The following is a 57,671-nucleotide window of genomic DNA, read 5'->3' as shown; positions in this document are numbered from 1 at the left end:
TATCTCCTTTTATAAAATAAAAATTATCAACATATCTAAGACCAATGTCATTAATATCAACAGACACTAGAACTCCTCTTTTAAGGTTTTTATAAGCATATTGAGAAAAGCTGCCAGGTGATGCGCCAATATCTAAAACATTGCCTGAAGAAAATAAAGAAAATTTTTCATTAATTTCTATCAACTTGTATACAGACCTTGCCAAATATCCTTCTCTTTTAGCCTTTCTAGAATATTCATCATCCAAGCGATACACATCAATCCCTTTAATACACTTTATTATACTTTTTCATTATAATTCTTATTATGCAAAATAAACTATTTTTAAAAAATATTGAAAAAAATATTAATAAAATCTTTTCAACAACTAATTTTCTAAATTTATTCAAAGACAATGATTTAAAATTTACTCTTAAAATAAAAAAGAACACCCTTGATTATATTAAAGCACCAGCAATTGAAATTATTAATAGGGGCGGAAAACGAATAAGACCAATGATAATGATTCTTTTAGCATATGCATTGGGTTTAAAAGAAAAAAATACTAAATTGATATATAAATTAAGCTTACTACTTGAACTTCCTCATTCTGGAAGCTTGATTATTGATGACATCGAAGACAATTCACCAAAAAGACGAGGTGCATCAGCAATACATTTAATCTATGGAATAGATACCAGTATAAATACTGGTAATTTAATTTATTTTTTACCTGCAAAATTAATAGAAAGATCAAATTTAAAAGAAAATCAAAAATTACTAATTTATGAAAATTTCTTTACAACTCTTTCAAATCTCCACCTAGGACAAGGAATTGATATTAAATTTCACAATGAATCATACATCCCAAGCATTAAAGAATACATTTCTTTAGTAGAATTAAAAACAGCCTCACTTTTTGGAATGGCTAGCTTTCTAGCTGCAATACTTACAAATAATGAAGACAAAGCTAAAAAAATTTACAGTACATTTTTAAAGCTTGGTGTTTATTTCCAAATAATAGACGATATTAAAAACATTAAAAATAAAATTAATGGTAAAGAATTTGGAGATGATTTGTTTGAAGGAAAAAAAAGTTTGCCAATAATTTATTTTTTACAAGAAAAAAAATTTGAACCAAAAATTATTTCAAAATTTAATCAAATAAAAAATACTAAAACTACTAAAGCAAAAAAAGAAATATTTAAACTAACAGAAATGATAAACTCATCAAAATCAATAAGAAACTCAACTATTGTTGCCTTAAAATATTTAAACGAGTTTAAAAAAGAACTTAATTTATACCCGCTAAAAAATAGATATAAAAATCTACTAATAGATACTATTGAACAAATAAAAGAAGGAATATAATGAAAAAACCAATCATAATGGCACTTTTCTATGGCTTGATAACAAATGTTTACCCTGCTACAATAACATCAACATTAAAACTTGATGAACAAGAAAGCAAATATATAATAGAAAAACTTTATCAAAAATCAATGTTGCTAAAAAATTCAAAAAAATATAACAAAGCAATAGCAAGTCTAAAAAAAATAATTAACATGGATCATAATCAAGTCGATGCTCATCTTTTACTCTCAGAATTAGAATATTTAAATAAAAACTGGAAAAAAGCAATTATTAAATCTCAAGACTACTTAAAAATAATAGACTTTAAAGATAAAAAGAATTTTTTAGATATCTCTTGGGCATACTTTTTAATAGGAGAAGTTGAAAATTCAATGGACTACATAATTAAATTTTTCCAAAATGGTACAGAATTGTTCAGAGAAAATATATTTATAGTAATTGATGCCCTTTTTAAAAAAAGTATTTATCATTTTATAAACAATGAAAATGCAGCATTTAATACAATACTATTCTCAACATTTCAATTAGCACTAAATGACGACACATTATTTATAATTTTTTTAAATAATTTAGAAATAATAAAACAAATACCCTTCTATTATTTTAATAGACAAAAATTAGAAGAATTATATCTACAAATCAGCACTCTAAAAACAATTCAAAACACAATGTGCAGAACTTAAATTAAGATCTATCTTTTTTCTTAATCAACGAAACTAATATATTTATTATTATTGCTACATAAAATTGAAAAGAAAGAGAAAAATAAGAATTTATATACTCTTGAGTACGAAAAAATTGATATTCAAAAAAAACTATCAAAAAAGAAATTGGGAAAATTAATAAAGGATTTGAAAATGCAATATAAAGAATGGAAATAGCAAGCCAACCATTGTTTAATCCTAAATTATAAGAGTAAGCATTAAGACTTACCGCAATAAATGAGCCAGCAAGACTTGCTGTGAAAATTGATACAAAAATTGTAAAAGATTTGAAAAGATTGCTTATTTTCTCACCCAAAATGTCTTCATAATTCCCCGAAGAGATAAATTCAAACACTGCTCTAATTCTTGAATAACTTATAATATAAACAGTGATAAATAAAAAAATAACAAAAATAACAATAAAAACAAAAATCTCAAAATTTCCAGATAAATTTAAAGTAAAACCAGGAATAAAATTAAAATTACTCTTCATTAAATAATCAACAAAAAAATAACAAAAAATATTAATGCCTATTCCTGCTATAAAAATATCATAATTTTTCTTTACTACAAAAGATAAAAAAAATCCAAACAAAAAGCTAATAAAAAGAGTGAAAATGGTTGATATAAAAATTCCATATCCCAAATAGATAAAAAAAGATGTTAAAAATATTGAAAGATACGAAATGCCCTCAATAGATACATTTAAAAATCCTATTTTCTCTGTATAAAGAACTCCAAGTGCTAAATACGAAAATACAATAGCCTGCTCAAAAATACTAAACATCATCTACTTTTTCCTAGATTTAATCAAAAACAGAGATAAAAAAATTGCAATTGATTGACAAAGCCCAATAAATTCGTACTTAAAGTCATAATTTATATTAAGAAAATTATTAAATTCAATTAATATTGAAAACAATAGACTAAAAAATAATACATAAATATAATTAAATCCTGAAATTACAGCAACAATTAGACTGCTCCAACCAAGTCCTGAGGTTAGCCCTAAAACCAAATACGGTTTAAAAAACACTACAAACATAGAACCTGCAAGACCATTTAAAAAAGCACTACCAAATACTGCAAAAAATTTATATTTAAATTCATTTATATTGAAAAAAATATCTATCTTTTTTTTATTGCTTAATATTTCAAGCTGAAGCCCATAAATAGTTTTTTTGTGCATAAAAACATAAAAAAGCCAAACTGACACACCAAATAAAACCAAGTAAATCAGTGATAAATCTAAAACAAATAAACTATTAATCCTTTTTGTCTGATTAGACAAACTACCTGTTTTTAACATATTTAAAATAAATCCATCTACCAATCTTTGATTTCCATAAGATATTAAAAGACCTGTTAGAGCGCTATTTAATCCGAAAAAAAAAGTAATAAAAAAGGGAATAAGCCCCAAAAGTCCTACAAAAAAAGAACTTAAAAATATCCAAAATATAAAATTAAAATGACTAAATCCAAAAAAACTTGATAATATATAAACGAAAAATGCCCCAAAATAAACCTGACCTTCATTACCAAGATTTAATGAATTACTCTTGGCACAGGTGGCAATGCCCGTAGCCATGATTAAGAATAAAATAAAACGCCAAGATATCATCTTAACATAAGAAAATTGGAAAAAATCACCAAAAAAATAACTAATACTTAATATCGAAAAAGAAAAAATTAATGCCATAAAGCTATTTCTAAACAGAGTCATAAAAATAGCAATTCCTTTAATTTTTCTTTACTAATCTCTTCTCTAGATACGTTCAACAAAACTTCTCCCATTTTCATTGCTAAAATGTTATCAGAAAGCAAAAGTAATTCATCTAAATTTGAAGTAATCAAAAGAACTGGCTTTTCTTTTGAATAATTACGAATAGCAACAGACATTTCATTATAAGCTTTGTGATCTAAATTGCTCAAAGGAGAAAAACAAATTAAAAAACTTTTTGCAATATACATCTCTCTGTAAAGAGCAAATTTTTTCAAAGTTCCTCCAGAAAATGCCAAAGATTTGGAGTAAAGAATTTTATATATTTTCTCTTCGCTATAAAATTCCATTTTTTTTTTAAAAAAATCTTTAATCTGATTAATATAAGATTGCCTGATAAAAATTTTATTTTCAAAATTCATAAATTTAGCCAAAAAATTATCTAATATGCTGCTATTATCGGGGAATAAATTGCCAATACCTAAAGGTAAAAATCCCGCTTTACACTCAAAAATATTTATTCGCTCATATCTAATGCCATCAATTTTTATGCACCCAACAAAAATAAGCTCCCCTAAGAATAATTTTTCCCAAGTTTTAATTACAGCTTCCTCTCCAATTATTCCTAAAACACCCCTTTTATTTAAAGAAAAACTAACATCATATTTCCAAAAATCTTCAAAAAACAAATTGAATTTAATAGAATCTTTCTCAAATTTATTAAAATTAATATTTACAAAAAACATTTTATCACTAGAAGATTCAAGCCTGTTCAAAATTGATTCTTTATTTATTGTTCTAAAGCACTTTCCATCTTTTAAAACAATAAACTCGTCGCTAAATTTTATAGCATCTGTAATTTCACTATGGGTAATAAAAAGAGAGGCAATTCCTGATTTCTTAAGCAATACAAGCAATTTTATAAAAGCTTGTGCTTCTTTTTGAGAAAAATAAGCAGCACTCTCATCAAAAATAATTATTTTTGCATTCTCTTTAAGAGAGGCAATAATAAGCAAAAAATAAATCTCTTTAATATTTAAATCTTTAATTTTTTTATTTAAATCAAAAGAAATATTGTAAAATTGCATAAGCCATTTATAATATTTATAGGTTTTAGATTTATTCATCGGCATGAAAAATGCATAACCAAACCAATATATACTCAAATATTCCCATACTCTTAAATTCATTTTCAAATTAGGGACTTGAGAAACAAGATAAATACCGTTATTCTTAGCTTTATCCACATTCCAAGTTTTTTGCTTAATGCCATTTACCAATATTTCGCCATCATCAAATCCAATAAGCCCAGCAATAATCTTGGCTAGAGTACTCTTCCCTTCTCCATTTTTACCAACTACTGTAAAAATTTTAACTTCCCCAATTTTTAAATTAATACTATCCAAAATGGGCTTATCAATATCTGGGAAATACTTAACTATGTTTTTAAACTCTACCATTAATTTTGTTCCAAATTAATTTTTATACCCTTTGCGCTAACCTCTTCTATTTTTTTTAAAAGAGCTTCTTTTAACTTTTGACTGGTTCGCTCTAAATAAAAAACATTCAAAGTATTAAACAAAACTCCTTTATGCTTTATGCCAAAAATATCAGAATTTCCATAGTTAATCTCTGACTTAAGAGCCTTATCTAAAATATATGAAACATAATATTTTTGATTTGTAATTCCTGAACCAATAATATTGTCTTTATTGTCCAAATAATCTTCGCTATCAAAAAGAACCGCAGAGACATTATTCTCTCTAACAGAAGAAAGCACTCCTTCAACAGCAGGCCCTACAATAGGAAGTATTACCAAAGCTCCCGAATCCTTAATTAAAGAGTCTGATAGCAATTTAGCTAAATTGCTATCATGCCAATTGCCCAAAACTCGATAATAAACTTCAGATTTCATTCCAGTATCAAAAATGCCTTTTTCAAAATAACGATAAATATAATCACTCATAATAGGATAATTTTGACCTGCAATCAAAGCAGCATTTCCAAAGTCAGATTTAGTAAATTCCTTTAAAAAAAGGCCCACATAATACCCTAAAATATACGCCTCTTCTGCAACATTATAAGAAACTGAATAAACCTGCTTGTTGGTATTCTTGACTAAAGAATCAAAAATGAGAAACTTGGTATGGGGATAATTACTTGAAACGCTATCAACAATGTCTTGCATAGCATTATTTGCAGTTATTAAAAAATCATATTTTCTTGAAGTTAATAATTTTTCAAGCATTTCTATCCAATCGCTTTGATTAAATCCAGCTTCTAAAACTTTAATTTCAAGATTTTCATGCTTTTTTTTAAATTCAAACAAAGAATCATACATTTCTTTATAAGATGGAGATCCTGAAATAATCCCAGGAATAAATAAGGCAATATTCGTTTTATTAGAAATATCAACCTTTCGCTTCTTAAAAAAAATTAAATAAACAAATAAATATAAATGGAATATCGTAAATAAAATCCAAAACCCTTTAAAAAACACGTTTTTACTCATAAAAATAAAACATCCTTTTATTAATTATTTATTAAATTTGCCTTAATGTCACAAAAGTCAAAGAAAAAATTATCAATAACAAGCCATAAAAAATAAAGCCCCCAAAACTAATTAAAAAATTAATTATCCGAACAACTGAAGAACACATTCCTCCCCCTTATTATAAAATTTTGGCAAAAAATTTCTGAACCCAAATTTAATAAAAAATAAAATATTAAGCAAATGCTGAATGTGAATTTTAAATTCCTTTGAATAATATAATAAAATTTGAAAATTTTTCATTTTTTTAAAAATGCTTGATATTAATAGTTTTAAATAGCTGCTAAAAACAAATATGTTAATTTCTTCTTCTATTTTAATTTTCAAAGAATATATCATGCCATCTAACAAATAACTTTAACATAAAGCTAAATATATAAAAATTAAAACTCTCTAGGACGCAATAAATACAATTCATTAGCATTTAAATTATTAGTAATATCATCATTTGAGCGTCTTAAATACATCTTTAAAGAATGGATTGTTTTAAAAAACTTATTTTTTAAAACATTTTTATTAGCTTTGTAATCTTTTAAAAACTTTGAAATGGGTCCGTGAACAGTTATTGAATTATCAAAAAAAGTAGAAAAATATTTCAAAATATCATCTACAAAATAAAATCTATTAGCCAAATCAACAAAATTATTAAAAAGTACTCCAATTCTACCCTTTAAATAATTAACATTTTTAATCATATCAACCCTATTCCCAAATTTATAATTTTTATCTTCCAGGCTCCATTTTGAATATATAGAATTAAATTTAAAATCTTTCATTAAATAATTATACATAAAGTCAAATCTAAAACTATCTTCAATATATTTTAAAATAAAAAAATATAAAAACCTTTCTTTTAAAGACATAAAATTATCTTTAGCCATCCTTATAAAATTTTGATTAACACCCTTTAGAGTACCCTCATTAACTTTGTGTAAAAAAGAATTTCCATTAAAAAACAAAAAACTAGTATTGGGAAAAATTAAATATTCGGCTTTATTAATGTGCTTAATTCTACCCTTGTAAACATTAATAAAAAAATTATTTAAATAATCACTATTGACATAAAATTTTGAAGCATTTTCAACTTTAAACAAATTATTATCTACTACAACAGAAAATGAGGATCCTTTAACAATGCTATAAATTATAGCATCAACACTTCCTCTAAATAAATATACTTTTGCATCTTGCAAATCCTTAAGAGAAGAATAAAACACAAAGCTATTTGTATTGGAATAAAAAATTAAATCTGCAGAAATACCATTTATTTCATATAAATTTATTTTAAGCTTTGAATTTTCTCCAACCTCAATAAAATCATACTCAAAAATTTCGTCATCTAAATCCAACTTAACAGGAAATGTATTTCGAACAACATTAACTTTACCTTCTATTTCTTTTACAACTGCCACTTGAGAAAATAAAGCCGTACTTGAAAGCAATATTAAAAGGATAAAATGATATATTCTAAAAATATAGTTCTCCTGATCTTTGAAAAACTCATAAATTTAATTATACCTTGTTTTACATAAATTTATTACACTTTGAACAATAGTAAAAAAGAAGTATAATTTAATTTAAGAATTAAAAAATATTAAGTTTTTATTAACATAATATAATTGCTATACTAATAAATAGTTAAAGTAAAAACTTTAATATTTAGAGGTTCTTACTTTTAAAGATAATAAAAGCCAAGTCATTAGAAGGGTGTATTTATGAATATAAAGAATAAATTAATATCGCTGCTGAGCATTGTAGTAGCAATCTCTTTTATCGCATGCAAAACGCCTCCAGAATCAAGAGAGAGTAAAAATGCTAAAATTGCACAACCAGATAATAAAAATTTTAAATTAAGAGATATAAAAGACATTAAAAATGAACTAATAAGAGAGCGGGGACATCTTTTTTATTCTAAGGAGTTTAATGAAGCTGAAAGATTAGAAGAAGCAATGAAACAAAGTTTTTCTAAAAAAAAATCAATAGAGGGAAATGAAATTGCACTAAAAGTACTTGAAAGATACAAAACAATAATAAAAGAAACGAGAGAAAAAAAAGAAAAAACAAATTACCTTAAAGAAAATATTGAAAAGTATCTAAACGATGCAGAAGCAAATGAGGCATACATATGGATTCCGTTAGAAATCGACGAAGTAAATAACTTATATTTTGAAGCAACAAGAAAATATAAAAATTACGATCTTGACAATGCCCTTGACATGTATAGCAAGGCATTCAACAGAGCGCAACAAGCAGCAAAAAATGCTAAAGAGGCCAAAGCTTTAAAAGAAACTGATGAGAGGATGTATAAACAATTAAAAGCGCTTGAAGCGGCTTCCAACTTACCAATTTATAGCAATAATAAGCTTATAAAGCCATCTCCATGGAATGGTAGAGCATTTATTAAAGAAAGAAACAGTCATTTAAACCTCTTAAATACTAATAAAAACGCTTATCTACTTGGAGAAGCAGAAACTTCAATTCCAATAGTACTTGCATACGAAGAAAAGGTAGAAATAGCAAAAAACTCTAAACCTCAAGAACAATTCAAAACACTAGAACTTATAGAACGATCTAGAACATTATGGGAAAAAGGGGTTGAAGCTAAACATGCAAAAAACTTTAGACTTGCCAATGAATTATTCTTAGAATCTGCAAGATACCTTGAAGCTTATCAAAGCAATGCAAGCAGTGAGCTTTATGTAATAAAAATAGGCAATACCCTATGGGGCATTTCTAAAAAATTATATAACGACCCTTACTTATGGCCAAAAATTTGGTTTGCCAACAGACAAAAAATACAAAATCCCGATCTAATTCATTCTAACTGGAAGATAATAATTCCTGCCAAATAAGCAAAAACGATCAGAAAGCAAGGCCCTTGGCCTTGCTTTCTTGTTTTATATCTAATAAAATTAAAAAATAAAAATATTCTAAAAGAGACAAAAAATGAAAAAGCTAATATTCCTAAACTTAATATTTATTTCCTGCTATACAATTAACCTAGAAAAATTAACAAAAGAAACTCCTTATGGCGTTTATCTCAGAGAAGCTCAAAAAGCTATCAATGTTAATGATTATAACTCTGCTTTAAAAGCATACGAAAAAATGATTCAAAATTTTGCTCACAATCCAAATATAGTTGCTACTGGTAAATATGAAATTGCATTCATATACTATACAATAAACAAAACAGAACAAGCGAAAAAAATCTTTCAAGAGTTAATAGAAAATAATATAGAAATGCCCAAATGGATTAAACCTTTAGCTAAAAAAATATTAAATAAAATAGAAAATGATAAAAAATAATAATTTTAAAAACAAAAATTTTTACTGAAATATTATTCCATAAATTGTAATATCCTTTTCCTTTGCAGAACTGATAACATCTTTATAAACAACAGACCCTCTTGGATACTCATGAGGAGGTGCATCTCCTATAACAATAATAAATCTTCTTTCTGCTCGCCAATCAAACTGCGTTACAGCAGCATCAATCCCCTCAAACACAGCTTCTGGATAATCTCCACCACCACCAACATTAACATATTTAAGAATATTATTTAAATAAGGAATAGTATTAAAATCAAAAGCTTTGGTTAAAAAATCTTCAAGATAGTCTTTATAAAAAACAAGACCTATTCTGTAGGATTTAAACTTTTTAAGTTGAGGTTCTATTATTGAAAACAAATGCTCTTTTAAAATATCAATATTGCTTTTCATACTGTCAGTAACATCGACAACAAGCACTAAATCTAAATCATAAACTGAATCTTCTGAGTTTTTTAAAATTTTGTTTATTTTATCAACAATATCAATACCATTATTAGCAATAACAACCTCATCTGAAAATTTTGTAAAAGTATCCTTTAACTCATTAAATTCCATTTTTCCATGTTTTTGGTTATCCTTGAAAAGCAATTCATAAGCATTGTCTTGATACCTACCCAAATAATCATTATATTTTTTCTCAAAAGATCTAATAGAAAACCAAAAGGGCTCTTTTTTGTTTTTTAATATTTCTAAGTCAATCTCACCACTTCTTGTTGAAAAATTTGGAAATCCATATTTTAATTTTTTTGGAATCAATATATGAAAAGCTTCTCCAAACTTTTTATTAGGAACAGGAGTAGAAGATGTCAATGATAAAAGTTCTTTATTCTTAATAACTCTTCCATTTAAAATCCTAATTTCATCTCCATTAACCTTATTATAACTTAATGTACGAAATGAATAAGTAGCCACATCTTTTTTTTTATCGGGAATTTCAAAAGACTCTGTCAATATTACTGATTTGATTGCAGGTTTTTTTCTAATAAAAAGATGAAATCCCTCTTCATGAGCCTCAACATAAACATCATCAATGCCTATTTTTAAAGAACCATCTTCAAATCCAAACAAATAAAAGCTAATAAAAAGAAATAAAAAAATTCTCTTCATAAGGAAACCGTCCTCATAAATAACTTAAAACCAATGAATAATATCTATAATTAAAGTTTTTCAGATAAATTTTCATAAAATAAAACATTTGACTTAGAAAAACTATTCTTAAAAATATTCCTGAGATTTAAACTAGCAAGATCTTTTTTAACACTTTTTACCATATCTTCATCTCTATTTAATATATCAAAAATCTTAGCTGATTCGCTTAAATTGCTAACTCCAGAATTAAAAAGTTTAGCATCTCTTATAGACGAAAAAGACGCCATTACTTCCACAACCCCAAGATTATTATAAGTTTCAATTTCTTTTAATAAAAGAGTTTTATGATAATCATTTTCCTTGGGATTAAAATTTAAAACATTGGCCTTCTCTAGTTCTAAATTTTGCATAACTCTTAAATAATAACTCCTAGAAGCTAAAAAATCACCTATCTTATAAAGGGTTAAGGCAATAGAATTTAAAACTTCGTTACTACTTGAAAACCCAGCCATGCTCTCTACTTTAAATAAATATTTCAATGCATCATCATAATTATTTTCCCTGTAACTAAGTAGTCCAACTTTATAGTAAACATCTGGATAATCAACACCCTCGTTTATTGCCAATTTATAAGAAGATATCGCAGACTTAAAGTCATTTAAAGACCTAAGAATATCACCTTGCTTTTCATAAATTGAAGAAACCTCTTTAGATCCTTTTATAAGATTGTGTTTTTTATAAAAAGAATAATCGCTCAAGGCCAAACCAATAATATTACTAGCCCTAAGAGAATCTCGAGATTTTTCATAAATGTCTGCTAAAATTTTATAAGCCAATATCTTATCCTCAGCATCTTCAATTGAGTTTATTTGCCTAAAGCTATTTAATGCTTTAAGCAAATAAACTTCGGCCTTCTTAAAATCCCCTATGTAATACGAATATCTTCCACTTTCAAAAAGCGCCTTGTCGTAATTGGGATTTTTATTTAATATTTTTCTGAGAATGTATTCAATCTCTGAATTCATATTAACATTATTGTCAAGCTTAAAAACAGTTCTGCCATCATTTCTTTTAAAACCAGAAAATTCCTTATTCAATAAATTTGTCTGCCCATTAAGATAATTTAAATTTATAGCAAGATTATTTGCTCTCCGATTATAAGTCACAAAAGAAATATACTTGTCTACAAGCTTTTTAACATATTTTGTATAAACAACCTCATCAATATCTAGAATTTCATTTGACTTAATAAAATTATTAACATTGTCAGATTCGGTATCTAAATTAGCTTCAATATAAGCATTGAAAAGTTTAAATAAAATTTCCTTTTTTTGTCCATATTTAGAAAGTACAACTGTATAGCTATTAATACTATCTTTATAGTAATTAGAATTTATCTTAGCCCATTTAAAATAATTATCTCCCTTTAATACTAAAGCATCATAATCGTAAAGATCATAAGATATGACCTCATCAAGTATTGAATTAGCCTCAGAGTGTTCTCCAAGATTAATTTTCATAGAAGCATACGCAATATATCCTTCCTTATTAAACTTTTTTCGCCTTCTGCTTGTAAAATTTTTAGAAAAAGGCTCAATCGTAAATAATTCCTCATACTTCTCTTCAGCACTATCAAAATCTCTAACGTCTTCAAACGCTTTAGCATAATTGACAAACCATTTATCATTAGGCCTAATATAATAAGCATCTCTAAAGATAGCTTTTGCAAGCTCTCTTTTATTTGCATATATAGATTCTATGCCCTCTTTATACTTGCTCTCAGAAGCAACATAAAAAAATACTACATCTACTATAAGGTACAAAAAAAATAAAACTAAAACAACAAAAAGAGAAGCTATTTTTATCAAAGGCAACAAAGCCCTTGAGACTCTATAGCTTAATTTTTGCTGAAGCTTGCTAAATTCTTCCGCCTTAAAATAAATTACGGGCAATTTAATAGATCGCCCAACAATATCCCCTACAAATTTAGCAATAAACTTCAACCTTTTTGTATTTTTTTCAACAAGATCAATTAGCGCTTCAAGTTTAAACCTTGAAACATTCTCCTTGGTTAAAGCCTCAGCAATTGCAATTCTTAAATTTCTGGGATAAGAATTTAAATGTTTTAAAAATAATGGATAATTAACTTTAAATTCAAAACGTTTAAAATTTGCATTTTGATCATACTCTAAAAATTTAAAATCATCTGCAACATTTTCAAAATCATCCTCATCGACACTTAAATTCAAACTATCCTCAGCAAACATCTCTGATTGTTCGTCTGTTTGGTTTTCACCATTTGCTGCATCACCAATATTGAATTCATTAGACTCATTAGATTGTAAAAAATTACTATCCTCCGAAACAGAAGAATCATTACCAGCTTTAAAAAAATTATTATTGCTTTGATTTTTAACCAATTCCTCAGAACTTAGTTCTGAGGAATTGGTTAAATCATCAAAATCAAACTTAGAAGCCATTTCTAAATCAATAGAATTATCATCAAAAGCTTTCTCAATATCATTCTCAAAAAAATCGCCAGAAGAAACATCAAAATCGTTATTCAAAGTTGAAAGCTCTGAATCTACATCAACCTTCAAGTCAGAACCACTTAAAGGTAAATTGTCATTAAAAATGTCAGAATAAGACAATTTATCCTCACTCTCAAGAGCATCAAGCATAAAATTTAAATCAAGCTCATCATTATTTTCCTCTAAAGCAAGATCCTCGCTTATCCAAGGAACAATTCTCTCTCCAGGCTCAGGAAGCTTAACATCCATACTCACACCAAAAGATTCTTTAGATAATCTTTCATTAGAAAGATTATCTAATATTTCTCTTTTAAACTGTATTATCTTATCTAAATCAGGCATATTGCAATCAAGTTCCTAGCTCATAAAAGGCTCTTTTTATAAAATTCAAACCCTTCTGCATGAAGAATATTAAAGCGATTTTCTAAATCTTTGGCAATTTTTAAACCCAAAACTTCCTTTTTAATCTCTGTCTGAGAATCTTTTAAAGTGTTTAAAATTTTATCCCTATACTCAACAATGCTTATAACCTTATCAGCATTATATATAAGAGAGTCTCTCTTAAAAACATCGTGAGACATATCTCCATCCTTAGAAACTTCTAAAACATTACCATTGACTCCAATCATCAAATAATAATCAAAAATTTTAAAATAATTGCCAATTTCTAAAATTATTTTTTTTGTTTCAGGCCTCCCTTTTCTATACCTAGTAGCAGTAGGAAAAATAAGTATGATGTACCCACTATTTTTCTTTTCATAAATATACTTCATAGAATTAGCATTAAAAACACGCCTTTGCCTCGCATGTTCTAAACCAACCCCAACAAATGCGTGCGGTGGATACACTAATATTGCATTGTATCCCAAAGAAAGAGTTTTAACAAATAAATTATCTCTGAAAAGCTTAACTCCAGCTATTGGGATAATATGATCTGCAATATCATGATAACCCATTTTGTAAAGCAAAAACTGAAAACAAGGAAAATCAAAATTACTATAATGCTCCATTAATATAATTGAAGACTTGCCAGATTTAGTCTTTTGGTAAAGTTCTAAAATATTTTGCATGCCAACAATGGTAGATCCACTCTCAAGAAGTCTCTCTATCATTCTATCTACTAATCTTCTACTATTAAAATCTGCATTTCGATAAGATTTATCCAAATAATTAACATTTTCAACAGACTTAAATTGACTTACAAAGTCACTTTCCATGTCTTTAAAATATTTATCAAAACTTTCATTTTGTACAAACATAAAACCAGCACCCTTTAAAGAATTCTATGTTGCCACTTAACCATTAGTTACATTATTTTATTTACTGCAAACAAAAAACTTATAAGACTAACAATAAATAACTAATATTAAACAAGCATACATTTTTGAAAACATTTCACACCATTATACCTTATTTGTTACACAAATTAAAGTAAAATTTTAGCTTGAAACAATAAACAAATAACACTAAAACTATTAAGGTTATTAGACTTTTTTTATTGTAAAAATTAAAGTAAAATTTTAACATAAGACAAATCAAAGTACTGGAGGCATATATATTTAAAATTAAAGCAAAATAAATATTCTTTATTAAAAAGATTAATAAAGAATGAGAACAGAAAATACATAAAATATTGAAAAAGGAAAATCCCATGAAATATACAAAAATAGCCTTAATGCTAATAATTTTCTCTTTAATAGCATGTATTAATAATACTAAAAAAGAAAAAATAGTTTTCAGAGTATCAAACTTAAGCGAGCCATCATCACTTGATCCTCAGCTCTCAACAGACCTTTACGGTAGCAATATTATTACAAACTTATTCTTAGGCCTAGCAGTAAAAGATTCTCAAACTGGAAAATATAAACCAGGACTTGCAAAAAGTTGGAATATTTCTGATGATGGAATTGTTTACACATTTAACCTAAGAGAAGATGTGGTTTGGAGCGATGGAATTGCCATTACTGCTGAGGAGATAAAAAAATCCTATCTAAGAATTTTAAATAAAAAAACAGCTGCAATGTATGCTAATTTACTAAAATCTACAATAAAAAACGCACAAGAATATTTTGATGAGACAGTACCTGAATCTGAGCTTGGCATAAAAGCTATTGACAGCAAAACCCTAGAGATAACATTGACATCTCCAAAGCCTTATTTTCCTGATATGCTAACAAACACAGCATACATACCAGTTCCAATGCATATTGTTGAAAAATATGGAGAAAATTGGACAAATCCTGAAAATATGGTTGTTAGTGGTGCATACAAACTTAAAGAAAGATCAATTAACGATAAAATCGTAATAGAAAAAAATGATAAATATTATAATGCAAACAATGTAGAAATTGATGAAGTAATATTTTACCCAACAGAAGGTAGTGTAGCTTACAATATGTACATAAACGGTGAAATCGATTTTCTACAAGGAGCAGAAAAAAATAATTTAGAAGAAATTAAAATAAGAGATGATTATTACTCCGGATTAAAAAACGGAATGGCATATATAGCATTCAATACAACAAAAAAACCATTGGACAATTTAAAAGTTAGACAAGCTATCTCCCTTGCTATTGACAGAGAAACTTTAACTAAAGTAGTTTTAAAAGGAAGCTCAGATCCAACAAGAAACCTAACTCCAAAATTTGATGATTATTCTTATGGAAAAAATTTAATACTATTTGATCCTGAGAATGCAAAAAAACTTTTAGCTGAAGCTGGATATCCGGATGGGAAAGGATTTCCCACATTAAAATATAAAATCTCAGGAGGAATGCCAACAACAGCAGAATTCTTACAAGAACAATTTAAAAAAATACTAAACATTAACTTAGAAATCGAAAATGAAGAATGGACAACATTTTTAGGAAGCAGAAGAACTGGAAATTACCAAATGTCAAGCGTGGGATGGATAGGAGACTATTTTGATCCTTTAACATTCTTAGACAGCTTATTTACAACAGAAAATCATTTTTTCGGAGCATACAAATATTCAAATAAAGAGTATGATGCTTTAATAAAAAAATCCAATTTTGAACTTGATCCAATAAAAAGACAAGACATTTTAAGACAAGCAGAAGAGATAATAGTAGAAAAAGATTTTCCTATGACACCCTTATATATACCCAAATCCCATTACCTTTTTAGAAATGATAAATGGACGGGGTGGGTACCAAATATTGCAGAAAGCTATTTATATGAAGATATTAAAACTAAAAAATAATAAAATCAAATAAAATAAGTAATTTTAAAATTAAGATTTAAAATTAATATCTATGAAAGGGTAATTATAAAATTAAATTTTAAAGCAAACTTTAAAATGGAGGTATAAAAATTTATGAAATTACAAAAGTCATTATTTTTAATAATATTTTTTCTAGCTTTTCTTTGTTGTAACAAGGAAAAAAAAGAAGGAGTATCATTTAAAATAAGCTTGGGATCAGAGCCAAGCAGTCTTGACCCTCAACTAGCAGACGATAATGTCGGATCAAAAATGATAGACACAATGTTTAAAGGACTTGTTACAGGAGATCCTGATACAGGAGGAAACAAACCTGGACTTGCAAAAAGCTGGGATATCTCTCCTGACGGAACAGTTTATACGTTTAACCTAAGAGAAAAAATCACTTGGAGTGACGGAGTTCCAATCACTGCAGAAGGAATTAGAAAATCTTATCTTAGAATTTTAAATAAAGAAACTGGCTCAAATTATGCTGAAATGGTTAAATCAGCAATTAAAAATGGTCAAAAATATTTTGATGGTGAGGTGCCTGACTCTGAACTTGGGATTAAGGCAATTAACGAAAAAACATTAGAAATAACACTAGATTCGCCAAAACCTTATTTTATTGATATGTTAGTACACCAATCATTTATTCCAATACCAATTCATATTACTGAAAAATACGGACAAGAATGGATAAGCCCTAAGAACATAGTTACAAGCGGTCCTTTTAAATTAAAAGAAAGAATTCCTAACGAAAAATATGTCTTTGAAAAAAACGATAAGTACTACAACTCAAATAAAGTAGAAGTAGAAGAAATTACATTTTATACAACAAATGACAGCTCAACAGCATATAAAATGTATGAAAATGAAGAACTAGATGCAATCTTTGGTTCCTTGCCACCTGATTTAATCAAAGATCTAAAATTAAGAAGCGATTATTACTCATCAGCTGTTAATGCCTTATACTTTTACGCATTCAATACACATATTAAACCACTTGACAACGTTAAAATTAGAAAAGCCTTAACTCTTGCTATTGACAGAGAAACGCTTACATATAAAGTTCTTGACAATGGAAGTACCCCTACAAGAAGAGCAACTCCTAACTTTAGTTCATATACTTACACAAAAAATTTAGAATTATTTAATCCTGAAATTTCAAAAACCCTTCTAGCTGAAGCTGGATATCCTAATGGTGATGGATTTCCAATTTTAAAATTGAAATATAATACAAGCGAAACTCATAAAAAAATTTGTGAATTTATTCAAGACCAATGGAAAAAAATTCTAAATATTAATGTGGAACTTGAAAACGAAGAATGGACAACATACTTAAACACTAAGGCAAGTGGAAATTATGAAATAGCAAGAGCAGGATGGATAGGCGATTATGCCGATCCTTTGACATTTTTAAGTATATTCACACAAGGATACACACAATTCTCATCTCACAATTACTCAAATCCAGAATACAACGAACTTATTAAAAAATCCGATCTTGAACTTGATCCAATAAAAAGACAAGACATCCTAAGACAAGCAGAAGAGATAATCATTGAAAAAGATTTTCCAATAGCCCCAATATACATATATGGAAATAGTTACCTTTTCAGAAATGACAAATGGACAGGCTGGAATACTAATATTTCAGAAAGATTTGATTTCTCTCAACTAAAATTAAAAAATAAATAATTAATATCTAATTTAATCAAATAAAAATCGTCTATTAATTTATTTCTTATAGACGATTTTTATTGACTTTTTTCTAAAAACAAGATAGCTTAAAACTTATAAATAATTTTCATTTGGGAAAAAGGTTAAAATGAACTTTAATAAAACTAAAAAAATCGGTAAAAAAATTAAAATAGTAACACTACTTATACTTTTAGTGTCTTTAATTGCATGCAATAATAATTCAGAAAAAGAAAAATTGGCATTTAAAGTGTATATAGGAGGAGCACCTTCATCGCTTGACCCGCATTTGGTAGATGAGACAATCGGAGCAAGAATACTAGAACAAATATTCACAGGGCTTTTAACATTAAATACCAAAACGGGAAAGCTAAAGCCAGGACTTGCTAAAAATTGGGAAGCCTCAAAAGATAAAAAAACATACCAATTTTATCTAAGAGATAACCTTGTTTGGAGCGATGGTGTTGAAATTACTGCTGAAGGGATAAGAAAATCTTTTTTAAGAATTTTAAATAAAACAACAGGATCTACGCATGTTGACATGCTTAAATCAATAATAAAAAATGGACAAGAGTATTTTGATGGAAAAGTATCTGATTCTGAACTTGGAATTAAGGCAATTGATAGCAAAACATTGGAAATAACACTTACATCTCCAAAGCCCTATTTTCTTGAATTACTTCTACATCACACATTCATGCCAGTACCTATTCACGTTATTGAAAAATATAAGGGAAATTGGACAAACCCTGAAAACATGGTTACTAGTGGTCCTTTTAAATTAAAAAAAAGATTACCTAATGAAAAAATTATATTTGAAAAAAACGAACGCTATTATAATGCAAAAGAAGTAGAGCTTGATGAGCTTGTCTACATTACATCTGACAATGATCTGACTGTATACAATATGTACAAAAACAACGAAATCGATGCTATTTTTAACAGCATCCCACCGGACATTGTAAATGAAATAAAACTACAAAATGACTATTATCAACACAAAAGTAATGCAATTTATTTATACTCATTTAATACAAAAATAAAACCCCTTGATGATGTTAGAGTTAGAGAAGCTTTAACGCTAGCTATTGACAGAGAAACTTTAACTTACAAGGTACTAAATGATGGTACAGTTCCTACAAGAGAAATAACCCCTGATCTTGAAAATTACAATTACGGTAAAAAATTAGCTTTATTTGATCCTGAAAAATCCAAAAGGCTTTTAGCAAAAGCTGGATATCCTAATGGAAAAGGATTTCCAATGCTAACACTAAAATATAATACAAACGAAACTCATAAAAAAATTGCCGCATTTATTCAAAACCAATGGAAAAAAATTCTAAATATAACTCTTATGCTTACTAACGAAAATTGGCCTGTTCTTACCAATAGCAGAAATACAGGCAATTTTGAAATAATAAGAATTGGCCGCATTGGGGAATATTTAGATCCACACACATACTTTACTATATTCACAAGCGAAAATTCACAACTTGCATCCTACGGATATTCAAACCTAGAATTTGACAAACTCATCAGAGAATCAGATTTTGAAAAAGATCCTATAAAAAGAAAACAATTACTCAGAAAAGCAGAATCAATAATAATTGAAAAAGATTTTCCTGCCGCACCAATATACATATATTCTGGACACTATCTTTTTAGAAACGATAAATGGACTGGATGGAGTCCTAATGTATCAGAGGTTTATTATCTTTCTGAACTAAAACCAATTAAAAATGCAAAACATAATTAATTTTTAAAAGGGCTTAATATATATAAAAACAATATTTAAGCCCAATATAAAAGCAAAGCCCAAATCCTAAGATAATAGCTTTGTTTAAAATAAAATACATAAATAATGTGCAAGATTCTATGATAATTTTACTTAGAATCTTGCACAAAAAAATTCTTCTCAAAACAAGATAATAAAATTTTAAATAAAAAATTAAAAATAAAAAAATACATTTTATTGAAAATTAAATTATTAATTTTAATACAAAAAGTCTCTTATTTTATCAAAAATTATCAACTACAGCTTGAAAAACAATAAAGACTATATGATATAATTGACTAATACATAATGTTGCCAATATCTATTCACAAAGGAGCAAAAATGTTAAAGTTTACTTTAAAAAAAATAATAGGAATGATACCAACTTTACTAGTAATAATTTTTCTATGCTTTTTTGTAATGAGAATGGCTCCTGGAAGTCCATTTGATTCTGAAAAACCCATTGATCCTCAAGTAAAAGCAAGACTGATGGAAAAATATCATCTTGACAAACCTTTTTATATTCAAGCTTTTCATTATATTTCAAATGCTCTCAAAGGAGATCTGGGACCTTCTTTAAAAAAGAAAGACCTTACAGTTAATCAATACATAAAATTAGGATTTCCAAAATCACTTACACTAGGAGTAATATCCCTTATTATATCACTATCAATAGGAATACCAATAGGCATATTAGCTGCTATTTATAAAAATACTTATGTGGATTACATAATAACATCAATAGCAATATTAGGGATTTCCATACCATTATTTGTAATAGGACCAATTTTACAATACTTTTTTGCAATTAAATGGGGTTTGCTTTACACCTCTGGATGGATTACAGAAAGAGGAGGATTTTCAAATTTAATTCTACCCATAATAACTCTTAGTATGCCCAATGTGGCTATTTTCGCAAGAATAATCAGAGGATCAATGCTAGAAATAATACAGAGTGACTTTATAAGAACTGCACGTGCAAAAGGGCTAAGCTTCAAAAAGATAGTTATAAAGCACATGTTAAGAGGAGCAATGCTGCCCGTAGTAAGCTATATAGGGCCAGCATTTGCTGCTATAATATCTGGAAGCGTAGTTATTGAAAAAATATTTAGAATTGCTGGAATGGGAATGTTTATAACAGAATCCGCACTAAACAGAGATTACCCAGTATTGATGGGAGGATTATTAGTATATTCAGTAATACTACTTATTTCTATATTAATATCAGACATTATATATAAAATGTTAGATCCAAGAGTATAAGGGGGAATCAAAATGAATAGCCTTGAAAAACAAAATGAGCAAAACAACTCTAAACTCGAAAGAAGAGCCTGGTCAAGATTTAAAGAAAATAAACTGGCATTTGGCAGTCTTTTTGTAATTGGATTTTATATCTTAATTGCCATTCTACAACCAATATTACCAATATATAAATACCATACTCAAATAGTAGAGCATTCCGATTTGCCACCATCTTTCCAGGCTGCTGGAGAACTCTGGTACAATAAAGAAAAAAAATTTATTGAAAAATTAGCAAAAAAAGAAAAAAGAGAAATAAATGAAGAAGAACTAAAAAAACTCGAAGACATAAAAAGAAAAATAGAAAATGAAGTTCAAATAATAGATAAAAAGAAAGTAAAAATACATAAAAGAGTATATTTGCTTGGTACAGACAATCTTGGAAGAGATTTGCTTGCAAGATTAATACAAGGCAGTCAAATTTCTCTTTCTGTAGGATTTATTGGGGCTTTTTTGTCTATGATAATAGGAACTATTCTAGGATCAATAGCAGGATTTTTTGGGGGATTGCCTGACAAAATAATAACTAAAACAATCGAAATTCTTTATGTATTACCCTATTTACTTATTGTAATAATACTAATGGCAATAATGGAAAGAAGTATAATAGGATTATTCATAGCACTTGCATTTGTATCGTGGTTAACGGTAGCTCGAGTTGTACGAGGCCAAGTACAATCACTATCAAGCTCAGAATTTATACAAGCAGCCAAAACCCTTGGCGCAACAAATCAAAGAATAATCTTAAAACACTTAATTCCCAATAGCATTGGAATGATAGTTATATTCACAACAATAAGGGTTCCAAGCTTTATTATGGCTGAAGCATTTTTATCCTTTTTGGGACTTGGAATTTCAGCCCCAATGACAAGCTGGGGAGAATTAGTTCAAAATGGAATCGCTACATTTATTGAATATCCATGGAAAGTTTTTATTCCAGCGATAGTTATGACAATATTTTTATTATTTATGAACTTTTTAGGTGATGGGCTAAGGGATGCTTTTGATCCAAAAGACAGTATCTAGGGAGAAATTGAATGGAAAAAGAAAATATATTGGAAATAAAAAATTTAACAATTGAATTTAGATTAAAACATACAACAATTCATCCCGTAAGCAATATCAACCTATCTGTAAAAAGAGGAGAAATTAGAGCTATTGTTGGAGAATCTGGAAGTGGAAAATCAGTAACAAGTATGGCTATTTTAAAATTATTACCAGAACTTACAACAGTATATAAAAGTGGAGAAATACTGTTTGAAAATCAAGATCTGCTAAAACTTAGCGAAAAAGAACTTTTAAAAATCAGAGGTAATAAAATATCAATGATATTCCAAGACCCAATGACTTCATTAAATCCATTTTTAAGAATATCAACTCAACTTGAAGAAACAATAATCTTGCACCAAGGATTAGGAAAAAAAGAAGCCAAAGAAAAAGCAATAGAAATGCTAAAAACTGTTGGTGTTGTAAACGCAGAAGAGAGAATAAAACATTTTCCGCATCAATTTTCCGGAGGAATGAGACAAAGAGTTATGATTGCCATGGCCCTTAGCTGTCATCCGTCCTTACTAATAGCAGATGAACCAACAACAGCCCTTGATGTTACAATCCAAGAGCAAATATTATTATTAATCAAAAACCTATCTAAAAAATTCAATACTTCTACCATATTTATAACTCATGATCTTGCAGTTGTTGCTGAAATTTGTGATACAGTATCTGTAATGTATCAAGGAAAAATTGTAGAAGAGGGAACAGTAGAGGAAATATTTAATAATCCTAAACACCCTTACACCATTGGACTTTTAAAATCAATTCTTACACTAGAACACGATCCAAATAAAAAGCTTTATTCAATAAAAGAAAACCCTATTAAGATCACAAAAACCAGTGCTGAGGAGTTTTAAAAATGAGCAGTAAAAAAGAAATAATTCTTAAAGTAGAAAACTTAATGCAAACATTCACAACAGGAGAAGATTTTTTATTTTGGAAAAACAAACAAAAAGTAAATGCAGTAAACAATGTTAGCTTTGAAGTTGAAAAAAATAAAACTTTAGGACTCGTAGGAGAATCTGGCTGCGGCAAATCTACTACTCTTCGATCAATAATGCAGCTTTATACCCCAACTTCTGGAAATATTTACTTTAACGAAAAAAACATAACTAAACTTTCAAAAAAAGAACTCTTAAAAACAAAAAAAGATATGCAAATGGTATTTCAAGATCCTCATACTTCGCTTGATCCAAGAATGACAATAAAGGAAATAATAGCAGAACCACTAGAAATATACAATGAAAACAAAATCCTTCCAAAAACAAAGCAAGAAATAGAACAAAGGGTAAACGAACTAACAGATATTGTCGGATTACATAAAAGTATGTTAACCAGATATCCTCATGAATTTTCAGGAGGACAAAGACAAAGAATAGGAATTGCTAGAGCACTAGCTTTAAATCCCAAACTTTTACTTTTAGACGAAGCCGTTTCTGCACTTGATGTATCAATTAGAGCTCAAATTTTAAATCTGCTAAAAACTCTGCAAAAAGAATTCAATTTGTCTTATTTATTTATTTCTCATGACCTTGCTGTAGTAAAATATATGAGTGATAAAATTGCTGTAATGTACCTTGGAGTTATCCTAGAACTTGCACCCAGAGAAACGCTATTTTCAAACCCAATTCATCCATATACTAAAATGCTTATAGCATCAATTCCTGAAATCAACCCTGAAAAAAGAAAAAATAAAAATATAAAACTGGACGAACAAACTCTAGCAAACATTAGGAAAATTCATTTATCAACACAAGTACACCCAAAACTTGAAGAAGTAGAAAAAGATCACTTTGTATCTAAATACCTTTTTGATGAGATGAATAATTAAATAATTTAAAAGTTACTTATGGTCAAAGTAGGAAACTTCAAAATCAATTTTATTATCAATTCCCTCAACAAAGTATAAGTTAATTCTATTAACATTATTTTTATCTATTACTTTGTTACCAGAATCAACAAAATAATAGTAAATTCTATCTTTGGGTAAATTTTTAAGCTTAATAGTATAAATTCCCTTATTGTCTTCTTTCTCAATAAGCCTATTTAAAAAAGGATTAAAATTATTAAAACTACCAGCTATTGTAACTATTTGTCCGGGACGACCTATATAAAAAATTTCAATTTCATTGCTATCATATGATTGTATTGGATTTCTCAAAGAAATATAACTGGACTTCTCCTTAGCAACCTCAATTTTAGAAAATGGGATTAAATCCTCATTATAAACTACATTTTTATTATACTCATCATTAGTCCAAACACCGTCTACAATAAGCCTATATTTTATATTACTTGTACCATGAGGAATCTTGACTTTAACAAAAAAAACTCCATGCTCATTTTTTTTGTATAAATATTTCTTAGAATACTGATCAAAGTCAAAGGCAGCAAAAATTTTTCTAATTTCCTTATTGGAAGGATAAAATAATAATATACGATTGGAATCAACCATAGGCTCAAGATTGTCTTTTCTTGTTGAAACTTCTAGAAATTCATTTAAACTTAAATCAAAATCATAAATTAAATAATCATCTGAAAAAAGATTGTTAACACACAAAGCTACAAAAACCAATAAATACAAACACCTTTCTTTCATCGATTATACGCAATACTCACAATAATAATTCTTTTGGCAAAATACTACACATTTAAACTCTTTAACATTATACTAAAAACATACATTAAAGTAAATAATACGAGGAGTATAAAAAATGGGTTTTCACATTTATGAGATCAAAGCCAGACAAATTATTGATTCTAGAGGGAATCCAACAGTTGAAGCTGATGTCATTTTAGAAGATGGAACTTACGGAAGAGCTGCTGTACCATCAGGTGCATCAACAGGGATTAACGAAGCTGTTGAGCTTAGAGATGGAGATAAGTCAGTATATATGGGAAAAGGGGTTTTAAAAGCAATTGAAAATATAAAAAACATAATTGCCCCAGAACTTGAGGGTATGAGCGCCTTAAATCAGGTTGCAATCGACAGAAAAATGCTTGAACTTGATGGCACCCCTACAAAAGAAAAACTTGGTGCTAATGCAATATTAGCAGTTTCAATGGCTACAGCCAAAGCTGCTGCAAAGTACCTTGGACTCAAGCCTTATCAATATCTTGGAGCGTACAAAGCCAACATTTTGCCTACACCTATGTGTAATATTATTAATGGTGGTGCTCACTCTGATAACTCTGTTGACTTTCAGGAGTTCATGATAATGCCAGTAGGAGCAAAAACTTTTAGTGAAGCAATAAAGATGGCAGCAGAGGTTTTTCATACGCTAAAGGGCATTCTAAGTAGCAAAGGATATGCAACTTCTGTTGGAGATGAAGGAGGATTTGCTCCAAATTTAAAATCAAATGAAGAAGCTTGTGAAGTGATTATAGAGGCAATAAAGAAAGCGGGATATGAGCCTGAAAAAGACATTGCAATAGCTCTTGATCCAGCAACATCTGAGCTTTATGATCCACAAACAAAAAAATATGTACTTAAATGGTCAACAAAAGAAGAGCTTACTTCCGAACAAATGGTTGAATATTGGTCAAAGTGGATAGAAAAATATCCAATTATTTCAATTGAAGATGGCATGGCCGAAGAAGATTGGGATGGATGGAAAAAACTTACAGACAAAATTGGAAACAAAATACAACTTGTTGGAGATGATTTGTTTGTAACAAATACCTCGTTTCTTAAAAAAGGAATTGAAATGGGAGTTGCTAATTCAATCCTTATTAAGGTCAATCAAATTGGGACACTAACAGAAACATTTGAAGCTGTGGAAATGGCCAAAAAAGCAGGTTATACAGCAATAGTCTCCCACAGATCAGGAGAAACAGAAGATACAACAATAGCTGATCTTGTAGTAGCTCTTGGAACAGGACAAATCAAAACTGGCTCACTCTCAAGAACAGACAGAATAGCAAAATACAATCAACTCATAAGAATAGAGGAAGAATTGGAAACAACTGCTGAATACCACGGTAAAAACGTCTTTTATTCTATAAAACAAAAATAAATTAAATCCCTGTAAAGGGATTTTTTTTAATTAAATAAAAATGTAAAATATCTAAAAAAATAAAATTATCTTTTGGAAAATTGAAAACTTTTTCGTGCTTTTTTCTGCCCAAACTTTTTACGTTCAACCTTCCTTGAATCCCTTGTTAAAAACCCATTAGATCTCAAAATCATCTTATTAGATTCATCAAGTTCAAAAAGAGCCCTTGAAATACCATGCCTTATTGCCCCCGATTGACCTGAAATCCCTCCCCCATAAACATTAATATAAAGATCATATTTTCCAAGTGTATTTGTCAAAACCAAAGGCGATAGTGCCATTGTTCTTAAATTTTCAAGCTGAATGTAAGAGTCAAAGTCTCTATTATTTACTTTGATATTGCCACTACCCTCTCTAATGTAAACTCTAGCAACAGAAGATTTCCTCCTACCAGTTCCCATTGATAAATTAACATTGCTAAAATTTGATTTTTTCATTTTACCTCTCTAAATTAGCTTCCAAGCTTTATAGGATTTTGAGATTTAAGAGTATGCTCTGAACCAGGAAAGACTTTTAAATTTCTAAAAAGATCGCGCCCCAAAGGACCTTTTGGCAACATGCCCTTAATAGCAATCTCAAGAGGTGCACAAGGCTTTCTCTCTGACAATGTTCTAAAAGTATCAGAATAAAGACCTCCCGGATATCTTGAATGCCTATAATAAAGTTTTTGTTGATATTTTTTCCCCGTAAGCCTAACCTTAGAAGCATTAATAATAATAACATTGTCACCTAAATCTTGATGAGGAGTATAATAGGCTTTATGTTTGCCTCTTAAAATTTTAACAACATCCACAGCAACCTTACCTAAAATTCTATCTGCTGCATCAATTACATACCATTTTTTTTCAACAGTCTTTGGCTTAATCCAAATCGTAACATTATTGGTTATTTTATTCATAATAGCACATTACCCTTACTATAATTTTATGCATAAATCTCATTCATTGTATTATTTGTAAGGACCACTGTCAAGTCCATCAATAAACTTATTTTTAAGAGCAAAACAAACTTTTTTAAAATTATCCAGATCTCCTTTAGAAAACTTCAAAGGAACAATAGATGGAATGCTAAAATTTGGACTAATTAAATACCCAAATTTGAGAAATTCATTAAAAATTTCAGCATGATAACAAGCATCATAAAGAGGAAACATATACCTATCAGTTACTCTAAACAAAGGTGTGGCAAAAGAATTAAAATCAAAATCGATATTTTTCCTATAAAATAAAAGCTTGCTTAATGTATGCCTGGCTAAAGATAAAGTCACAGCATCAAAATTATCTTTAAATTCTATTTTTCTAGAAAGGTTGTCCATAACAACAATGCTAACAGACATAAACTCAGGCAAAGGAATATTGAAAATCATAGGATACTTAATATTCTCAAATCCTACTCTAAACTCATATATTTCCTCTTCTTTTTCCCAAGGCATAAAAAATTTATCCTTACCGGTTAAAGATAATAAAAATTCTTTTGCATCTTTTTCTAGCTTAAAAATATAAACAGACCCTGCCTCTTTAAAAAAAGTAAATACCAAATTGACAAACTGATTTTTAAAAACAGAAGGATAAGGAGATATCAAACCCCTTGACATAGTTTGTTTAAAAAGGCGATTTAAACCTTGAACCCTATAACCTAAAAAATTTTTTCCACCATTTAAATATAAATCCAAATATCTCTTACCATAAATATCATAAAGATAAAAAAATCTTGCCCTTTTTATCACTGGCAAATTGTCTACTAAAGGCATATTATACATTTGATAAACTTTCTAAAAGAATTTCATTTGCAAGTATAGGATTAATCTTTCCTGAAGATTTTTTCATTATTTGCCCCATCATAAATTTGATAGCATGATCTTTACCCTTTTTGTAAAGTTCAATTGATTTAGGATTTTCATCTAAAACTTCAAGCACAATCTGTTTAATGACAAACTTATCACTTACTTGCTCTAATTGATTTTCACTTATAACAACAGAAGCAGAAACTCCTCTAGTCATCATCTCTAAAAACACCCTTTTTGCCATTTTGCCACTTATTTTGCCAGCAACAATAAATTCAACAAGCTCTGTAATATGGCTTGGAAGCAAATTAAATTCAAGAACACTAATTCCTTTGTCATTAAGAACGCTTAAAACTTCAGACAATATCCAATTAACTACTTTTTTAGGCTCACTTGCATTAATAACAGCCTCTTCAAAATATTTAAGCAGGTGCTTATCTGCTGTTAAAGTAATAACATCAAAATCACTAAGCCCATATTGGGCTTTAAGTCTAGCTCTTGCATTAAATGGAAGTTCAATTAACTTTGAATTTTTAATATTATCAATATAAGAATCATCAATCTCTATTAAAGGTAGATCGGGTTCTTGAAAATATCGATAATCAGATACTGTCTCTTTATTTCTTTGAATAATTGTTGCTCCACTCTTATCATCAAATCCTCTAGTGTGCTTACCGCAAATATCAAGAGTTTTCCTAAATTGAACCCACTCCTGTTGCTGCCTTAATTCTTCATATTCAATGGCAGCTTTAATAGATTTAAAAGAATTTAAATTCTTTATTTCAGCTATAGGAGTTTTATGCTCAAAACCATCCTCTTTAACAATTAAATTAACATTCACATCACATCTAAAAGAACCATTCTCCATATTACATTCAGACAAATCAAGATACCTAAAAATTTCTCTTAAAGAACTTAGAAAAGCAACTGCCTCGTCCCCGCTGCTAATATCTGGGGCAGAAACAATCTCAAGCAAAGGAGCGCCCGAACGATTAAAATCAAGATAACTTTGATTTTCACTATCCAACAAATGCAGGCTCTTGCCAGAATCTTCTTCCATATGAATTCTAACAATGTTAATCTTTTTGGGCCCAGAAGGGGATTCAATTAATAAGCTTCCCCCCTCACAAATTGGCTTATCATTTTGCGAGATTTGATATCCTTTTGGCAAATCTGGATAATAGTAATGCTTTCTATCAAATTTAACAATATTTCTAATCTTTGAATTTGTGGCATGCCCTGCTAAAATTGCACTATTAATAAGCTCTACATTCACACTTGGCAATGAGCCAGGAAGCCCAAGGCAAATTGGACAAACACGAGAGTTAGGAACTCCTCCAAACTCATTCTTACATCCACAAAAAGCCTTTGTTTTTAACCCTAACTGAATATGAATTTCTAATCCAATAACTAATTTATATTCCATTCAATCCTAATTCCCTAATCACATTTTTTGAAAAACTTAAAAGTTCAAAATCCTTCTTGCTACGCCCAATAATTTGCATTCCAATTGACAATCCTTCCTCATCCTTAGAATAAGGAAGCGAAATAGCCGGAGCTCCAATAAGATTTGCAATTACAGTACAAATATCTGAATAATACATTTTAACAGGATCATCAAAATCCAAACCGATTCTAAAAGGCCTAACAAAGCTTGTTGGGGTAATAATAAAATCACAGCTTTCAAAAAGCTTGCTAAATTTAGGAATAATCAAATTTTGAAGAATTTCACAAGCTTTTGCATAATATTTGACATCGTACCCTTCTGACAATAAATAATTTCCAAGAACAATACGCCTTTTAACCTCTTCTGATAAAAAATTGCTCCTGTGTTTAAAATAAAAATCATTAAGACTCAAGCTTTCAGGGATTCTTTTGCCATAACAAAGCGCAGTATAACGAGAAAGATTGGAGGATGCTTCAACAGGAGAAATTGTATAATAAATTGATAAAATAAAATTAATCTCTTCTATTGAAACTTCTTTTATATTAATACCTTTTGACAAAAGGTCTAATTTAAATTTGGCAAAACTACTTGCAACATTTTTATCCATTAAATCTTCGCCAAGTTCTTTGATTACAACTAAATTTTTACCTTGCAACGACTCAATTTTTAAAGGATAAAAATCATCAAAAATGTCTACGCTAGTAGCATCCATTTTATCAGATCCACAAGTATGCCTTAAAATCAAAGCAATATCTTCAATAGAATGAGAAAAAAATCCTATTTGGTCAAAAGACGAAGCATAAGATGCAAGCCCATAGCGAGAAAGACCTCCATAAGAAGGCTTAAACCCCAAAATTCCTGAAAAAGATGCGGGAAGTCTGACAGAACCCCCAGTATCACTACCAAGCGAAAAAGGTGCCTGAAAAGCTGCAACTACAGCTGCAGAGCCCCCAGAGCTACCGCCTATAACATATTCTCTATTTAAAGGATTTAAAGTTGCACCATAATAAGAAAATTCACAAGTAGATCCCATAGCAAATTCATCCATATTGGTTCTGCCAATTAAAATTGCTCCTTTCTTCTTAAGCCTTTTAATTACAGTCGCATCATAAGGAGAAATATAGCCTTTTAAAATTTCAGAAGCGCAAGTTAAAGATTTATCTTGAATTGAAATATTATCTTTAACTGCAATAAGCATACCAATTAAAGGCAAATCTTTTAATTCACAATTTTTTAAACAATCGTCATACTTTTTTGCAATCTCTAAAGAATCATCAAAAAATTCAATATATCCATTGATATCTTTATTTAATTCATAATTATTTTTATAAGCAAGTAAAATATCATAAATTTTATATTTTCTAGTTAAAACTAATTCTTGAATTTTGGTTAAAGTTAAATTACTTAAATCCAATACCTTATCCCTATTCTAATATTTTAGGAGATGAAAAATATCCATCTAAAAACGAATTACTAAACTTTTTAATTGATTCAATAGGAAGAGAAAATCTTACTTTATCCTCGCGCAACGTAGAAATCTTTTTCTTATTAGCATCAAAATTAATTTGAACCTCAAAATTTGCAATTTCATTAACTAACCTAATAACTTTCTCAAATTTTGAAATAAACTTATCTTCACTTTCTTTACTAAGTGTCACTAAGCTTAATTTTAAGCTATTTGCTAAATGTATATCTTTCAAAATAAACCCCTAAATTTTGATAATTTTTTTAATATACTCAGGACTCAAAATAGCTTTCTTACCATTTCTCAAACTAATTTTAACAAACTGTAAGTTGCTTTGGTACCAGCTATCAACAACTATTCCCTTTTCTCCATTATAAATTATATAATCCCCAATATTAAATCTAATATCCCTCTTATTATCAATAAAAAAATTATTAAAATTCTCTTTTAAATACTCAGGAATAAAGATAATGTCATAAGAGTTTTTATCAATATCTTGGAAAAAAACGGAAGGCAAAGTGCCTTTATAAGAACCTCTAAAAGCTCGCCTTAAATTTAAGGTAACAATAAGCTCTGATTTAGCTCTTGTGATTGCAACATAAAAAAGCCTTCTTTCCTCTTCAAGCCTATCTTCCGTTAATTCTTCAATTTCAGCAGGCAAAAGACCTTTCTCAAGCCCAGAAATCACAACTCTATCAAATTCCAACCCCTTAACACCGTGAATTGAAGACAAAAGTATATTGGACTTAAAATCTCCAGAAATTAAAGGAGAAAGTGAAGAATTTTCTAAAAATATAGCAAGACCTTCAAATGTGCCTGAATATTCAATTCCACTATTAATAAGTTCATCAATATTTCTTAACTTTTCGTCCTTATCAAATTTTTTATAATAATCTAAAAGACCAAACTTAATTACAACATCCTCAATAAAAGTAGATAAATTAATGTAATTATCTTCAAAAAGTTTTTTATCTAGCTCATCATAAACATTTAAAAACAATAAAAGAGACTCTTTGGCTCTATTTTTAAGCAAACTTAAAGTCTTTTTACTTGCACAAAACAAATTAAAATTAACATCTTCATCGTTTAAAGCACTAATTATTTTGTCTAGAGTAGTTTTTCCAATTCCTCTAGAAGGCTTGTTTATCATTCTCAAGAAAGATATTTTATCCCTCTTGTTTATAAAAAACCTAAGCAAACAAATAATATCTTTTATTTCCTCTCTATCATAAAATTTAATTGATCCTAAAACCTTGTACGGGATATTCTTCTTTAAAAAAGATGTTTCAAAATGAAAAGATTGAGAATTAAATCTATAAAGTATTGCTGTCTGAATATCATTGGAAATAAGCAAATTAGAAAAATATTCAGCTTCATCTGAAGTGCTTTGAAAAACTAAAAATTTCATCCTTTTGCCAGAACTATTTTGAGTTGTTATTTCTTTCTCATATCTATTTTTATTTTTTGAAATAACCTGATTTGCAATGCTCACTATATTTGAATTTGAGCGATAATTTTGCACTAAATAAAATTTAATAACATTACAGAAAGTTTTTTCAAATTCAAGAATATTTTCAATTCTAGCTCCCCTAAAAGAATATATCGACTGATCTTCATCTCCTACGACCATAAAATACATACCATCCAAATAAAGTTCTTTTAGAAATAAAAACTGTGAATAATTTGTATCTTGATACTCATCTACAAAAATAACTTTAAATCTGGATTGAATAGATTCTTTTAGGGATTTAGACTGCCTCAGCATTAAAATAGGCTTAATAATAAGATCTGAGAAATCAAAAGCATTATTTTTGGCTTTCTCTTCCTCATAAATTTTAATATACTCATATTCCTTTTCTGTAAATTCAATAAATTTTTCTAAGAAAAAATTTTCCTTGTCTTTTAAAATCAAAGCTGCAATATGTTTTGCTAGTTCAAGATTTGGAGCAAGATCAATTTGTTTGACAAATTTAACAACATCATTGGTATCCCAAATTGTAAAATTTGAATCATAATTTTTGTCAAAATCCTTATAGTAAACTCTCAAAAGCCAAGCCCCAAAAGAATGAAAAGTTTGAATATGAAGCTTTTTGTCAAATTTAAAAAGATCATTTATCCTATCATTCATTTCATTTGCAGCTTTATTAGTAAAAGTTAAAGCTAAAATTTCATTAGGATCTATATTCATATGTTTGATTAAATACACAATTTTTGCAATTATAACTCTTGTTTTACCACTTCCAGGCCCTGCTAAAACAAGCATTGGATTTTTACTTTTACTAAAAACAATTTTTTCCTGAGAAGTATTCAAGCTAGAAAAAAATTTTTTTATTTTATCCATTATTAATAAACTTCAGAAACCTTAAGATCAAACCCCGAGGGGGTCTTTACCCAAAAGAATTGGACAGCAAAAATTTCTTTTCCCTGCTCCTTCAAAAAAGAAGTAATATCTCTGTCATTAAGAATAATATTAACATCAGAAAGTCTTGAAAAGAATAGTATCAAAGATTTTTCAAAAGCTAAATTAATAGGAATGCCTTTGGATGCAAAAAGAGACTTGCCATAAAGATTGTTTTCATCAGCATATCTAAAAAATGTATCATTTAAAAAATCGATTTTCAAATCAACATTTGAAAGTTTTTGAGAAGAATATAGGGTAAGATAATTGCTACTTGGTAATTTTTCAGTTCCTTTAACATCAAACTCCCAATTTAAAATATTAAATCTACTGTCAATATTAGTTTCAGATACATATTTAACATTTAAAGCAAAAGACTCTAAACTTATATGAGCTATTTTCAACTTATCATAATAATAATTCTCATAAATAATTTTGACTCTAATATTATCATCAAGATTTATCTCTTTAAATTCTCCTAAATTTAAAATATTTTTACTTTTTTTAGACTCATCAACAATAACTAAATCATCGCTAATAAACATTGTTCTATATTTTGTAGTATCATCACCATATGTTAAAGATAAAAAATCCCCCTCTTTAAGAGAAACATTCCAAAAATTCTTTTTATCAAAAGACACTTCATGAATATTTGAAATTATCTTTTCATCCTGACTAAGCTTGAAAAATTTTTTAAAATAAACTTCCACTTCTTTAAAATAAAAGAATACAAATAATAACAAAAGAACACCAACAATACCTAAAAAGATTTTCAAAATACTTAAAGATTCTAAACTAAAAAAACCCAATTTTTTGTCTAAAACTTTATTATTACCTAAAAATCCTAAATTTGAAATTTTATCTTCAGATCTAATCCCAATATAACTATTATTAAGTCTACTTTTATAATCTTTAAAAAGTGTTGATATTAATCTAGAATCAATATCTAAATATTCGCTATAAGTTCTTAAAAATCCTACAGCCAAAACTTCGTTTGGAAAAATTTCAGTATTAGAATCTTCAAGAGCTTTAAGATACTTAACAGAAATTTTAATATCATCGGCTACCATTTCAAGAGTCAGATTTTTACCATTTCTAACTTTTCTCAAATAACTCCCAAATTTAATAAAATCATTTTCTTCCATAGATTTAAACCTTAATTTTTTTTAATATCATATAAAAAATTATCTACTTTATTTGAAGATTTTGGAGGATCATATTTAAATTTACTATCAAGAATTCCAACATTAAACTTCACAGCAGTTAAATCAATAACTATTTCTCGCCCACCACTAGTAGGAAAAGCAGTAATTCTTCTAATCATTCCATCCGGAGTAAAAGCAATAATAAAAGAATTAATAGTAGCAGCACCCTTGTAAAGCTTTCTAGAAAAGGTTAGTTTAATATATTTTCCAGGCTCAGATGAATCTAGATCTTCTAGATTTGGAGAATTGGTATAAGATACGCTGTACTCACTACTTAAAACTTTCATAAGACCTCCTCCGCTACTACCCTTTACTAATTGCTGATTAAAAGATGTCCCAAGAGATGGAACATAAACTGTCAAAAATTCACCATCGCTTACAAAAACTTGATTATTTGAATCTAGATTAATAATAAACTTGTCTGGAAACTTATAAAGCAAAACACCTGTTTGCTTTAACCCCTTTAAAGTAAAATTAATTGTTGCTTGCATATCCTCTATATTTTGATATTTAGCATAAATTCCTTCAAAATATTGATTTGCAGATATTTGAGAAAACGCAACAACAGGATACAAAACTAATAAAAGTATTGTTTTTATCATTCTATAAACTCTTATTATTAAGCTTAAGCTATTAACAAAACTACATTTAAACTATTTATTGCCAATAAACTTTATTTCCATAATACTACATATAATGGAAATAAACTATTAATAATAGTAATAGTTTAATACATAAAATAAAAATTTAAAGCTTAGGTATAAACACCTTAAAAGAATTGGAATTTAATAACAATGTCTTTGAATTAAGCTGAAATAAATATCTTTAATTAAAAAAATTCCTTTCACAAACTCTTTAATAATAAAAATAATACAACCAGATTACAAAAGTTTGATTTTAGAAATTTACAATAAGATTGAAAATAAAAAATTTAAAATACTAATCTCTTTAAATCAAAACACTACAAGATTCCATATAACAAAAAAAATTCAAAAAAATGCTTTAAAATTAAAATTTTCTGACTTCTTAAAATCAAAAATTCACAATGGGAAAATTATAAAAGCTTTCCAAATGAAAAATGAAAGAATCATTTCTCTTGAAATTTTAAAAAAGGACACAATCATCTTATTTATTAAATTGTGGCATCCTCTTCAAATATAATAGCTACAAACTCAAACTTCAAAAAACTAGATGCATATTACATAGGACCACAAATAAAAGAAACAGAGGGCGAAATCTTTTTAAAAGCTAAAGAAATACATGAAAGCAAAAAATACCATACAAAAAATTATGAACTTGAAAGAAGACTACAATAATACCAGCTATACATCTTATTCTGAATTTCTTGAAAATTACTACGAATCACTTAGCAATCAAATTAAAAAAACCAATGCAAAAGAATTACTTATTGAAAAATATAAAAAGAGTTAATTGTTTTGGGAAAAGAATAGACTCTTTAAAACAACAAATTAAACTGATTGAAAACATTGGAAACGAAAAGGAAAAAGCGAGTTGATTTTATTAAATAAAAACAAAATACAAAAAGAGATTAAAGAAATAAACCTTTTAAATTATAAAGAAGAAAAAATAAAAATATCCTTAAACCAATCATTATCACCAAAAGAAAATGCCTTGCAATTTAAGCACATAAAAAGGACAAAAATTCTTTTAAAGCCATACAAAATCAATTAAAAAATAATCTAGATAAATTTAATTTAATTCAATCAAAAATAACAATGTTAAAAGTCGAAAATTTCATCCCAGAAGAAAAATATATTCAAGAAAAAACTGCCATCAAAGAAAAAGAAAAAGAAAAAGCACCAAAAATAGTCTTGCATTTTATCCATTGTGAATTTGAAATTCTTATTGGAAGAAATGTAAAAGAAAACGATAAACTTAAGACATTGCGCTAGAGAAAATGAATATTGGCTTCACACAAGAGATTATCCTGAAACTTATGTTTTTATTCAAAATAAAAACAATAAAACTTCTTGCCTTGATGTTCTTTTGGCTACTGGTAATTTATGCGTATTTTACACAAAATTAGCAAAAACCTTGGGAAAAACGGATCTTTACTACACTCAAGTTAAAAATTTAATAATAGTTAAAAGCAAAAGCTGGGGCCTTATAATTCCAAAAGCAGAAAAAATTTACATATTAAGCTAGATGAAAATCTAATAAAAAAATTAAAAAATCAAACCCAAACACCACTAATAGCAAAGTAAAGTTTTGAATTTTTTACAAAATATTGTTATTCAAAGACAAAAAGCATAAAATTTATAAAAATGGAGGAAGAACTTTATGATTTCAAAGTTAACAAAAATTGTAGCAACAATATCTGATCTTAGATGCGAACCAGAACATATAAAAGATTTATACGATGCAGGGGTAAATGTTATAAGGCTAAATACTGCTCATCAATCACACGAAGATACAATAAAAGTAATCGACAATGTTAGAAAAATTTCAAATAAAATAGCTCTAATGATTGATACAAAAGGACCAGAAGTTAGAACAGCAAATATTGAAAATCCCATTATTGTAAAAACTGGAGACAAAGTAATCATTTCAACTTCGCCTATTAATGAGCCTAACAGCTTTCAAACCAATTATGATGGATTTGTTAAAGAAGTACCCCAAGGATCTAAAGTGCTAATTGATGACGGTGAGCTTGAAATGACTGTTGTTACCAAATTGCCTGACCGATTAATTTGTGAAATTAAAAACGACGGCCAAATTAAAAATAAAAAATCAATCAACACTCCTGGAATTTCTCTTAAGCTACAATCAGTAACCGAAAAAGACAAAGGATTCATTGAGCTTGCGGCAAAATATAATGTTGATTTTATTGCCCATTCGTTTGTAAGACATTCCAAAGACGTTCAAGATGTTCAAGAAATTTTAAATGCTGCTGGAAATCCTGATGTGAAAATCATATCCAAAATCGAAAATCAAGAAGGAATTGACAACATTGAAGAAATTGTAAAAGCCTCTTACGGAATAATGGTTGCAAGAGGAGATATGGGGGTTGAAATTCCTGCAGAAGATGTGCCCATTGCTCAACTTAAAATAACACAAACCTGCGTAAAATATGGAATACCCGTGATTACAGCAACTCAAATGCTTCATACAATGATTGAAAATCCAAGACCTACCAGAGCAGAAGTATCTGACATAGCTAACGCTATTTTAAACGGCACAGACGCAATTATGTTATCCGGAGAAACCGCCTACGGAAAATACCCAATTGAAGCTGTAAAAATGATGACAAGTATTGCTAAAAAAGTTGAAAAACACAGAAAAATGACCTTATATAAGGATGAACTTTTTTACGATAAAAACATTACAAGAAACTATATTATCAAATGTGCAATTGATGCCACAAAACTTATGGACGTAAAAGCAATCATTGTAGATTCTCTAAAAGGCAAAACCGCAAGAATAATGGCAACTTACAGAGCAAGTGCTCCATTATTTATTACAACAAATAGCGAGAGACTGGCAAGAGAATTAGCATTATCTTATGGAGTTTATTCTAATCTTGTAGACAATAATTTTAAAAGAACTACCGAATTTGTAGTAACTTCTCTTAAAATGTTAAAAGAACAAAGCATTGTTAATGACAAAGATACTGTAATAATTATTTCTGGCAACCCAAATAGAAATATTGAAAAAGGAACAGAATTTATGGAAATAAACACAGTAGAAGATGCAATTAAAGGACGAAATATATAAAGCAAGTTAGAAAATCCCTGGTTGAAAACATATTTTATTCAAATAAGGCAAATAGCTTGCCGTTTAAGTTGGAAGAAAAAAAAACTCACAAAGCCATCCTAACAGGTTATGGAAATTATGAGTTTTTTTTAAAAAATGAATATTTGTTTAAAAAAATAATATCAAATCAAACTAATAATGTATTTATAATCTCTGAGGCAAAAAGCAATTCTTTAATTAATATATCCAATCACCATGTGTGGAAAATTTTTAATAAAAACATTAAAGTAAACCTAAAGATATTAAAATTATTAAAAAATTTAAATTTTACTAATATAGACGATAAATTAATCGAAAATGATCATAAAATTGAAATTACATTGAATTTTATTAGCAATATAAAGGAAAATATAAAAATAATTCCAATAATTTTTGGAAAAACTTGCAATAAGCACTTACTAAAATTTTGTGAGTTTTTAAAACCTTTTATAAGCAGAGAAGAAAATTCATTTATTTTGTTATCTTGCTTTATTTCAAAATCTACAAATATAAAAAAAGCCTTAAAGCTTGAGGAACATTTAAAGCATCTACTCCTTGAAGAAAAATTGCCTAATCTCAATCTAATATTAGAAAACTATAAATCAAAAAAAATATTTCCGGAAAACATAAATGCAATCATGGCTATTTCAAGCCTTTTTAAAAATTTCGAATTTACAGACTCAAAAATAACATTTAACTCCCCAGAATATTTGATATCAAGCAGTATTCTAATAAGATAAAATTGTCAAAATTAAAATTTATAAAAAGTTTTCTATTCTTTTGCAGTTTTTCTTTAAAAAAGCATCAAGCCCTATCTTTGAAATACTTCTTAATGCATTAGCAGAAACCTTAATGTTAACACTTCTTCTAAGATTTGGAATAAAAAATTTTTTATTTATTAAATTAACCTTAAAGGTTCTTTTGGTTTTTACTCCAATATGTTGCCCAGCACCACCTTTTTTCTTAGCAAGACCCTTCCTTGGAACATTGTTTCCAAACATGGTTTTTTTCCCTGTTATCTCACACTTCCTAGCCATTCTAGCACTCCTTCAAATTATGATTTTTTCTCCAAATATAAATCCATTAACCTTAAAAATAAAGCCAAACTACCTAAAATATTTTTCATTATAATTCCAAAGTTTAAATTGTTTCCATAGCTTTTAGCAAGATCTATATCAAGCTCTTTCCAATTATAAATCAACTCTCTTTCCAAAGAAACCTTTGAATAGTCTGAAAGACAATCTTGCAAACGCTGCTCAATAGAATAAATTTTGGAATAATATTCGCTTGATATAATAAAAGCCTTTTTATTAACATCTCCTATTATATTTAACAATAATTTCTCCGAAGATTTATCCCCCAAAGAGGCTCTATGCAACAATGCATTTATTCTATTCCCGTAACCACCTTGCTCTCCTAAATTAGAATCAAAATCAATAAGACTTGAATAAATATTAATCAAAGCATGCATGTCATTAGACATTTCTCTTGAAAGCTCTATAAGCTTCCATTGTCCTTTAATAATAAGTAAATTAATAATATCATTAAGATCTTTTTTAACAAAATAAATAGTATATGTTCTCAAATAAACTAAAAGTTCACAATAAACATAGCCTGTAGTGCTCATAATTTTAGATACGATCTTTTCATTCATTTTTTCATTATAATTATCCAAATTTAAAAAAGATATTCCTGGAAAAAGCTGTTCGGCTAATATTTTAGATTTGCTATTTTTTTGCAAAACCTTAACCTTCTCAATTTCAGTGGCAACATGCTTGGTAAGATCATTAAAAAATATTCTTGCTATTGGATTAGGTTTTTGCCCAGCAGAAATAGGAAAATAATCTGGATCCCCACTAACATATCTTATTAGATATAAAATTTCTTTACTCTTATTTATATCCAAAATAGAAGAAATAATCTTAATCCAAACATTTGATTTAATAGGAAAATCTTCTTTGTTTCCATAAATTTCTAAAATAATGTCGTAAAGGTTTTTCCAAATAGAAATATTCTTAATGCAAGAAACGCATTCTAACAAATCTTTAAGATCGTCTATAATAACTCCACAACCTATAGAGCTGAATCTAGGTCTATACACAAAGTCATCTTCTGGAAGCAAGTTGTCAAAATTTTTAAGAACCAAATGATATTGATATAAGACTAAATCAAAAAAATTATGCAAAGCTGCATAAGTTTCATCTATCAACTTAATTTGTTCTTGAGTTATGTTTTTAAACAAGTAAGATAAATTGTTATGTAAATTTTTAGGAAGATCTGTCGCAAAATTTATGTTATCGCCTGCAGAAAAAGAATAAATATAATCTAAAGACTTCTTCTGACTTTCATTTAAATATTTTTCAACAACAAAATGAACAATTTTATTAGAATTTTTATATCTTTGCGCAAATGGCCTTAAGGGAGAAAAAATTTTATAAAAATTATAAAGAAATCTAGAAAATTGAGGTAACGCCTGAATTTTTGAAGCATTAAAAAAATTACTTACCCTGCTTAAACTAACTTTAACTTCTTTTAGCCTTTTTTGCTTTATTTGCTCAGAAGTAAGCTCTTTATTAATACTAAACATAGAAAGTATAAAATCAAATAAACCCAAATTCATCATCCCCCTAAAAACTCTTCAACTACCTTACTCTATTTTCCAATTAAACATGGAAATTAATATAACTATAAAAATTATACATAATTTATTGTAAAATAAAAGAAAAAACTTGAATAATTTTATGAGAATAAAAAATTTAATACTAACAGCAATTTTATTAATTAGCCCCAGCTGTTCAACAAATAAGAATATACTTGTACTAACTGACAACAAAACAATACCATTTTATATAAATCAATTTAATATAGAAAATAAACTAAATTTTATAATTAAGTTTAGGAATAACATTGATCTGCAAACAATAGAAAAAGAAAATGCACAAATAATTATTTCTAAAAACATTGGTAACACAAATATTTCCAACCATTTTAAATCTATAAAAATCAATTATAATCCAGATTATCCCATCTTAAAACATATTTTTAAGCAATTTAACCAAAAAATTATTCCATTAAGCTTTGACATTCCTATTTTAATCTATAAAAATACACATCAAATTAAAAAACGCATAAACACTAAATATTTAAAAGAAGAATACGAAAATTACATTAAAGACGGAAAATTTTTTATATCACCTTATGTTTCTGAAAATTTATTTTATGTAATTTCTCAAATAAATAATGTAAGATTTTCTTTTGAAAAGAATAAATTAAATTATAATGAGAATCAAATTTTAAAAATGTTAGAATACTTCTCATCATTTTTAAATACGAAACAAATGGATTTGCAAAAAGATTTCTTTAATAAATACGGCTACCTAAAGCTAAACAAAATATTACTTAATAAAAAATCTCTTTTAATAGCGGGATTAAGCGATATAACCTTCTACAATAGTCTAAGCGAACAAGAGAAAGCACAAATAAAATTTTCATATTTAATAAACAATAACAATGAAATTGTTATCTCAACCCCAAATTTTATTGGTATTTTAGAAACATCTATTTTAACTAAAAAATTTATCAACTGGATCTTGGATAAAAACACCCAAATAAGCCTAATTAGATTTAACAATCACTTCCAATCAAATATATGTTTTGGATTTGCCAATGGTTTTACTCCTTACAAAGAATTAAATTTAAAAATAAAACATTCAATTGATGGAATATCTCCTTTTATTATTGACGAAACTCAAATCAATAGCCATTCTTATATATTAAGCAAAAAAACAATTGAAAAAGAAAACTTACTAATAAATGACTGGTTTTTCTCTAAAATTAATAATCTAAAAAACAATAATAATTAAATATGCCTTTCCCTATAATTTAAAATAATTATTTTAAAAATAATAAAACACAATAACGCAGAAAGAATAGCTAAAGATACATACACACTATTAAAAGCATATATAAGAAGAGAGGTAAAAACAATTAGAAAATAATTTACAAAAAGACAAGTAATCCCTGAAAAAATAGCTATCATTAATGAAACTAGAAAAATCATAACTTTGGAATTGAAATTAAATTCTATTTTAGAAAACAAGGAGATAAAAAACGCTCCCATTAAAACTAGCAAAATAGGAGAAATCAGCAAAAGCATACTTAAGGAAAAAATATTAATTAATTTCAAATTTAATATAGCAACCCTATGAAAAGCGCTTGACAAATTTTGAATTTTTAAAAAAAATCCAAACTCAGTAAACTTTGAAAATAAGGCTAAATTTTCTACATTTTCATTAATTTTAACAACCTCCAAAACATTTGTATCAAAACTATTATCAGACACAAAGACTTTGGTAAGAGTAATTTCGCTCTGCTCATTGTCTTTATCTAAAACATTTTGATACACAGAATTACCCTTCAAAGTAGCAAATGGAATTTTAATATGCAATACAACATTTCCTGTCTTATTAAATCTAATAAGTTCAAAATTTTTTATTATTTTAGAATGATTATTAAAAGCGACAACTTTTTGCATATAAATATAATCATAAAAACCCCTCTTAGAATCTAGTTGCAATAGAAATACATCGTTTATTCCGTAATATTCAAAATATTTTTCAATCTCATCAAAAAAAAGATATCTTTTCCTAAGCTTTTCAAGAGATTTATTTTTATAATTTAAAATTTCATTATCACTGGGCAATAGCTTATGAAGATTCAAAAACCCATAATAAGCTAATTTAAATTTTTCAGTATTAAGATATAAAAAATTTTTTTGTTTTTCTTCAGAAATCAACTGCATTTTTTCTTTTTCAAAATTCCTGTTTTCATTAATAAACTTTAAAGTCAAATTTAAAAGCGCAACAAAATTATCGTCTTTTGTTGCAACATACGCAATATAAGCAAAGTAATTGGCTGTATAATAATCATTTTGAGAAATAAATTCATTGACAATATTGAAAAAATCTTGCTTTTTAAGATTTTGCAAAGGATATTGTGAAAAAGTTTTTTTAACCTTTTCTAAATCAATATCATAACTTGGAATTTTACTATATTCAGATTTCACTAAATAATAATTTGTTAAAAGCTCTTCATTATTTACATAAATAATTCGCATTTTATCATATATTTTAATCAAATTTTCAAGGTGCTTTCTTTTTTGTTTCATTGAATCTGTTAAATCAGAAGATAAAAAAAATCTATTTGCAGACAAACTTATATCTATATTTTTAATTTTAAGAGATATTTCATTTGCTTCACTTTCAAGAAGATTATATCTGTCATAACTAAACTTGTACTCATTCCTCTGAGCAATTATATGGGGCAAAATTAAATTAAATATAAAAATAAAAAAGAGTCCTATAATAAAAAATAATATTAAAAATGCAGAAAGCCTAGAAAATAAATATCCATTATACGATTTCAAATAAATCTTTATTTCTTGCTGAACAAAAAAAGCAAAGTAAATGCAAACAATAAAAATAAAAAATCCATAAAAATACTTATAAAAAAGCAAAATAGAATCAAAAAAAGTTGCTATTAATCTATGCTTTTCTAAAAAATTTTCTCCAAAAAAATATAAATAACTAAAAAGCAAGCCTAGAAAAAAACACAGAAAAATAATAAAATTATTCAAAAATGCATATATTTCTCTTTTCATAAGCTTTAAGAATTAACTACCCTTATATAAATTATTATCTAAATCTTTGCTGATTTTAATATATTCTGAAACAAAGCCAAATAAATAGGTAGAAAAAAAAGTTAAAACACAAAAAACAAAAGGAATAAAATCAGAGATCATGCTCTTTCCTATTATTACATTGTAAATCTTAGGAAACTCAATCGAATAGACATTATAAATTTTTAAAAAAAGTATAATAAAAATGGGATAAAGAAACATTGCAAAACTATTTGAAAAAATAAGATTAAACACATAAGAAAACGCAAATAACAATAAAGAAATTCCCAATATATTAAAAATTAAATTTAAATAATTGAGTGAGAGTAGAAAATCATTCAAAATTTTTAAATCTCCAAAAAGAAAATCAACAAAATTATTATAAATCTTTTGCTCTAAAAAATTATTCTCAACAAAATCAATCTTATTAGAATCAGAAAGATTTGATTGGTGGTAAAAAAAACCTTTACCCTTTTTATCATTATCTGAAACGATTAAAACTCCACTAAAACCATAAAATCTAGGCCTATTGCTAGAAAATATTATTTCATCATTTAAAAAATGCACAACTTCATCTTTAAGGATAAAAGCATCATTTCTACTGCTATCAATATAGTAAGAATGAAAACTATGACTAACCAAAAATCCTAAATAAGAAAACAACAAAATAAGAACAAAGATAATACAATAAAAATAGGAAATTTCCTTAGATGACTTTAAAACTATTCCATAAAAGGGACAAGATATTCTCATAAAAGTAACAACAAGAGACAAAGGAAAAGAATAAATATAGGCATTGTAATAAAGAGTATAGCTAAAAATAGAAAAATTAAAATACAAAAACTTATATTTTAAATAAAATGTACATATAAACATTAAAGAAAAAAGGCAAAATATTAAGATAAACCTACAAATTATTAAAAAGATCAATCTTAAAGAATCAAACACAGCAAATCCTCCCCCCTCTAAAATTGAAAAACTTTAAGCCTTTTTGTTATCGACCAAAATATTTTTAATCTTCTTCTTAGCCTCTTCAAAGCTAATTTGCAAAGCTAAGCTAATCTCGTGCTCCAATATTAACTCAAAATCATTCAAAATCCTTTTTTCGTAAAAGGGTAGTTCCTTTTGAGTAGATTTTTTATATAAAAATTTATATAACTTTGCTGTATCTAAAATATCGCTTTTTTTGTAAAATTCATGACCACCATCTTTTATTTTTTTTGAATCTATTTGACCTTCAAACTCTTTAATAACATCAAAAACTTCTTCCACCTTTTCTCTGCTAACCAAAGCTCTAATTCCAAAATCGTCAACTTTAGCAACAGGAACCATAAAAATCATATCATTAAATGGAAAATATATTTCATAATAATCAATAATCTCACCATTAAACTCTTTAGCACTAATATCCTTAATCGTACCTACTCCATGCATTGGATAAACTACTGATTGATTTAGCAAAAATGCCATACATACCTCATAAAATATAGATAGTTATAATTTAAAAGCTCATAAAAAAACGCTTAAATTGGTTCTAATATTAAATTTATTTTCATAAAATAAATTTTCAAGATATCTATCATTACAAAAGCTTATTATCACACTAGGAGTAAGTTTATTAATATTTGCAAAAAACATTTCTTTATTTCTCTTTACAGCTTTTAAATCATAATACCCAATAAAACTAATTTCTTTATGAGATTCTTTCAATCTTAAAAACTTTTTCTTTGAAATTACTTTATCCTTGTCAATAATATAGCATGTTTTATGGGCATTTTCTAGTATTTCCATTAAAATTAGAAGAACTGTATTTGAATCATAACAGTTAATATTAACTCTTTTAAAAATCCTAAAAAAAAATCTTACAAGCTTAGAATTTAAAAAAACAAGAGAAGAATTTTTAATGTGATTTCTAAACTTTTTAAAAATCAAAGCCTTTAGAAAAGCTTTAAGCCCAATAAAAATTACTATTGAATGATAAGGATGCCCTGAAAGGTAAGCAAATCTGCTTATAAGCTTACTTCGATTATCAAAAACATCTATAGGCACACCTAAAAAATAAAATCTGTCTGGTTTTGAATATATGTCTTTTAAATTAGCCATTATAATCCCCTAACAATGCCTTAAAATAAGCAAGCGAATAAACAATAGCCGTATCTGCTCGTAAAATTGGAGTGTTAAACCTTACAAAATTAAAGCTCTTCTCCTTAAAAAAGACAATTTCTGAATCCGAAAAGCATCCTTCAGGACCTATTATAATTCCAATTTTGCTAAAATTGTTAAAACTTTCATTCTTGCTTAAAATCATTCCGCTTGGATGAGCAACATAATATCTAGTAGTACAAAAAGAATAAGGGAAATAAAAAAAATTATTATAAAAATTAATTTTAGGAACAATTTTATTACCACTTTGCTTTAAAGCCTCATCTATTATTTTTGAAAATCTTAAAATTTTGGCAGATGGACTGCATATATCTATTTTCGATACAGAACGATCTGCATTAATAATATTAATTTCTGAAACTCCAATCTCAACAACCTGTCTTAACACTAAGTCTATTTTTTTACCCTTTAAACTAGAAATAAATATACTTATCTCAAAATTATTTTTTTCAATTTTATCTATTTTATTGGTAGTAAACTTAATAAAATTACTACCAATCTTTACTATTTCTGAAGCCCTTAATTCCCTATCTTTAAAAAGAATGTTAAGCTTATCACCCTTTTTAAAGCGTCTTACATTAACAAGATGATGATAAATTCTTGTATCTTTAACAATAATAAAATCGCCTGCCAAACAACTCTCATCTAAAACAATTTGCTTCACAATTTAATTACCTAATTTAGACAAATATTCACAAGCTGTTTTTAAAGCTTTGTCATAATGTAAATTATAAATTGGCAATTCTTTATTATTGTCTTGATAGTAATTAAAAAACACATACTTGCCTAAAAATTCTTTATCAATTTTATATTTTGGATTTTCTTTGACAAGATTCTCAACAAAAAAATCAATCTCTTGTTCTGTAATAGATTTTTTACCCTTCAAAAAGCCTTCTATTAGCTTTTTATCAAAAATTTCTTTATATATTAGTGCTTCCTCCTCAGAAAAATCTGGAGATTTTATTTCCAAATCAGGCGCAATTCCAACCTTATGGATACTCTTTCCAGACGGAGTATAATATTTTGAGCTTGTAATTTTAAATCCACCAGTATAAAAAGGAACCACATGCTGAATAAGTCCCTTGCCATAAGACTTTTCCCCTATAATATAGGCTCTCTTATTATCTTTTAAGGCTCCTACAAAAACCTCTGATGCTGAGGCTGATGATCTGTCTATTAAAGCAACAATTTTTATATCTGAAGGCAAAACTTGCTTTGAGCTTGCCTTATAATCAATAGGCTTGCTAGAATTTCTTGATTTTGTGGAAACAATGGTTCCTTTAGATAAAATATCATCCGCCATTTTTATAGCTGACTGAAAATATCCACCGGTATTAAGTCTTAAATCTAAAATTAAAGATTTAATATTTTTATTCTTAAGATTGTCTAAGGCTTTTCTAAAATCTACAGAGGTGTGCGGATTAAAGCTTACTATTCTTATATAACCAATATCTGAATTAATAACATCATACTTGATTGTTTGTATTTCTATCTTCTCTCTTGTAAGTTCAAAATCTAATGTTAAATTTTTTCCCCTAAGAATAGATACTTTAACTTTTGTACCCTCTTTGCCTTTTAAAAGATCAACAACTTTATCTACTTCCATGGAATAAACGCTCTTACCATCAACAGAGGTAATACAATCTCCAGATTTAATTCCAGCCTTATACGCTGGACCTCCTTCAAAAGGCGTAACAATAGAAACGCAAGCGTCATTAGGATCAAGATTTTTTGCATCATCTTGCTTATCTTGGAAATGCATTTTTTTTATTATAGAAATTCCAATGCCGACATAATCTCCTACTGTTGTTTTTGAAATTTCTTCTAAATCCTTTTTTGTTAAATATTGAGAATAAGGATCGCCTAGAGCTTGAAATATTCCTTTTAAAGCACCTTCAAAAATTACTTCATCGTTTACAGGATCAACATAATTTTCTTTTACAAATTCAAAAGCTTGAATCATCATCTGTTCATAATTTGATCTTGATAACTTATTATTAGATTCATCAAAAGCAAAAATAGATTCAACAATTACTAAAGAGCTTATACCTAAAGTCAATAAAAAATATACACATATTAAAAATTTATTTTTCATTTATTCATTCCTAACGCAAAAATTAAAACTTGATTTTATTTCCATAATATAATATTTTAAAACTATGTTAAACTCACATCCTAAAAAAACACAAAGCCTTTACAGAACAGGACTTGTTGTTTTACAAATTCTTGAAAGCCTTTTGATTTTAGCCTTATTATACCAAGCAATTAATAAATTAATTTTCATTAATAATTACTCCATAAAGTTTATGCTAACATTTATCTTATACTCACCTGAATTTTTCATGGCCAATTTAATAATCTATTACTTTATCTACGAAAAATTTAAAATTCTCCACAGCATTATAGTAATAACCAAATTATTTCAAATAATATTAACATTATTATTATTTATTTTAGGATTTGTTTTTAAAATATACGTCTATCAAACCTCTCTGGCCATACTTTTAGGAATTACAGTAGTTTACCTAGCATTTAATGTAACAATATTAGTGCTAATTAAAGCAAAAATAAAAAACCTGGAGTAAAGCTTGATTATTATTCCTGTAGCCAGTGGTAAGGGGGGAGTTGGCAAATCCCTTTTCTCAACAAACATAGCAATTTGCCTGGCAAACGAAGGAAAAAGCGTATTACTTGCTGATCTTGACCTTGGAGCATCAAATTTGCATTCAATGTTAAACATTTCGCCCAAAAAAAGTATAGGAACATTTTTAAAAACAAAGATTAATTTCTCAGACATTATCATTCAATCTGGAATTAAAAATCTAAACTTCATTGCAGGAGATTCTGACATTCCAGAGCTTGCTAATATAGCTGCTTCTCAAAAAAAAACCATAATAAAAAATTTAAAATCTTTGAAATATGATTACTTAGTGATTGATCTTGGAGCAGGAACAGCTTTTAATATTATAGACTTTTTTTTAATGTCAAAAAGAGGAGTAATAGTAACAACACCAACAGTAACAGCCACAATGAATGCATATTTATTTCTTAAAAATATAATATTTAGACTATTATCAAGCATATTTAAAAGAGGTACAAAAGGAAATGAAATTCTCAGAACAATAAAACAAAATTCAATCGATCTTCAAAGGATTTATATACCTAATTTACTATTAAAACTTGAAAGCGAAGATCCTGAAAATTATTTTAAATTTAACAAATTGTTCAAAACAATTAGTCCTTTTATGATATTTAATATGCTCAAATCTCCCAAAGACATTGAAAAAACCGAAAAAATAATAAAATCGGCAAAAAACTATTTAAACATAAATTTACAAAGTATTGGAGCAATCTATAAAGATGAAATGGTTGATCAAGCTTTAAATAGTAAAATACCCATCACTATATACAAACCCACAAGCTCAACCTCTAAAAGTATAAAAAAAATTGCAAAAAAATTAATCGAAATTGAAAATTTAACAAATGATGCTGAGCTTTTAAACGAAGAAGATTTAAATGAAAGTTATGATTTTGTGCTAAGAGAAGCTCAAGAAGAATACATTGAAAAAATTGAATACCTTGAATCGTTGATAAAAAACAAAACAATAGAAAGTAGTGAAATTATTGATATAATAAAATCTCAGAAAAGAGAAATAGAAACCTTAAGAAAGCAAAATATGTTATTTAAAAAAAAGCTTTTTGAAAAGCTTGAAAAGGCTAAGGAGGTTTAATGCCAAATTACATAAATTACCCAAGTTGGTTACATCCTGAAGTGATTCAAGGTATACCAATTACATGGTATAGCCTATCTTATATTTTAATCATACTAATCTCTTATAAGTTTATTTGGTATCAAATACAATCAGACAAAGTTGATATCAAAAAAGAAGATTATGAAACATTTATGTTCTCACTTGTACTTGGAGCAATTTTAGGAGGCAGATTGGCATCTACCTTGGTTTACGATAAATCGGGAATTTATTATTCTAATCCTTGGTTAATCCTTTTGCCATTCGACCAACATTGGAATTTTACAGGCTTTAGAGGTATGGCAATCCATGGTGGTTTTTTGGGGGCAATAATTGCTCCTCTAATCATAATAAATACAAAGCTTAAAAATACAAATGTTCAAAAATATTTTCTAAAACTAACAGACTATGGATCAATAGCTTTTTCTTCTGGCTACATACTTGGAAGACTTGCTAATTTTGCAAATGCAGAACTTTATGGAAGAGTAATGAAAGGAGGGATAATATTCCCCAATGCAGAACCATTTGACACAAATATACCGGGCGTAAAAGAATTTGCATCATCAGTAGGGCTTGAAATCTCGCCTCATAACCTGCTAATCAACCTCCCAAGAATACCTTCTCAACTTATTGAAGGATTTTTCGAAGGGCCTGTAACTTTTCTGTTGCTATGGTTTTTATTTAGAAAAATTAAAAAATATGATGGATTTGTTTTTGGTGTATATGTAATGCTTTATGCTTTTTTCAGATTCTTTATCGAATATTTAAGAGAACCGGACAAAGAACTTGGATTTATAATAAACTACAAGCCAATTAAAAGTTTGTCTGAATTTTCTTTTTTAAACATATCAATGGGACAAATTCTCTCGCTAGCACTAATGATCTCGGGATTAATCTGGATAATAGTCACTAAAAAAATTGCAAGTAAAAAAATAAAAAATAATACTAATTTGGCATACAAAAATTAAAATAAGATAAAGCCAATAAAATGAACGAGGTTAATAATAATTATCAAAATATAAATTCAGTTATAATCTCTAAAAAAGAAATTGATGTTAGAGATCTTATAAAGCTTAAATCCATTTTCAACTTAATTCAAATCGTAAAATCTGAAAAAGCTTTATACAGCGAATATGTAAAGCAAAATAATATTAAATTCGCTATTATTTATAATTATGAAAAACCAATAGATTTTTCAATAAACATTGCAAATGAATTAAAAAATGCAAACAAAATCCATTCTATTATAATTAGTAATGAAAAATTTGATGAAAAATATTTAAAACTTAATCACATAGAAATAATAAAAGATATAAGCGAATTAGAATATAAACAAAGCTTAATACATCAAAAAAAACTATTTTGCGACAATAAAAACACAACTCTGGATTTCTTTTTAAATTTATCAGAGCTCATAAAAGAAATAGTAATCATCACAAACACCAAAAATGAAATTATTTATATCAATGAAAAAGGTAGTAAAAATCTTAATCTTCCAATGAAAACCTCTGGGAATATAATAAAAGTAACCGACATAGATATCAGAGATTGGGAAAAATTGGAAAAAATAGATTTAAGTTACCGCACAAATTCTATTCCTGAATTTAAAAATATATTAATAACCGATTGTCTTTTAACTTTAAAAAATAACAAAAAACTTCATGTAGATATATTTATTAGCACAATCGCTCAAAACAATATCGATAAATTAATAACAATTAAAGAAATACCAAACTCTAATGAAATAGAAAACTATAAATATCTAGAAATTATTGATTCGCAAGACGAGATTCAAAATGCCAAAGAAATTGAAAAATTACTAGTAAACCATATGGATATTTACAAAAAAAAAAGAATATATTTGCTTAATCTAGATGTATCCCTAACAGCAGAATATGAATACAAAGGGAATCAAGAAAAGCTTAATATAAAAATACTTAAAATAATGTATTCAAAAATAATGTCATTATACTCTGAATATATTTTTAAGCTAAAACACAACAATTTAATAGTAATCGTATGCACAAGTGGTGGTGAAAAGAAAATAATCTCAATTGCCAAAAAAATAAAAAAAACAATTGCCCTGGCATTTAAAAAAGAAGATATTATTATATTTAAATTCAATATTGGAATAATAGAGGTAAATTTAAAAGAAAACTTAGAATTAAAAATCCCTAAATTAATGATGGCTACAAAAATATCATCGGAATACAAAGAATCTAATCCCACTATATACAAAGAAGAACTGCCAGAAGCAGTGATTTTAAAAAATCAAAACAAAATCTTTCAATATATACTCAAGGCAATAAAAAATGATTTTTTTACTCTTTATTATCAAAAAATAAATCCTCTTAAAAAGAACTTAAAGCCTAAAATAGAAATCTTGACAAGACTTTTTGATCACATGGGCAGACCAATTCCAAACAATCAAATTTTTAACTTAATAGACAAATATAATTTAACTGTTGAGGTTGATACATTGGTGGTTAAAAAGGCTTTAAGAGAATACAAAAGCTTTGTATCAAAAAATGGAATTCACATTTTCTCAATTAATATATCTCCTTATTCATTAAAATCCCAAAACTTTAGAATCTTTTTAAGAGATACTTTATTGAAAAGCCAAATCCCGCTTCAAAATATATGCTTAGAAATAACAGAAACTGGAATTCTTGAAAACTTTGAGATCATAAATAAATATTTTAAAGAATTAAAAAGTTTTGGAATCAAGCTAGCACTTGATGACTTTGGAAGCGGACATACATCACTCTCATATATTAAAACACTACCAATAGACTTACTTAAAATAGACGGATCTTTCATAAAAGCAATAAACTCTAGTGAAATAGATTTTGTAATAATAAAATCTATTAAAAAAATAGCAGATACAAAAAATATAAAAATTATTGCCGAATTTGTGTATAATGAGGAGATACTAAAAAAAATAAATGAACTAGGAATAGACTACGGACAAGGATTTTTATGGCACAAACCAGAACCAATATAAATTCTAAAAAAATTGAAATCTAAAAATATATTTATGACTAAATTTTATTAAATTTCAACAAAAATTATTTTATATTAGAAAAGGAAGAAAATTAATGAAAAAAAAAAATAGCATTAATTGCACATGATAAAAAAAAGGAAGATTTGGTAAATTTTGTCAAACAAAACTATCTCTTCTTATCCAAATTCAAGCTTATTGCAACAGGAACAACAGGGTCTAAAATCCAACAAGCTACCGATCTTGAGATTATTAAATATAAATCGGGTCCTATGGGGGGAGATCAGCAAATTGGGGCTGAAGTAGCTGAAGGAAATATCTTGGCTATATTTTTCTTTAGAGATCCCCTAACAAGCCAGCCTCACGAACCAGATGTGTCAGCCCTTATTAGACTCTGCGATGTACATAAAATACCACTTGCAACCAATATAAAAACAGCAGAAATTTTAATAAAAGGACTTGAGAGCTTGACTTTAAAATAGGCTTTAATTTAGATTAAAGCCTAAAAAATCAAAAACATAAATTAATTCGTTAGCATAGGCGAAATTTTTTCAACACCATCGATAATATAATTAACAGATTCAAGGAAAGTCTTGGCATCTAAATTATTCTCATCAACTGTAATTTCCAATTTTGAATTTTTAATATTAAGATCTTTAAAAGTGCCGATAAGATCACTTCGAGCACCATGTAAATTACTATTTATAATCTTTTTAAAGTCAGAGGTAATCCCAACAAAAATAAACGCTTCTTTTCCTGAGATATTAATTGGAGCTTCTCCTGCATAGATATTATCATAAAAATAAACTATTAACTTTGCACCCTCTTTTGAAGGTATTGTTTGAAAGTGTCCATCTTCTTCAGAAAAATAAAAAACCTTTATATTTTTCCCCAAACTTTTTCGATCGTTTTTTGAATGAACTACTCCCATAGCATGAAAAACATGCCCAATAGTATGTTCATCTATTTTAGAATCATCAAGCTTAGAAGAGTTATCCGCTTCTTGATCCTCAACATATTCATTTGAGCTGTCTTTTGAAGTACAAGCAATTATTAAAAATAGTAAAAGCAATAGCAAATAGTTTTTTAAAAAACCATTTTTACACATAAAAATTCTCCCTTATAATTTATTAATTGTATTAAAATTAAAAGTAAGTTTACAATAAATAATTTATTTTGTACACACTTTAAAAACAATTAAAATGTTAAAATGAAGCAGGAGGTCTTATTAATATGAAAAAACAAAATCCATGGATATATTTAAATGAAGAAGAAAAAAATCAAATTTTCAATTTTTCTGAAGGTTACAAAAAATTTATAAGTAAATTTAAAACAGAAAGAGAAGTTACAGCCTATGCTCTAAATAAAGCAAAAAAAGTGGGGTTTGTAAACGCTGAAGAGAAAAAAATTTTAATGCCAGGTGATAAAATTTTTTATACCTGTAGAGAAAAATCTGTTGCTTTTGCTATTATTGGCAAAAATTCTATTGAAGATGGAATGAATTTCATTGTTTCTCACACAGATTCCCCAAGACTTGATGCAAAACCTTCACCAATCTCTGAAGAAAACGAACTTACATTTATTAAAACCAACTATTATGGAGGAATAAAAAAGTATCAGTGGTTATCTACACCTCTTTCAATAAGAGGCGTGGTATTTTTAAAAAACGGAGAAAAGGTTGAAATCAACATTGGAGACAATGAAAATGATCCTGTATTTGTAATTCCCGACATTTTGCCCCATCTTGATAGAAAAATACAAAGAAATAAAAAATCAGATGAAATTATTGAAGGAGAAAATCTAAAAATTTTAATTGGAAGCCTACCAATTGAAACAAAAGAAAAAAATAAGGTCAAGCTGGCAACTTTGCAACTAATAAAAGAAAAATACAAAATAGAAGAAGAAGATTTCGTATCATCAGAAATTGAAATAGTGCCTGCAGGAACAGCAAAAGACGTTGGATTTGACAAAGCTTTAATTGGCGCTTACGGGCAAGATGACAAAATATGCGTTTACACTTCACTAGAATCCATATTTGATCTTGAAGAGACTCCAAACAAAACAGCCATTTGCTTTCTTGTGGACAAAGAAGAAATTGGTTCAACGGGTTCAACCGGACTAGACTCAAGATATCTTGAATATTTTGTTTCTGACATGATTTTTAAAATTAAAAAATCAGAATACAACAATCTTCACGTCCAAAAAGCTTTGTGGAATTCAAAAAGCATTTCTGCTGATGTTTGCGCAGCAATAAACCCAATATTTAATTCAGTTCATGACGAACAAAATGCTCCTCAACTTGGCTATGGAATACCCATAATGAAATATACAGGACATGGCGGAAAAAGTATGGCCAGCGATGCCGATGCTGAACTTGTTTCTTATATTAGACAATTATTAAATAAAAACAATATAGCCTGGCAGGTAGCAACACTTGGGAAAGTAGAAGAAGGAGGAGGAGGAACTGTTGCTAAATTCTTAGCCAGCTATGGAATAAGAACAATAGACATGGGCCCTGCCGTTATAAGTATGCATTCTCCAATGGAAATAACTTCTAAATTTGATTTATACAATGCTTACTTGGCATATAAAGCTTTCTACAAGGAATAAAATTACTATGGTAGATTTAGAAAAAACAAATAAAATCAAAGTAGCAGAGCATATTGTAGAATGCTTTGGAGGAATTAAAAATATTAAAAACATACACAAAGACCTAACAAGAATAAAAATTTTAGTAGACAGCAATTCTTTAGTCAAAAGAGACGATTTAACACAAAATGACAACATAATAGGAACCATTAAATCTAATGAGCTTACAGAAGTTGTAATGAATTTTGAAATAATCGAAGATGTTTATAATAAAATTTTATATATGATGAATGATAAAAAACAATAAAGCCTCTGTAGAGGCTTTATTTTATTGCCCAACATCTTTCATATACTCAATAACAGATTCGGGCTCCAACTCTTTATTCAAAATTTTATATATAACGCCTAACAAGCTATTGGGATTGAGATCACGATTTAATTGTTTAAAAAAGGAAAAAATTGATTTAGCAGCCAAAACTCCCTCTGGCAAATATCCAATTTTTTCAATATTGCTTATCAAATCATCTATACTAAAAAAGCTTTCTAAAATATTTTTGCTCACAATTTCATTACCAAATCGTCTATTTCTCCCAAACATGCTTCTACAAGTAACATCTAAATCGCCAGAACCAGACAAAAATAAAAACGTTTCAATATTTTTCCCCCCAAGCTCAATTGCAATGTCCTTTATATTATTCAAGGATATTGAAAATAAAAATGACTCTGTATTGCTGCCTATTAAATTAGGATAATTCAATTTATAAGCATCCAAAATTCCAAATGCAATCGCAAACACATTTTTTAAAGCCGCTGCTATTTGCACCCCAAAAACATCATTGCTATAAAATAAAGAAATTGAAGTTTTACTAAATAAATTAATAAACAAATATGCATTTTCTCTATTATTACTAGCCGCAACAAGTCCTGTTATCACTCCAAGCCCAACTTCCTCAGCATGACTTGGCCCAACAATATAAGTAATTTCGTCTGTATATCCTCTCATAACTCTCTCAGCAGCTTCAACAACTGTCTGAGTTTTGCCATCAAAAGTAATAAATCCTTTTGTAAGTATTGCTAACTTTGGCTTTACCTCTAAAGAATGTAAAAATTGATCCAATTTTTTTAAAATATCAACAGTAAAAAGAGAAGGCGTTGCAATGAAAATATAATCAGACATTGTTGCGACCTCAAACAAATCTGAACTTGCAACTAAATTTTTTGGCAATTTAATTCCCTTTAAATATTTGGCATTAACATTATCATTATTAATACCATTCTTAACATCTTCTTCAAAAGACCATAAAAAAATATTAAAATCAAATTTATCTGCCAAAGACTTTGCAATAGCTGTTCCCCAAGCACCTGCTCCTATTACTGATATTTTCATAAATACTCCCTATAACCTTATAAAAACTCATATTTTATTGTTTCATCTAAATAGATTTTCATTTTACCAGAATTTTCAATTTTCTTAAAAAGAATTTCATCTATTAAAAGCTTTCCCAACTCTTTGTATATAAATTTTCTAATACTTTTTAAGCTATAACCCTTTCCATAAATCTTTTCACGAATATAATCAACAACACTTTTTTCAAAAAAAACATCCAATTTTCTATCTCTTAATATCCTTGCAAAACGATTAAGTTCATTAAAAATGATTTTATCAAAATCTAATTCATCAATAGATTTAAATACAAACACATGATCTATTAGCTCTAAAAATTTATTAGAAAATCTTTTCTCTAATATAAAGTTAAAATCATTTCCTCCTGCCATTTTATTTTTAAAGCCAATGCTATTAAGCTCCTTGCTATCAGCATCAACACTTATTACTATTAAACTTTCTGATAAGCTCACCTTTTTCCCAAGACCATCAAAAAGTTTACCTGTTTTAAACCCCTCTAAAAAAAAATCAAAAACCCTTTTATTACATTTATCAAAATCTGATAGGAAAATAATAGAATTAGAAGATTTGTTCAAAAATTTGAAAAATCTAGTAGATTCATAATACCCTTCATTACTTAAAACAGGCCCAATCAATCTATCAAGAGAATTAAAATC

Annotated in this window: 52 protein-coding genes and 1 pseudogene (2 of these 53 cut by a window edge); 23 read left to right on the top strand and 30 right to left on the bottom strand. The window is 27.6% G+C overall.

Annotated elements, in window-relative coordinates; translation table 11 throughout:
- On the bottom strand, positions 1 to 256 hold the 5' end (the start) of the coding sequence (locus tag HNP67_RS02695) for an SAM-dependent methyltransferase (protein WP_184124724.1). It extends 323 nt beyond the left edge of the window; only the first 256 of its 579 coding nucleotides appear in the window; it begins with the start codon at positions 254 to 256; the stop codon falls past the left edge of the window.
- 50 nt (positions 257 to 306) lie between these two features.
- Here HNP67_RS02695 and HNP67_RS02690 point away from each other — a divergent pair, with 50 nt between their 5' ends.
- Together HNP67_RS02690 and HNP67_RS02685 are read left to right on the top strand one after the other, a co-directional pair.
- Entirely contained in the window at positions 307 to 1,350 is a 1,044-nt protein-coding gene (locus HNP67_RS02690; protein WP_184124722.1) for a polyprenyl synthetase family protein, read from the top strand.
- Positions 1,350 to 2,036 carry a tetratricopeptide repeat protein gene (locus tag HNP67_RS02685; RefSeq protein ID WP_184124720.1) on the top strand — a complete coding sequence of 229 codons (687 nt, stop codon included), beginning with the start codon at positions 1,350 to 1,352 and terminating at the stop codon, positions 2,034 to 2,036. The genes HNP67_RS02690 and HNP67_RS02685 overlap by 1 nt, the downstream gene beginning before the upstream one ends.
- A 1-nt stretch (position 2,037) precedes the next feature.
- On the opposite strand, the gene HNP67_RS02680 is transcribed toward HNP67_RS02685, so the two are convergent.
- The 5 genes from HNP67_RS02680 to HNP67_RS02660 form a co-directional block, all read right to left on the bottom strand.
- A complete protein-coding gene (locus HNP67_RS02680; RefSeq protein ID WP_184124718.1) occupies positions 2,038 to 2,844 on the bottom strand; it encodes an ABC transporter permease in 807 nt (268 codons plus the stop codon).
- A 3-nt stretch (positions 2,845 to 2,847) separates the two neighbouring features.
- Complete coding sequence (locus HNP67_RS02675) at positions 2,848 to 3,780, bottom strand: ABC transporter permease (protein ID WP_184124716.1); 933 nt, start codon at positions 3,778 to 3,780, stop codon at positions 2,848 to 2,850.
- Entirely contained in the window at positions 3,777 to 5,237 is a 1,461-nt protein-coding gene (locus tag HNP67_RS02670; RefSeq protein WP_184124714.1) for an ATP-binding cassette domain-containing protein, read from the bottom strand. The genes HNP67_RS02675 and HNP67_RS02670 overlap by 4 nt, the downstream gene beginning before the upstream one ends.
- The gene (locus HNP67_RS02665; RefSeq protein ID WP_184124712.1) at positions 5,237 to 6,289 is read right to left on the bottom strand and encodes a BMP family ABC transporter substrate-binding protein; all 1,053 of its coding nucleotides are present in this window, start codon (positions 6,287 to 6,289) and stop codon (positions 5,237 to 5,239) included. The genes HNP67_RS02670 and HNP67_RS02665 overlap by 1 nt, the downstream gene beginning before the upstream one ends.
- A 422-nt stretch (positions 6,290 to 6,711) precedes the next feature.
- Entirely contained in the window at positions 6,712 to 7,770 is a 1,059-nt protein-coding gene (locus HNP67_RS02660) for a FecR family protein (protein WP_184124710.1), read from the bottom strand.
- A 273-nt stretch (positions 7,771 to 8,043) separates the two neighbouring features.
- Between HNP67_RS02660 and HNP67_RS02655 the strand changes: the two genes are divergently transcribed.
- Positions 8,044 to 9,180, top strand: coding sequence for a LysM peptidoglycan-binding domain-containing protein (locus tag HNP67_RS02655; RefSeq protein ID WP_184124708.1), 1,137 nt, complete (start codon positions 8,044 to 8,046; stop codon positions 9,178 to 9,180).
- Positions 9,181 to 9,274: 94 nt separating this feature from the next.
- Positions 9,275 to 9,634: a tetratricopeptide repeat protein gene (locus HNP67_RS02650; protein ID WP_184124706.1), complete on the top strand. Its 360-nt coding sequence runs from the start codon at positions 9,275 to 9,277 to the stop codon at positions 9,632 to 9,634.
- A 21-nt stretch (positions 9,635 to 9,655) separates the two neighbouring features.
- On the opposite strand, the gene HNP67_RS02645 is transcribed toward HNP67_RS02650, so the two are convergent.
- From HNP67_RS02645 to HNP67_RS02635, 3 genes are read right to left on the bottom strand one after another with little or no spacing between them, the layout of a single operon-like run.
- On the bottom strand, positions 9,656 to 10,765 hold the full coding sequence (locus HNP67_RS02645; protein WP_184124704.1) for a VWA domain-containing protein: 1,110 nt from the start codon (positions 10,763 to 10,765) through the stop codon (positions 9,656 to 9,658).
- Positions 10,766 to 10,815: 50 nt separating this feature from the next.
- Complete coding sequence (gene flcA, locus HNP67_RS02640; protein ID WP_184124702.1) at positions 10,816 to 13,620, bottom strand: periplasmic flagellar collar protein FlcA; 2,805 nt, start codon at positions 13,618 to 13,620, stop codon at positions 10,816 to 10,818.
- A 20-nt stretch (positions 13,621 to 13,640) separates the two neighbouring features.
- Entirely contained in the window at positions 13,641 to 14,537 is an 897-nt protein-coding gene (locus HNP67_RS02635; protein WP_184124700.1) for a 1-acyl-sn-glycerol-3-phosphate acyltransferase, read from the bottom strand.
- A 392-nt stretch (positions 14,538 to 14,929) separates the two neighbouring features.
- Here HNP67_RS02635 and HNP67_RS02630 point away from each other — a divergent pair, with 392 nt between their 5' ends.
- The 7 genes from HNP67_RS02630 to HNP67_RS02600 all read left to right on the top strand — a co-directional run bounded on the left by HNP67_RS02630 (position 14,930) and on the right by HNP67_RS02600 (position 24,156).
- Positions 14,930 to 16,501, top strand: a complete 1,572-nt coding sequence (locus HNP67_RS02630; RefSeq protein WP_184124698.1) for a peptide ABC transporter substrate-binding protein — start codon at positions 14,930 to 14,932, stop codon at positions 16,499 to 16,501.
- A gap of 114 nt (positions 16,502 to 16,615) precedes the next feature.
- Complete coding sequence (locus HNP67_RS02625; RefSeq protein ID WP_184124696.1) at positions 16,616 to 18,199, top strand: peptide ABC transporter substrate-binding protein; 1,584 nt, start codon at positions 16,616 to 16,618, stop codon at positions 18,197 to 18,199.
- Positions 18,200 to 18,329: 130 nt separating this feature from the next.
- Entirely contained in the window at positions 18,330 to 19,955 is a 1,626-nt protein-coding gene (locus HNP67_RS02620) for a peptide ABC transporter substrate-binding protein (RefSeq protein WP_184124693.1), read from the top strand.
- 360 nt (positions 19,956 to 20,315) lie between these two features.
- Positions 20,316 to 21,236: an ABC transporter permease gene (locus HNP67_RS02615; RefSeq protein ID WP_184124691.1), complete on the top strand. Its 921-nt coding sequence runs from the start codon at positions 20,316 to 20,318 to the stop codon at positions 21,234 to 21,236.
- A 12-nt stretch (positions 21,237 to 21,248) separates the two neighbouring features.
- The gene (locus HNP67_RS02610) at positions 21,249 to 22,298 is read left to right on the top strand and encodes an ABC transporter permease subunit (RefSeq protein WP_184124689.1); all 1,050 of its coding nucleotides are present in this window, start codon (positions 21,249 to 21,251) and stop codon (positions 22,296 to 22,298) included.
- Positions 22,299 to 22,309: 11 nt separating this feature from the next.
- On the top strand, positions 22,310 to 23,182 hold the full coding sequence (locus HNP67_RS02605) for an ABC transporter ATP-binding protein (protein WP_184124687.1): 873 nt from the start codon (positions 22,310 to 22,312) through the stop codon (positions 23,180 to 23,182).
- 2 nt (positions 23,183 to 23,184) lie between these two features.
- A complete protein-coding gene (locus HNP67_RS02600) occupies positions 23,185 to 24,156 on the top strand; it encodes an ATP-binding cassette domain-containing protein (protein WP_184124685.1) in 972 nt (323 codons plus the stop codon).
- A 12-nt stretch (positions 24,157 to 24,168) separates the two neighbouring features.
- On the opposite strand, the gene HNP67_RS02595 is transcribed toward HNP67_RS02600, so the two are convergent.
- Positions 24,169 to 24,900 (bottom strand): early set domain-containing protein, encoded by a 732-nt coding sequence (locus HNP67_RS02595; protein ID WP_184125260.1) that lies wholly within the window; start codon positions 24,898 to 24,900, stop codon positions 24,169 to 24,171.
- 139 nt (positions 24,901 to 25,039) lie between these two features.
- Here HNP67_RS02595 and eno point away from each other — a divergent pair, with 139 nt between their 5' ends.
- Positions 25,040 to 26,341, top strand: a complete 1,302-nt coding sequence (gene eno / locus HNP67_RS02590; protein ID WP_184124683.1) for a phosphopyruvate hydratase — start codon at positions 25,040 to 25,042, stop codon at positions 26,339 to 26,341.
- Between the two features lie 65 nt (positions 26,342 to 26,406).
- On the opposite strand, the gene rpsI is transcribed toward eno, so the two are convergent.
- The 9 genes from rpsI to HNP67_RS02545 are packed head-to-tail and all read right to left on the bottom strand — an operon-like array spanning position 26,407 to position 35,280.
- Positions 26,407 to 26,817, bottom strand: coding sequence for a 30S ribosomal protein S9 (gene rpsI / locus HNP67_RS02585; RefSeq protein WP_004790427.1), 411 nt, complete (start codon positions 26,815 to 26,817; stop codon positions 26,407 to 26,409).
- Between the two features lie 14 nt (positions 26,818 to 26,831).
- The gene (gene rplM, locus HNP67_RS02580) at positions 26,832 to 27,278 is read right to left on the bottom strand and encodes a 50S ribosomal protein L13 (RefSeq protein ID WP_184124681.1); all 447 of its coding nucleotides are present in this window, start codon (positions 27,276 to 27,278) and stop codon (positions 26,832 to 26,834) included.
- Positions 27,279 to 27,329: 51 nt separating this feature from the next.
- A complete protein-coding gene (locus HNP67_RS02575; protein ID WP_184124679.1) occupies positions 27,330 to 28,139 on the bottom strand; it encodes a hypothetical protein in 810 nt (269 codons plus the stop codon).
- A complete protein-coding gene (gene gatB / locus HNP67_RS02570; RefSeq protein ID WP_184124677.1) occupies positions 28,132 to 29,589 on the bottom strand; it encodes an Asp-tRNA(Asn)/Glu-tRNA(Gln) amidotransferase subunit GatB in 1,458 nt (485 codons plus the stop codon). Before gatB ends, HNP67_RS02575 begins: the two co-directional genes overlap by 8 nt.
- Positions 29,579 to 31,024, bottom strand: a complete 1,446-nt coding sequence (gene gatA, locus HNP67_RS02565; protein ID WP_184124675.1) for an Asp-tRNA(Asn)/Glu-tRNA(Gln) amidotransferase subunit GatA — start codon at positions 31,022 to 31,024, stop codon at positions 29,579 to 29,581. Before gatA ends, gatB begins: the two co-directional genes overlap by 11 nt.
- A gap of 10 nt (positions 31,025 to 31,034) precedes the next feature.
- Positions 31,035 to 31,310 (bottom strand): Asp-tRNA(Asn)/Glu-tRNA(Gln) amidotransferase subunit GatC, encoded by a 276-nt coding sequence (gatC, locus tag HNP67_RS02560; RefSeq protein WP_184124673.1) that lies wholly within the window; start codon positions 31,308 to 31,310, stop codon positions 31,035 to 31,037.
- A 9-nt stretch (positions 31,311 to 31,319) separates the two neighbouring features.
- On the bottom strand, positions 31,320 to 33,416 hold the full coding sequence (locus HNP67_RS02555) for an ATP-dependent helicase (protein ID WP_184124671.1): 2,097 nt from the start codon (positions 33,414 to 33,416) through the stop codon (positions 31,320 to 31,322).
- 2 nt (positions 33,417 to 33,418) lie between these two features.
- Entirely contained in the window at positions 33,419 to 34,618 is a 1,200-nt protein-coding gene (locus tag HNP67_RS02550) for a BB_0345 family helix-turn-helix protein (RefSeq protein ID WP_184124669.1), read from the bottom strand.
- Positions 34,619 to 34,629: 11 nt separating this feature from the next.
- Positions 34,630 to 35,280 (bottom strand): LolA family protein, encoded by a 651-nt coding sequence (locus HNP67_RS02545; protein WP_184124668.1) that lies wholly within the window; start codon positions 35,278 to 35,280, stop codon positions 34,630 to 34,632.
- Between the two features lie 217 nt (positions 35,281 to 35,497).
- Between HNP67_RS02545 and HNP67_RS02540 the strand changes: the two are divergent.
- From HNP67_RS02540 to amrB, 3 genes and pseudogenes are all read left to right on the top strand, one after another.
- A pseudogene (locus tag HNP67_RS02540) lies at positions 35,498 to 36,903 on the top strand (NFACT family protein).
- A 76-nt stretch (positions 36,904 to 36,979) separates the two neighbouring features.
- Positions 36,980 to 38,413, top strand: coding sequence for a pyruvate kinase (gene pyk, locus HNP67_RS02535; RefSeq protein WP_184124667.1), 1,434 nt, complete (start codon positions 36,980 to 36,982; stop codon positions 38,411 to 38,413).
- A gap of 17 nt (positions 38,414 to 38,430) precedes the next feature.
- Positions 38,431 to 39,171, top strand: a complete 741-nt coding sequence (gene amrB, locus HNP67_RS02530) for an AmmeMemoRadiSam system protein B (RefSeq protein WP_184125259.1) — start codon at positions 38,431 to 38,433, stop codon at positions 39,169 to 39,171.
- Between the two features lie 18 nt (positions 39,172 to 39,189).
- Here amrB and rpmB read toward each other — a convergent pair whose 3' ends face one another.
- A complete protein-coding gene (gene rpmB, locus HNP67_RS02525) occupies positions 39,190 to 39,468 on the bottom strand; it encodes a 50S ribosomal protein L28 (RefSeq protein ID WP_184124666.1) in 279 nt (92 codons plus the stop codon).
- Positions 39,469 to 39,485: 17 nt separating this feature from the next.
- On the bottom strand, positions 39,486 to 41,051 hold the full coding sequence (locus tag HNP67_RS02520) for a hypothetical protein (RefSeq protein WP_184124665.1): 1,566 nt from the start codon (positions 41,049 to 41,051) through the stop codon (positions 39,486 to 39,488).
- Positions 41,052 to 41,160: 109 nt separating this feature from the next.
- Here HNP67_RS02520 and HNP67_RS02515 point away from each other — a divergent pair, with 109 nt between their 5' ends.
- Positions 41,161 to 42,294, top strand: coding sequence for a hypothetical protein (locus HNP67_RS02515; protein WP_184124664.1), 1,134 nt, complete (start codon positions 41,161 to 41,163; stop codon positions 42,292 to 42,294).
- Here the strand turns inward: HNP67_RS02515 and HNP67_RS02510 are convergent.
- From HNP67_RS02510 to HNP67_RS02485, 6 genes are read right to left on the bottom strand one after another with little or no spacing between them, the layout of a single operon-like run.
- Positions 42,291 to 44,090 (bottom strand): hypothetical protein, encoded by a 1,800-nt coding sequence (locus HNP67_RS02510; RefSeq protein ID WP_184124663.1) that lies wholly within the window; start codon positions 44,088 to 44,090, stop codon positions 42,291 to 42,293. The genes HNP67_RS02515 and HNP67_RS02510 overlap by 4 nt on opposite strands.
- Before the next feature lie 12 nt (positions 44,091 to 44,102).
- The gene (locus tag HNP67_RS02505) at positions 44,103 to 45,056 is read right to left on the bottom strand and encodes a hypothetical protein (RefSeq protein WP_184124662.1); all 954 of its coding nucleotides are present in this window, start codon (positions 45,054 to 45,056) and stop codon (positions 44,103 to 44,105) included.
- Positions 45,057 to 45,089: 33 nt separating this feature from the next.
- Positions 45,090 to 45,578, bottom strand: coding sequence for a CarD family transcriptional regulator (locus tag HNP67_RS02500; RefSeq protein ID WP_184124660.1), 489 nt, complete (start codon positions 45,576 to 45,578; stop codon positions 45,090 to 45,092).
- 39 nt (positions 45,579 to 45,617) lie between these two features.
- Entirely contained in the window at positions 45,618 to 46,211 is a 594-nt protein-coding gene (locus tag HNP67_RS02495; protein ID WP_184124658.1) for a hypothetical protein, read from the bottom strand.
- Positions 46,204 to 46,935: a 16S rRNA (uracil(1498)-N(3))-methyltransferase gene (locus HNP67_RS02490; RefSeq protein WP_184124656.1), complete on the bottom strand. Its 732-nt coding sequence runs from the start codon at positions 46,933 to 46,935 to the stop codon at positions 46,204 to 46,206. The genes HNP67_RS02495 and HNP67_RS02490 overlap by 8 nt, the downstream gene beginning before the upstream one ends.
- A gap of 3 nt (positions 46,936 to 46,938) precedes the next feature.
- Positions 46,939 to 48,366, bottom strand: coding sequence for a S41 family peptidase (locus tag HNP67_RS02485; protein ID WP_184124653.1), 1,428 nt, complete (start codon positions 48,364 to 48,366; stop codon positions 46,939 to 46,941).
- Between the two features lie 64 nt (positions 48,367 to 48,430).
- Here HNP67_RS02485 and HNP67_RS07115 point away from each other — a divergent pair, with 64 nt between their 5' ends.
- From HNP67_RS07115 to mgsA, 5 genes are all read left to right on the top strand, one after another.
- The gene (locus HNP67_RS07115) at positions 48,431 to 48,856 is read left to right on the top strand and encodes a hypothetical protein (protein ID WP_316254859.1); all 426 of its coding nucleotides are present in this window, start codon (positions 48,431 to 48,433) and stop codon (positions 48,854 to 48,856) included.
- A gap of 3 nt (positions 48,857 to 48,859) precedes the next feature.
- Positions 48,860 to 50,002 carry a MinD/ParA family protein gene (locus tag HNP67_RS02480; RefSeq protein WP_184124651.1) on the top strand — a complete coding sequence of 381 codons (1,143 nt, stop codon included), beginning with the start codon at positions 48,860 to 48,862 and terminating at the stop codon, positions 50,000 to 50,002.
- Positions 50,002 to 50,988, top strand: a complete 987-nt coding sequence (gene lgt, locus HNP67_RS02475; RefSeq protein WP_184124649.1) for a prolipoprotein diacylglyceryl transferase — start codon at positions 50,002 to 50,004, stop codon at positions 50,986 to 50,988. The genes HNP67_RS02480 and lgt overlap by 1 nt, the downstream gene beginning before the upstream one ends.
- 20 nt (positions 50,989 to 51,008) lie before the next feature.
- Positions 51,009 to 53,024 carry a cyclic di-GMP phosphodiesterase PdeA gene (gene pdeA, locus HNP67_RS02470; RefSeq protein ID WP_184124647.1) on the top strand — a complete coding sequence of 672 codons (2,016 nt, stop codon included), beginning with the start codon at positions 51,009 to 51,011 and terminating at the stop codon, positions 53,022 to 53,024.
- Between the two features lie 107 nt (positions 53,025 to 53,131).
- Positions 53,132 to 53,503 carry a methylglyoxal synthase gene (gene mgsA, locus HNP67_RS02465; protein ID WP_184125257.1) on the top strand — a complete coding sequence of 124 codons (372 nt, stop codon included), beginning with the start codon at positions 53,132 to 53,134 and terminating at the stop codon, positions 53,501 to 53,503.
- A gap of 41 nt (positions 53,504 to 53,544) precedes the next feature.
- On the opposite strand, the gene p22 is transcribed toward mgsA, so the two are convergent.
- Positions 53,545 to 54,129 (bottom strand): lipoprotein P22, encoded by a 585-nt coding sequence (gene p22, locus HNP67_RS02460; protein WP_184124645.1) that lies wholly within the window; start codon positions 54,127 to 54,129, stop codon positions 53,545 to 53,547.
- 125 nt (positions 54,130 to 54,254) lie between these two features.
- On the opposite strand from p22, the gene HNP67_RS02455 reads away from it, so the two are divergent.
- Positions 54,255 to 55,631, top strand: a complete 1,377-nt coding sequence (locus HNP67_RS02455; protein WP_184124643.1) for an aminopeptidase — start codon at positions 54,255 to 54,257, stop codon at positions 55,629 to 55,631.
- Positions 55,632 to 55,638: 7 nt separating this feature from the next.
- Positions 55,639 to 55,917, top strand: coding sequence for a PTS sugar transporter subunit IIB (locus HNP67_RS02450; RefSeq protein ID WP_184124641.1), 279 nt, complete (start codon positions 55,639 to 55,641; stop codon positions 55,915 to 55,917).
- Positions 55,918 to 55,938: 21 nt separating this feature from the next.
- Here HNP67_RS02450 and HNP67_RS02445 read toward each other — a convergent pair whose 3' ends face one another.
- Positions 55,939 to 56,997 (bottom strand): NAD(P)H-dependent glycerol-3-phosphate dehydrogenase, encoded by a 1,059-nt coding sequence (locus HNP67_RS02445; protein WP_184124639.1) that lies wholly within the window; start codon positions 56,995 to 56,997, stop codon positions 55,939 to 55,941.
- 17 nt (positions 56,998 to 57,014) lie between these two features.
- A protein-coding gene (locus HNP67_RS02440) for an AAA family ATPase (protein WP_184124637.1) crosses the window boundary here: on the bottom strand, positions 57,015 to 57,671 show its final stretch. It continues 1,635 nt past the right edge of the window; only the last 657 of its 2,292 coding nucleotides appear in the window; its start codon lies off the right edge, out of view; its stop codon occupies positions 57,015 to 57,017.

The organism is Borreliella californiensis (assembly GCF_014205885.1).
In the GTDB taxonomy this organism is placed as follows: domain Bacteria; phylum Spirochaetota; class Spirochaetia; order Borreliales; family Borreliaceae; genus Borreliella; species Borreliella californiensis.
The sequence above is the reverse complement of the archived record's forward strand: the minus strand, read 5'-3'. Positions and strand labels throughout refer to the sequence as shown.

Excerpts from the sequence above, each read along its gene's own strand:
- HNP67_RS02690 (WP_184124722.1), top strand. The coding sequence starts at position 307 with ATGCAAAATAAACTATTTTTAAAAAATATTGAAAAAAATATTAATAAA.
- HNP67_RS02685 (WP_184124720.1), top strand. The coding sequence starts at position 1,350 with ATGAAAAAACCAATCATAATGGCACTTTTCTATGGCTTGATAACAAAT.
- HNP67_RS02680 (WP_184124718.1), bottom strand. The coding sequence starts at position 2,844 with ATGTTTAGTATTTTTGAGCAGGCTATTGTATTTTCGTATTTAGCACTT.
- HNP67_RS02675 (WP_184124716.1), bottom strand. The coding sequence starts at position 3,780 with ATGACTCTGTTTAGAAATAGCTTTATGGCATTAATTTTTTCTTTTTCG.
- HNP67_RS02670 (WP_184124714.1), bottom strand. The coding sequence starts at position 5,237 with ATGGTAGAGTTTAAAAACATAGTTAAGTATTTCCCAGATATTGATAAG.
- HNP67_RS02665 (WP_184124712.1), bottom strand. The coding sequence starts at position 6,289 with ATGAGTAAAAACGTGTTTTTTAAAGGGTTTTGGATTTTATTTACGATA.
- HNP67_RS02655 (WP_184124708.1), top strand. The coding sequence starts at position 8,044 with ATGAATATAAAGAATAAATTAATATCGCTGCTGAGCATTGTAGTAGCA.
- HNP67_RS02650 (WP_184124706.1), top strand. The coding sequence starts at position 9,275 with ATGAAAAAGCTAATATTCCTAAACTTAATATTTATTTCCTGCTATACA.
- HNP67_RS02645 (WP_184124704.1), bottom strand. The coding sequence starts at position 10,765 with ATGAAGAGAATTTTTTTATTTCTTTTTATTAGCTTTTATTTGTTTGGA.
- flcA (WP_184124702.1), bottom strand. The coding sequence starts at position 13,620 with ATGCCTGATTTAGATAAGATAATACAGTTTAAAAGAGAAATATTAGAT.
- HNP67_RS02635 (WP_184124700.1), bottom strand. The coding sequence starts at position 14,537 with ATGTTTGTACAAAATGAAAGTTTTGATAAATATTTTAAAGACATGGAA.
- HNP67_RS02630 (WP_184124698.1), top strand. The coding sequence starts at position 14,930 with ATGAAATATACAAAAATAGCCTTAATGCTAATAATTTTCTCTTTAATA.
- HNP67_RS02625 (WP_184124696.1), top strand. The coding sequence starts at position 16,616 with ATGAAATTACAAAAGTCATTATTTTTAATAATATTTTTTCTAGCTTTT.
- HNP67_RS02620 (WP_184124693.1), top strand. The coding sequence starts at position 18,330 with ATGAACTTTAATAAAACTAAAAAAATCGGTAAAAAAATTAAAATAGTA.
- HNP67_RS02615 (WP_184124691.1), top strand. The coding sequence starts at position 20,316 with ATGTTAAAGTTTACTTTAAAAAAAATAATAGGAATGATACCAACTTTA.
- HNP67_RS02610 (WP_184124689.1), top strand. The coding sequence starts at position 21,249 with ATGAATAGCCTTGAAAAACAAAATGAGCAAAACAACTCTAAACTCGAA.
- HNP67_RS02605 (WP_184124687.1), top strand. The coding sequence starts at position 22,310 with ATGGAAAAAGAAAATATATTGGAAATAAAAAATTTAACAATTGAATTT.
- HNP67_RS02600 (WP_184124685.1), top strand. The coding sequence starts at position 23,185 with ATGAGCAGTAAAAAAGAAATAATTCTTAAAGTAGAAAACTTAATGCAA.
- eno (WP_184124683.1), top strand. The coding sequence starts at position 25,040 with ATGGGTTTTCACATTTATGAGATCAAAGCCAGACAAATTATTGATTCT.
- rpsI (WP_004790427.1), bottom strand. The coding sequence starts at position 26,817 with ATGAAAAAATCAAATTTTAGCAATGTTAATTTATCAATGGGAACTGGT.
- rplM (WP_184124681.1), bottom strand. The coding sequence starts at position 27,278 with ATGAATAAAATAACCAATAATGTTACGATTTGGATTAAGCCAAAGACT.
- HNP67_RS02575 (WP_184124679.1), bottom strand. The coding sequence starts at position 28,139 with ATGTATAATATGCCTTTAGTAGACAATTTGCCAGTGATAAAAAGGGCA.
- gatB (WP_184124677.1), bottom strand. The coding sequence starts at position 29,589 with ATGGAATATAAATTAGTTATTGGATTAGAAATTCATATTCAGTTAGGG.
- HNP67_RS02555 (WP_184124671.1), bottom strand. The coding sequence starts at position 33,416 with ATGGATAAAATAAAAAAATTTTTTTCTAGCTTGAATACTTCTCAGGAA.
- HNP67_RS02550 (WP_184124669.1), bottom strand. The coding sequence starts at position 34,618 with ATGGAAGAAAATGATTTTATTAAATTTGGGAGTTATTTGAGAAAAGTT.
- HNP67_RS02545 (WP_184124668.1), bottom strand. The coding sequence starts at position 35,280 with ATGATAAAAACAATACTTTTATTAGTTTTGTATCCTGTTGTTGCGTTT.
- pyk (WP_184124667.1), top strand. The coding sequence starts at position 36,980 with ATGATTTCAAAGTTAACAAAAATTGTAGCAACAATATCTGATCTTAGA.
- rpmB (WP_184124666.1), bottom strand. The coding sequence starts at position 39,468 with ATGGCTAGGAAGTGTGAGATAACAGGGAAAAAAACCATGTTTGGAAAC.
- HNP67_RS02520 (WP_184124665.1), bottom strand. The coding sequence starts at position 41,051 with ATGAATTTGGGTTTATTTGATTTTATACTTTCTATGTTTAGTATTAAT.
- HNP67_RS02510 (WP_184124663.1), bottom strand. The coding sequence starts at position 44,090 with ATGAAAAGAGAAATATATGCATTTTTGAATAATTTTATTATTTTTCTG.
- HNP67_RS02500 (WP_184124660.1), bottom strand. The coding sequence starts at position 45,578 with ATGGCATTTTTGCTAAATCAATCAGTAGTTTATCCAATGCATGGAGTA.
- HNP67_RS02495 (WP_184124658.1), bottom strand. The coding sequence starts at position 46,211 with ATGGCTAATTTAAAAGACATATATTCAAAACCAGACAGATTTTATTTT.
- HNP67_RS02485 (WP_184124653.1), bottom strand. The coding sequence starts at position 48,366 with ATGAAAAATAAATTTTTAATATGTGTATATTTTTTATTGACTTTAGGT.
- HNP67_RS07115 (WP_316254859.1), top strand. The coding sequence starts at position 48,431 with ATGTTAAACTCACATCCTAAAAAAACACAAAGCCTTTACAGAACAGGA.
- lgt (WP_184124649.1), top strand. The coding sequence starts at position 50,002 with ATGCCAAATTACATAAATTACCCAAGTTGGTTACATCCTGAAGTGATT.
- pdeA (WP_184124647.1), top strand. The coding sequence starts at position 51,009 with ATGAACGAGGTTAATAATAATTATCAAAATATAAATTCAGTTATAATC.
- p22 (WP_184124645.1), bottom strand. The coding sequence starts at position 54,129 with ATGTGTAAAAATGGTTTTTTAAAAAACTATTTGCTATTGCTTTTACTA.
- HNP67_RS02455 (WP_184124643.1), top strand. The coding sequence starts at position 54,255 with ATGAAAAAACAAAATCCATGGATATATTTAAATGAAGAAGAAAAAAAT.
- HNP67_RS02450 (WP_184124641.1), top strand. The coding sequence starts at position 55,639 with ATGGTAGATTTAGAAAAAACAAATAAAATCAAAGTAGCAGAGCATATT.
- HNP67_RS02445 (WP_184124639.1), bottom strand. The coding sequence starts at position 56,997 with ATGAAAATATCAGTAATAGGAGCAGGTGCTTGGGGAACAGCTATTGCA.